This window comes from Evtepia gabavorous, from assembly GCF_003425665.1.
In the GTDB taxonomy this organism is placed as follows: Bacteria; Bacillota; Clostridia; order Oscillospirales; family Oscillospiraceae; genus Evtepia; species Evtepia gabavorous.
The window spans coordinates 1-56,280 of sequence record NZ_QQRQ01000005.1; the positions used below are offsets into that span (position 1 = coordinate 1).

Annotated in this window: 55 protein-coding genes and 1 pseudogene; 17 read left to right on the top strand and 39 right to left on the bottom strand. The window is 56.0% G+C overall.

Annotated features, from left to right (window positions below):
* Window positions 1-297 precede the first annotated feature (297 nt).
* From DV520_RS04290 to DV520_RS04400, 23 genes are all read right to left on the bottom strand, one after another.
* Window positions 298-2,364 (bottom strand): FAD-dependent oxidoreductase, encoded by a 2,067-nt coding sequence (locus tag DV520_RS04290; protein WP_117141898.1) that lies wholly within the window; start codon window positions 2,362-2,364, stop codon window positions 298-300.
* 17 nt (window positions 2,365-2,381) lie between these two features.
* Window positions 2,382-4,622, bottom strand: coding sequence for an NADH-quinone oxidoreductase subunit NuoF (gene nuoF / locus DV520_RS04295; RefSeq protein ID WP_021920499.1), 2,241 nt, complete (start codon window positions 4,620-4,622; stop codon window positions 2,382-2,384).
* 336 nt (window positions 4,623-4,958) lie between these two features.
* Complete coding sequence (locus DV520_RS04300) at window positions 4,959-7,289, bottom strand: anaerobic ribonucleoside triphosphate reductase (protein WP_117141899.1); 2,331 nt, start codon at window positions 7,287-7,289, stop codon at window positions 4,959-4,961.
* 300 nt (window positions 7,290-7,589) lie between these two features.
* Entirely contained in the window at window positions 7,590-8,069 is a 480-nt protein-coding gene (locus DV520_RS04305; protein WP_117141900.1) for a DUF2313 domain-containing protein, read from the bottom strand.
* Entirely contained in the window at window positions 8,066-9,121 is a 1,056-nt protein-coding gene (locus tag DV520_RS04310) for a baseplate J/gp47 family protein (RefSeq protein WP_117141901.1), read from the bottom strand. Before DV520_RS04310 ends, DV520_RS04305 begins: the two co-directional genes overlap by 4 nt.
* Window positions 9,118-9,513, bottom strand: a complete 396-nt coding sequence (locus DV520_RS04315; RefSeq protein WP_187422454.1) for a hypothetical protein — start codon at window positions 9,511-9,513, stop codon at window positions 9,118-9,120. Before DV520_RS04315 ends, DV520_RS04310 begins: the two co-directional genes overlap by 4 nt.
* The gene (locus DV520_RS04320; protein WP_242984646.1) at window positions 9,510-9,878 is read right to left on the bottom strand and encodes a hypothetical protein; all 369 of its coding nucleotides are present in this window, start codon (window positions 9,876-9,878) and stop codon (window positions 9,510-9,512) included. Before DV520_RS04320 ends, DV520_RS04315 begins: the two co-directional genes overlap by 4 nt.
* A 29-nt stretch (window positions 9,879-9,907) precedes the next feature.
* Window positions 9,908-10,858: a hypothetical protein gene (locus tag DV520_RS04325; RefSeq protein ID WP_117141902.1), complete on the bottom strand. Its 951-nt coding sequence runs from the start codon at window positions 10,856-10,858 to the stop codon at window positions 9,908-9,910.
* A 4-nt stretch (window positions 10,859-10,862) separates the two neighbouring features.
* Entirely contained in the window at window positions 10,863-11,444 is a 582-nt protein-coding gene (locus tag DV520_RS04330; protein ID WP_021920493.1) for a LysM peptidoglycan-binding domain-containing protein, read from the bottom strand.
* A gap of 23 nt (window positions 11,445-11,467) precedes the next feature.
* Complete coding sequence (locus DV520_RS04335) at window positions 11,468-11,938, bottom strand: hypothetical protein (protein WP_117141904.1); 471 nt, start codon at window positions 11,936-11,938, stop codon at window positions 11,468-11,470.
* On the bottom strand, window positions 11,931-12,140 hold the full coding sequence (locus DV520_RS04340; protein WP_021920491.1) for a hypothetical protein: 210 nt from the start codon (window positions 12,138-12,140) through the stop codon (window positions 11,931-11,933). The genes DV520_RS04335 and DV520_RS04340 overlap by 8 nt, the downstream gene beginning before the upstream one ends.
* The gene (locus tag DV520_RS04345; RefSeq protein ID WP_117141905.1) at window positions 12,137-12,571 is read right to left on the bottom strand and encodes a hypothetical protein; all 435 of its coding nucleotides are present in this window, start codon (window positions 12,569-12,571) and stop codon (window positions 12,137-12,139) included. The genes DV520_RS04340 and DV520_RS04345 overlap by 4 nt, the downstream gene beginning before the upstream one ends.
* Entirely contained in the window at window positions 12,568-12,957 is a 390-nt protein-coding gene (locus DV520_RS04350; RefSeq protein WP_117141906.1) for a hypothetical protein, read from the bottom strand. Before DV520_RS04350 ends, DV520_RS04345 begins: the two co-directional genes overlap by 4 nt.
* Before the next feature lie 16 nt (window positions 12,958-12,973).
* Window positions 12,974-14,011, bottom strand: coding sequence for a phage tail sheath subtilisin-like domain-containing protein (locus DV520_RS04355; protein ID WP_117141975.1), 1,038 nt, complete (start codon window positions 14,009-14,011; stop codon window positions 12,974-12,976).
* A 5-nt stretch (window positions 14,012-14,016) separates the two neighbouring features.
* Window positions 14,017-14,517, bottom strand: coding sequence for a hypothetical protein (locus DV520_RS04360; RefSeq protein ID WP_117141907.1), 501 nt, complete (start codon window positions 14,515-14,517; stop codon window positions 14,017-14,019).
* Window positions 14,514-14,852 (bottom strand): hypothetical protein, encoded by a 339-nt coding sequence (locus DV520_RS04365; RefSeq protein ID WP_117141908.1) that lies wholly within the window; start codon window positions 14,850-14,852, stop codon window positions 14,514-14,516. Before DV520_RS04365 ends, DV520_RS04360 begins: the two co-directional genes overlap by 4 nt.
* A complete protein-coding gene (locus tag DV520_RS04370; protein WP_117141909.1) occupies window positions 14,849-15,232 on the bottom strand; it encodes a hypothetical protein in 384 nt (127 codons plus the stop codon). Before DV520_RS04370 ends, DV520_RS04365 begins: the two co-directional genes overlap by 4 nt.
* On the bottom strand, window positions 15,229-16,278 hold the full coding sequence (locus tag DV520_RS04375; protein ID WP_117141910.1) for a phage major capsid protein: 1,050 nt from the start codon (window positions 16,276-16,278) through the stop codon (window positions 15,229-15,231). Before DV520_RS04375 ends, DV520_RS04370 begins: the two co-directional genes overlap by 4 nt.
* A gap of 22 nt (window positions 16,279-16,300) precedes the next feature.
* The gene (locus DV520_RS04380) at window positions 16,301-16,651 is read right to left on the bottom strand and encodes a hypothetical protein (RefSeq protein WP_117141911.1); all 351 of its coding nucleotides are present in this window, start codon (window positions 16,649-16,651) and stop codon (window positions 16,301-16,303) included.
* A 19-nt stretch (window positions 16,652-16,670) separates the two neighbouring features.
* Window positions 16,671-17,570: a hypothetical protein gene (locus DV520_RS04385; protein ID WP_242984652.1), complete on the bottom strand. Its 900-nt coding sequence runs from the start codon at window positions 17,568-17,570 to the stop codon at window positions 16,671-16,673.
* Window positions 17,479-18,804 (bottom strand): phage portal protein, encoded by a 1,326-nt coding sequence (locus tag DV520_RS04390; RefSeq protein WP_117141913.1) that lies wholly within the window; start codon window positions 18,802-18,804, stop codon window positions 17,479-17,481. Before DV520_RS04390 ends, DV520_RS04385 begins: the two co-directional genes overlap by 92 nt.
* Before the next feature lie 24 nt (window positions 18,805-18,828).
* Complete coding sequence (locus DV520_RS04395; RefSeq protein ID WP_117141914.1) at window positions 18,829-20,085, bottom strand: PBSX family phage terminase large subunit; 1,257 nt, start codon at window positions 20,083-20,085, stop codon at window positions 18,829-18,831.
* A complete protein-coding gene (locus DV520_RS04400; protein WP_021920480.1) occupies window positions 20,082-20,399 on the bottom strand; it encodes a hypothetical protein in 318 nt (105 codons plus the stop codon). The genes DV520_RS04395 and DV520_RS04400 overlap by 4 nt, the downstream gene beginning before the upstream one ends.
* Before the next feature lie 191 nt (window positions 20,400-20,590).
* On the opposite strand from DV520_RS04400, the gene DV520_RS04405 reads away from it, so the two are divergent.
* The 6 genes from DV520_RS04405 (at window position 20,591) to DV520_RS04435 (ending at window position 28,084) form a co-directional block, all read left to right on the top strand.
* On the top strand, window positions 20,591-22,099 hold the full coding sequence (locus tag DV520_RS04405) for a sigma-54 interaction domain-containing protein (protein WP_117141916.1): 1,509 nt from the start codon (window positions 20,591-20,593) through the stop codon (window positions 22,097-22,099).
* A 348-nt stretch (window positions 22,100-22,447) separates the two neighbouring features.
* Entirely contained in the window at window positions 22,448-23,902 is a 1,455-nt protein-coding gene (locus DV520_RS04415; RefSeq protein ID WP_117141918.1) for a 4-hydroxyphenylacetate 3-hydroxylase family protein, read from the top strand.
* A 33-nt stretch (window positions 23,903-23,935) separates the two neighbouring features.
* Window positions 23,936-24,229 (top strand): NifU family protein, encoded by a 294-nt coding sequence (locus DV520_RS04420; RefSeq protein WP_117141919.1) that lies wholly within the window; start codon window positions 23,936-23,938, stop codon window positions 24,227-24,229.
* A gap of 19 nt (window positions 24,230-24,248) precedes the next feature.
* A complete protein-coding gene (locus tag DV520_RS04425) occupies window positions 24,249-25,547 on the top strand; it encodes an acetyl-CoA hydrolase/transferase family protein (RefSeq protein WP_021920300.1) in 1,299 nt (432 codons plus the stop codon).
* A 28-nt stretch (window positions 25,548-25,575) separates the two neighbouring features.
* On the top strand, window positions 25,576-26,688 hold the full coding sequence (locus DV520_RS04430; protein ID WP_021920299.1) for a 4-hydroxybutyrate dehydrogenase: 1,113 nt from the start codon (window positions 25,576-25,578) through the stop codon (window positions 26,686-26,688).
* Between the two features lie 40 nt (window positions 26,689-26,728).
* Complete coding sequence (locus DV520_RS04435) at window positions 26,729-28,084, top strand: aspartate aminotransferase family protein (protein ID WP_117141920.1); 1,356 nt, start codon at window positions 26,729-26,731, stop codon at window positions 28,082-28,084.
* Between the two features lie 63 nt (window positions 28,085-28,147).
* Here DV520_RS04435 and rpoN read toward each other — a convergent pair whose 3' ends face one another.
* From rpoN to DV520_RS04450, 3 genes are read right to left on the bottom strand one after another with little or no spacing between them, the layout of a single operon-like run.
* Window positions 28,148-29,479: an RNA polymerase factor sigma-54 gene (gene rpoN / locus DV520_RS04440; protein ID WP_117141921.1), complete on the bottom strand. Its 1,332-nt coding sequence runs from the start codon at window positions 29,477-29,479 to the stop codon at window positions 28,148-28,150.
* A 27-nt stretch (window positions 29,480-29,506) separates the two neighbouring features.
* On the bottom strand, window positions 29,507-30,205 hold the full coding sequence (locus DV520_RS04445) for a hypothetical protein (protein ID WP_117141922.1): 699 nt from the start codon (window positions 30,203-30,205) through the stop codon (window positions 29,507-29,509).
* Window positions 30,202-30,720 carry an RNA polymerase sigma factor gene (locus tag DV520_RS04450; protein WP_021920295.1) on the bottom strand — a complete coding sequence of 173 codons (519 nt, stop codon included), beginning with the start codon at window positions 30,718-30,720 and terminating at the stop codon, window positions 30,202-30,204. Before DV520_RS04450 ends, DV520_RS04445 begins: the two co-directional genes overlap by 4 nt.
* A 199-nt stretch (window positions 30,721-30,919) precedes the next feature.
* Between DV520_RS04450 and DV520_RS04455 the strand changes: the two genes are divergently transcribed.
* Window positions 30,920-31,381: a hypothetical protein gene (locus DV520_RS04455; RefSeq protein WP_021920294.1), complete on the top strand. Its 462-nt coding sequence runs from the start codon at window positions 30,920-30,922 to the stop codon at window positions 31,379-31,381.
* Here the strand turns inward: DV520_RS04455 and DV520_RS12270 are convergent.
* Window positions 31,366-31,518, bottom strand: coding sequence for a hypothetical protein (locus DV520_RS12270; protein ID WP_021920293.1), 153 nt, complete (start codon window positions 31,516-31,518; stop codon window positions 31,366-31,368). The two genes, DV520_RS04455 and DV520_RS12270, sit on opposite strands and share 16 nt — an antisense overlap.
* A gap of 221 nt (window positions 31,519-31,739) precedes the next feature.
* Here DV520_RS12270 and DV520_RS04460 point away from each other — a divergent pair, with 221 nt between their 5' ends.
* Together DV520_RS04460 and DV520_RS04465 are read left to right on the top strand one after the other, a co-directional pair.
* Window positions 31,740-32,426, top strand: a complete 687-nt coding sequence (locus DV520_RS04460; protein WP_021920292.1) for a response regulator transcription factor — start codon at window positions 31,740-31,742, stop codon at window positions 32,424-32,426.
* 7 nt (window positions 32,427-32,433) lie between these two features.
* Window positions 32,434-33,915: a HAMP domain-containing sensor histidine kinase gene (locus tag DV520_RS04465; protein ID WP_117141976.1), complete on the top strand. Its 1,482-nt coding sequence runs from the start codon at window positions 32,434-32,436 to the stop codon at window positions 33,913-33,915.
* Between the two features lie 120 nt (window positions 33,916-34,035).
* On the opposite strand, the gene DV520_RS04470 is transcribed toward DV520_RS04465, so the two are convergent.
* The 11 genes and pseudogenes from DV520_RS04470 to DV520_RS04520 all read right to left on the bottom strand — a co-directional run bounded on the left by DV520_RS04470 (window position 34,036) and on the right by DV520_RS04520 (window position 48,474).
* Window positions 34,036-35,691: an S-layer homology domain-containing protein gene (locus DV520_RS04470; RefSeq protein ID WP_117141924.1), complete on the bottom strand. Its 1,656-nt coding sequence runs from the start codon at window positions 35,689-35,691 to the stop codon at window positions 34,036-34,038.
* Window positions 35,692-35,880: 189 nt separating this feature from the next.
* Window positions 35,881-36,609 carry an ABC transporter ATP-binding protein gene (locus DV520_RS04475; RefSeq protein WP_117141925.1) on the bottom strand — a complete coding sequence of 243 codons (729 nt, stop codon included), beginning with the start codon at window positions 36,607-36,609 and terminating at the stop codon, window positions 35,881-35,883.
* 4 nt (window positions 36,610-36,613) lie between these two features.
* Window positions 36,614-37,402: an ABC transporter ATP-binding protein gene (locus DV520_RS04480; RefSeq protein ID WP_117141926.1), complete on the bottom strand. Its 789-nt coding sequence runs from the start codon at window positions 37,400-37,402 to the stop codon at window positions 36,614-36,616.
* A 15-nt stretch (window positions 37,403-37,417) separates the two neighbouring features.
* Window positions 37,418-38,281: an ABC transporter permease gene (locus tag DV520_RS04485; RefSeq protein ID WP_333818738.1), complete on the bottom strand. Its 864-nt coding sequence runs from the start codon at window positions 38,279-38,281 to the stop codon at window positions 37,418-37,420.
* A 51-nt stretch (window positions 38,282-38,332) separates the two neighbouring features.
* Complete coding sequence (locus DV520_RS04490) at window positions 38,333-39,274, bottom strand: ABC transporter permease (protein WP_117141927.1); 942 nt, start codon at window positions 39,272-39,274, stop codon at window positions 38,333-38,335.
* Between the two features lie 49 nt (window positions 39,275-39,323).
* Window positions 39,324-40,886: an ABC transporter substrate-binding protein gene (locus DV520_RS04495; RefSeq protein ID WP_117141928.1), complete on the bottom strand. Its 1,563-nt coding sequence runs from the start codon at window positions 40,884-40,886 to the stop codon at window positions 39,324-39,326.
* 279 nt (window positions 40,887-41,165) lie between these two features.
* Window positions 41,166-42,638: a restriction endonuclease subunit S gene (locus tag DV520_RS04500; protein WP_117141929.1), complete on the bottom strand. Its 1,473-nt coding sequence runs from the start codon at window positions 42,636-42,638 to the stop codon at window positions 41,166-41,168.
* Window positions 42,635-44,155 (bottom strand): class I SAM-dependent DNA methyltransferase, encoded by a 1,521-nt coding sequence (locus DV520_RS04505; RefSeq protein WP_117141930.1) that lies wholly within the window; start codon window positions 44,153-44,155, stop codon window positions 42,635-42,637. Before DV520_RS04505 ends, DV520_RS04500 begins: the two co-directional genes overlap by 4 nt.
* 1 nt (window position 44,156) lies before the next feature.
* A pseudogene (hsdR, locus tag DV520_RS12720) lies at window positions 44,157-46,337 on the bottom strand (EcoAI/FtnUII family type I restriction enzme subunit R); the annotation flags it as partial.
* A gap of 125 nt (window positions 46,338-46,462) precedes the next feature.
* Window positions 46,463-47,758 (bottom strand): tyrosine-type recombinase/integrase, encoded by a 1,296-nt coding sequence (locus DV520_RS04515; protein WP_005608354.1) that lies wholly within the window; start codon window positions 47,756-47,758, stop codon window positions 46,463-46,465.
* Between the two features lie 86 nt (window positions 47,759-47,844).
* Window positions 47,845-48,474, bottom strand: a complete 630-nt coding sequence (locus DV520_RS04520; protein ID WP_005608353.1) for a helix-turn-helix domain-containing protein — start codon at window positions 48,472-48,474, stop codon at window positions 47,845-47,847.
* Between the two features lie 171 nt (window positions 48,475-48,645).
* Here DV520_RS04520 and DV520_RS04525 point away from each other — a divergent pair, with 171 nt between their 5' ends.
* From DV520_RS04525 to DV520_RS04565, 8 genes are all read left to right on the top strand, one after another.
* The gene (locus tag DV520_RS04525; protein WP_004843519.1) at window positions 48,646-48,876 is read left to right on the top strand and encodes a helix-turn-helix domain-containing protein; all 231 of its coding nucleotides are present in this window, start codon (window positions 48,646-48,648) and stop codon (window positions 48,874-48,876) included.
* A gap of 140 nt (window positions 48,877-49,016) precedes the next feature.
* Window positions 49,017-49,331, top strand: a complete 315-nt coding sequence (locus tag DV520_RS04530) for a hypothetical protein (RefSeq protein WP_005608351.1) — start codon at window positions 49,017-49,019, stop codon at window positions 49,329-49,331.
* A gap of 329 nt (window positions 49,332-49,660) precedes the next feature.
* Entirely contained in the window at window positions 49,661-51,382 is a 1,722-nt protein-coding gene (locus tag DV520_RS04540; RefSeq protein ID WP_040893156.1) for a MobA/MobL family protein, read from the top strand.
* Window positions 51,300-52,055: a DUF6040 family protein gene (locus DV520_RS04545; RefSeq protein WP_330378863.1), complete on the top strand. Its 756-nt coding sequence runs from the start codon at window positions 51,300-51,302 to the stop codon at window positions 52,053-52,055. The genes DV520_RS04540 and DV520_RS04545 overlap by 83 nt, the downstream gene beginning before the upstream one ends.
* Before the next feature lie 63 nt (window positions 52,056-52,118).
* On the top strand, window positions 52,119-52,463 hold the full coding sequence (gene mdcF, locus DV520_RS04550) for a broad-spectrum bacteriocin mediterrocin MdcF (protein WP_005608346.1): 345 nt from the start codon (window positions 52,119-52,121) through the stop codon (window positions 52,461-52,463).
* A 67-nt stretch (window positions 52,464-52,530) separates the two neighbouring features.
* Entirely contained in the window at window positions 52,531-52,980 is a 450-nt protein-coding gene (locus DV520_RS04555) for a hypothetical protein (RefSeq protein WP_004843525.1), read from the top strand.
* Window positions 52,981-54,921 carry a DUF1430 domain-containing protein gene (locus DV520_RS04560; protein ID WP_005608344.1) on the top strand — a complete coding sequence of 647 codons (1,941 nt, stop codon included), beginning with the start codon at window positions 52,981-52,983 and terminating at the stop codon, window positions 54,919-54,921. It begins immediately after the preceding gene.
* Window positions 54,918-55,526 (top strand): ATP-binding cassette domain-containing protein, encoded by a 609-nt coding sequence (locus DV520_RS04565; protein WP_005608342.1) that lies wholly within the window; start codon window positions 54,918-54,920, stop codon window positions 55,524-55,526. Before DV520_RS04560 ends, DV520_RS04565 begins: the two co-directional genes overlap by 4 nt.
* Before the next feature lie 151 nt (window positions 55,527-55,677).
* Here the strand turns inward: DV520_RS04565 and DV520_RS04570 are convergent, their stop codons facing one another.
* Window positions 55,678-55,914: a DUF6061 family protein gene (locus DV520_RS04570; RefSeq protein ID WP_004843528.1), complete on the bottom strand. Its 237-nt coding sequence runs from the start codon at window positions 55,912-55,914 to the stop codon at window positions 55,678-55,680.
* Window positions 55,915-56,280: the final 366 nt, after the last annotated feature.

Genomic DNA, 56,280 nt, shown 5'->3' on the forward strand with positions numbered 1-56,280 from the left:
CCCGCCGATGATGTTCAGCGCAGAGCACGCATCAACGGCCTCGGTGTTCTCGATCTTGTCCTGATCCGAGAACGCCGCCCCGGCGCCCATGACCATGACAGACAGCATCACAGCCACACAGAGCACCAGGCTCAGAACCTTCTTCTGGGGGAACTCCTTGCCCCGCAATGCTTCGCTCCGCAATTTCCCACGGATTTTACACGGAACTCCCACCATAAAAACATCACTCGCAACAAAAACCCCCAACGCGGAAAATTTGGTTTTCCGCGTTGGGGGTGTCTTTCTACGAAGGACCAATCACTCTTCCAACTCGTTCTCCCGAATCCGAAGAGCCCCTGTGGGACACGCTTCTGCACACTTGAGGCAGTCAACGCACTCCCGGATCACGTTGCTCTGCTGGAACTCAGGTCGGATGGTAGTATCAAAACCGCGGCCTACCAAGCCGAGGATTCCCTTTCCCACCACCTCGTCACACATTCTGACACACTGGCCGCACAGGATACACTTGCCTTGGTCCCGTTCAATGGCCACCAAGCGTTTTTCCTTATAGCTGGGATGGAGCTTTCCCTTCCCATTGCCTTTGATCCGCTCAATCCGTTCTGGCTGAAGCTCGTACAGATTGGCACAGCGGATCAGCTTACATTCGGCAAAATCATGGCAGCCGCAGTCCAGACAGCGGGCCGCTTCCGCCCGGGCCTGGGCCTCGGAGAAGCCCAGATTGATCTCCTGAAAGTCGTGCTTCCGCTCCTCCGGGGGACGGGTGGGCATCTTGGCCCGGGGCAGCTTGATATAATCGGCAAAGTATTCAGGAGACACCTTCTTCACCGAGAGATAGGTCTTCTGATAGGGTACCTGCATGCCGTTGAGGTACAGGTCCACCACCTTGGCGCAGCGGCGGGCCTCGCCAATGGCCTCAATGGCAATGGACGCCCCTTGGTTTGTGGCATCTCCCACAGCGAAAACCCCTGGCATAGAGGTCCGATAACTGGTCTCATCCGCCGAAATAATGCCTTTCCGGTTGAGTTCAATCCCCTCAAAGCCCGCCACGTTGGCCTTTTGTCCAATGGCGCTGATGACACAGGTAACCGGCAGGGTTTCAAACTTCCCTTCCACAGGCACCGGACGGCGGCGGCCGCTTTCATCGGGCTCGCCCAGTTCCATCACTTGGAGCTTGATCTCCTTGACCCGGCCATTTTCCCCGATAATCTCCGCGGGGTTGGTCAAGAATTTATAGATCACGCCCTCTTCCCGGGCCTCGTCAATTTCCAGCTGTTCCGCAGGCATCTCCGCCTCTGTCCGGCGGTAGACCACATAGACCTCCTTCGCCCCCAGGCGGACCGCAGTCCGGCAGGCATCCATGGCGGTGTTGCCGCCGCCCACCACAGCCACCTGGTCGCCAATGGCGGGCTTCTCCCCCATGGCTACCTGGCGCAGGAAGTCAATGCCTCCCATCACGCCGTCCAACTCTTCCCCAGGACAGCCGATGGGCATACTCTCCCACGCGCCAATGGCCAAAACCACCGCGTCATAGCTGTTCTTAAATTCCTCAAAGGTCACATCCCTGCCGATGCGGAAATTGTTCTTCATCTCCACACCCAGGGAGGCAATCTCCGCAACCTCCTCGTCCAGCACCCGTTTGGGCAGCCGGTATTCCGGGATTCCGTACCGAAGCATTCCGCCCATCTGGGGCATCGCGTCCACAACGGTCACCCGGTGCCCTTTTAAGGACAGGTAGTAGGCCGCGGTCAAGCCGCCTGGGCCGCCACCGATGATTCCCACACGTTTGCCGGTGGCCGCCGCTTTGGGCGGAAGATACCCGCCGGCTTGGATCACCCGATCCGCCGCAAAATATTTCAAGTAGGCAATGGAGATCGACTCCTCTACCATCTGGCGCCGGCAGCCATCCTCACAGGGATGGGGACAAACCCGCCCAATGCAGGCAGGCATGGGCAGGCGCTCCTTGATGATCCGCACGGCTTCCTTGTCATCCCCCCGGGCAATGGCCTGGACATATCCCTGGGCATTGACGCTGGCGGGGCAGTTGAGCACACAGGGACCCCGGCAGTCGCCGTCGTGGTCACTCATGAGCAGCTCAATGCTGGTTTTCCGGGTCCGAACCACCCGCTCCGATTCTGTATAGATCACCTGGCCATCCTGCGCCACCGTGGAACAGGCCCGCAGAAGTTTGGGGCTTCCCTCCGCTTCCACCACACAGAGGCTGCAGCCGCCGTAATGCTTGAGTTCTCCGTTGTGGCAGAGGTTCGGGATCTCAATGCCGTTGTTCTGGGCGATTTCCAGGAGGGTTTGACCAGCTCTGCCAGTACAAATCTTACCGTTAATAATGACTTTAATTCTCGTTTTCATTCTATGCCCCTCCCTTCTTAGTCCACCACAATGGCGCCAAACTTACAGGAGCTGACGCACTGCTTGCACTTGATACAAGCCGACTGGTCAATGACATGGGGCTCTTTCCGGGTCCCGCTGATGCACTCCACCGGGCACTTCCGGGCGCAGACAGTGCAGCCGGTACATTTGGCCGGGTCAATGGAGATGGTCAGCAGCGCCGAACATTCATGGGCGGGACATTTCTTATCCCGGATGTGGGCCTCATACTCCTCCCGGAAATACCGAATGGTGGTCAAGACCGGGTTGGGCGCGGTCTGGCCCAGGCCACACAGCGCACCATCCTTGATGCTGACGCACAGCTCTTCCAGCAGCTCGATGTCCCCCTCTTGTCCTTCCCCTTCGCAGATTCGGTTGAGGATCTCCATCATGCGGGTGGTGCCAATCCGGCAGGGGACGCACTTGCCGCAGGATTCCCGGGCGGTAAAGTCCAGGAAGAAACGGGCGATGTTCACCATACAGGTGCTGTCATCCATCACCACCATGCCGCCGGAGCCCATGATCGCGCCAGTGGCCGACAGTGCCTTATAGTCAATGGGGGTATCCATCAAGGCCGCGGGGATACAGCCGCCGGAGGGACCGCCCATCTGCACCGCTTTGTAGGCCCGGCCGTCCTTAATGCCGCCGGCAATGTCAAAAATAACATCCTTGAGCGAGTTCCCCATGGGAACCTCCACCAGGCCGCCCCGCTGGACTTTGCCGGTGAGAGCAAAGACCTTGGTGCCTTTGGAGTTCTCCGTGCCCATGGCCGCAAAGGCCGTCCCGCCATGTTGAATGATCCAGGCAACGTTGGCAAAAGTCTCCACGTTGTTGATATTGGAGGGCTCATTCAGATAGCCGCTCTGGGCCGGGAAGGGCGGCTTCAGCCGGGGCATGCCTCGCTTGCCCTCCATGGATTCAATCAGGGCGGTCTCCTCACCGCACACGAAAGCGCCGGCGCCAATTTTGATGTTCAGGTCACAGGAAAAGTCCGTGCCCAAGATATTCTTCCCCAGCAGGCCGCGGCTACGGGCCTGTTCAATGGCCTGACTCAGCCGCTCCACCGCCAGAGGGTACTCCGCCCGGATATATACATACATGTCGCTGGCCCCAATGGCATAGGCGCCGATGAGCATGCCTTCGATCAGGGTATGGGGGTCGGACTCAATCACCGCCCGGTCCATAAACGCGCCGGGATCGCCCTCGTCGGCGTTGCAGATGAGATGCTTCTGCTCCCCTTCCGCCTTCCGGGCGGCGTCCCACTTAAACCAGGTGGGGAAGCCCGCTCCGCCGCGGCCTGCCAGCCCGGAGACCTTGATCTCCTCGATCACCTCTTCCGGCTTCATCTTCAGGGCTTTGTCCAGGGCCTGGTAACCGGCATGGTTGATGTAGTCGTCAATGCTGGTGGGGTCCACCACGCCGCAGTTTCGCAGGGCCACGCGCTTCTGTTTTTTCAGGAACCGGGCGTCCTCATCACTGATGAACATGGCCTCCAGCTTGGAAAAATCCTTTTTCCGCACCGCTTCCACGATCCCCAGCGCGTCGGTCTCCGTGACCCGCACCAGGCGGTGGAGCAGCTGCTCTCCCTCGTAAATATCCACGATGGGTTCCAAATAGCACATACCGATGCAGCCCGTGGTCTCCACGGTAAAGCTGTCGGTGGCGGTCATGTGGCCGGCAAGCACTTTGGCCACCCGGGCCGCGCCGGCGGAAACCCCGCAGCTGCCCTGCCCCACCAGGATACGGATGCCATTGCCCGCTTCCCGCTGGCGCAACTGGCGGAGAATCTTAATGGTTTTCTCCGGGGTAAGATTCCCATAGGTATCGCCGTTAATCATCATCACCGGGGCCAGGGAGCAGCAGCCCAGACAGGCCACCTCGTTGAGGGTAAACATTCCGTCTTCCGTGGTCTCCCCATTGTGGATTCCCAGTTCCTGGGTAATAGCGGTCCGAATGCGTTCTGATCCGTTGACATGGCAGGCCGTCCCATCACAGAGCATGATCTGATACGTCCCCATGGGCTGCAAGCGGAAATAGCTGTAAAAGGTGGCTACTCCCATCACTTTGGCCGGGCTGTTGCCCGTGCGCTGGGCCACATGGTAGATGACCTCCTGAGGCAGATAGCCATAAATCGACTGGGCCTGCTGGAGAATCATGATCAGACTGGTGGCATCCTCCTGATATTGGCGCAGTACGCCTTCCATCAGGGATAGGTCAACACCTGACTTGAACTCGGTCATTATTTTCACTCCTTTGATTGACGGGGATTTCGTTTATCATCTTTACAGTTTTTTTATCTTATCTTTCATTTTCCCCGTGGCGTGCAAAACATTATCGGTTAAATTATAGTCCCCTGGCACACGATTTGCAAGCCCAATTCCACGACTGGCCAAAAGTTTTTGTATACTTTCCCCTAAAAATCTGACATTTTCCCAGGCTTTTCGTCTCTCTTTTGTTCCTTTTCTCACAACCTTTGCAAAAAAACTTGCAAGTGAAAAAGAGACTTGAAAACTTCAAGTCTCTTTTTGCATGATTTCTTTCAAATTGTATGTCATATACCGCCTTGGGCAGAAATCTCACACGTGATGCTTCACCCGATCATGTTCCTCCGCCCGCTTGGCGTTGTTAAACCGATCCAGGGTCCCCACCAAGTAACCGGTGATCCGACGGATCCGCTCAAAGGGCACGCCGTCGTCCTCATGGCGTCCGCAGCCAGGGCACTGGTCCCCGATGATCCCAGAGAATCCACACACCGGGTCCCGGTCCACCGGATGGTTGACCGAACCGTAGCCGATTCCCTTCTCTTTCATACACCGGATAACCCGTTCAAAGGCGTCCAAGTTCTCCGTGGGGTCTCCGTCCATCTCAATATAACTGATGTGACCGGCGTTGGTCAGGGCGTGATAAGGCGCCTCAATAGCAATCTTGTCATATGCGGAGATGGGGTAGTACACCGGCACATGGAACGAATTGGTGTAGTAATCCCGGTCGGTAATCCCCTCCATGACGCCGTACTTCTCCTTGTCGATCTTGACAAACCGGCCCGACAGTCCTTCCGCGGGCGTGGCCAGCAGGGAGAAATTCAGGTTGCGCTTTCTGCTCTCCTCATCCATCCGGGCCCGCATGTGTCCGATGATCTCCAGGCCCAGCACCCGGGCCCGCTCGCTCTCCCCGTGGTGCTCCCCAATGAGCGCCTTCAAGGTCTCTGCCAGGCCAATGAAACCCACAGACAGGGTGCCGTGCTTCAGCACTTCCCGGACCTCATCATCCCAGTCCAGCTGATCCGAGTCAATCCAAACCCCCTGCCCCATCAGGAAGGGCGCGTTCTTGACCTTCTTCCGGCACTGGAACTCAAACCGCTCCAGCAGCTGATCCACGCACAGGTCCATCATGTGATCCAAGCTCTCAAAGAAGGTATTGATATCTCCCTTGGCCTTGATCCCCAGCCGGGGCAGGTTAATGGTGGTAAAGGACAGGTTGCCCCGCCCGTTGCAGATCTCCCGCTCCGGGTCCACCACGTTGCCAATGACTCTCGTCCGGCAGCCCATGTAGGCAATTTCCGTCTCCGGATGTCCTTCTTTATAATATTGCAGATTGAAGGGCGCGTCAATAAAGGAGAAATTGGGGAAGAGCCGCTTGGCCGAGCAGCGGATGGCCAGTTGGAACAGATCATAGTTGGGTTCCCCAGGATTGTAGTTGACCCCGTCCTTCACCCGGAAAATCTGGATGGGGAAGATGGGGGTCTCCCCATTGCCCAGGCCGGCCTCGGTAGCCAGCATGATATTTTTCATCACCATCCGGCCTTCCGGCGTGGTGTCCATCCCATAGTTAATCGAAGAGAACGGCGTCTGAGCCCCTGCCCGGGAGTGCATGGTGTTCAAGTTGTGGATCAGGGCCTCCATGGCCTGATAGGTCGCCCGGTCGGTCTCCTTGGTGGCCCGATAATGGGCAAAGGCCTGGCACTTGCGCATCTCCGCTTCATCCTGGCTGTAATGGGCCAGCAAAAAGGGCATCTCCGCCTGGAAATACTCCTCACAGTCCTCCAGCTTGGGATACAGGCCGGTCTCTTCCTTAATCTTCTGGATATTGGCCTTGATCTCGCTTTCAGGGTCTGTTCGATCCTCCAGCAGCATCACCGCCCGAGCCAGATTCTGGCGATAAATCCGCTGGAACGTCTTCCGCACTCCCATGGCCATGGAATAATCAAAGTTCACAATGGCTTGCCCGCCATGCTGGTCGTTCTGATTGGATTGAATGGCGATGCAGGCCAGGGCTGCATAAGAGGCAATGTCGTTGGGCTCCCGCAGTGTGCCGTGCCCTGTGGAGAAGCCCCCATCAAAGAGCTTAATCAGGTCAATCTGGGTACAGGTGGTGGTCCCCATAGGGGCAAAGTCCATGTCATGGATGTGGATATCCCCGCTGGTGTGGGCCCGGGCATGCTCCGGCTTCATCACAAACATCTGATAGAACTGCTTCGACCCCTCGCTGCCGTACTTGAGCATAGTGCCCATGGCAGTGTCTCCGTCGATGTTGGCGTTCTCCCGCTTAATGTCGCTGTCCTTGGCGGAGGAGAAGGTAATGTCCTCGTAAATTTTCATCAGGCGGGTGTTCATCTCCCGGGCCCGGTTCCGCTCGGAGCGGTAGAGGATATACGCCTTGGCTGTCTGAACATAGCCATTGTCCATCAGCACCCGTTCCACGATATCCTGGATATGTTCCACATCGGGGCAGTTTCCCCCTTCTACCTCCAGCACAGAGGCCACCTCATGGGCCAGCTTGGCCGCGGTCTCCTCATAGCCCGGTTTATAGGTGGCCTCAAACGCCTTGTTGATGGCGTCTGCAATCTTATTCTCATGGAAGGGGACCACTCTTCCGTCCCGCTTCCGAATCTGTTGTACCGTGGTCATCGAGCGTCTCTCCTTCTTATCCAAACTCCCATCTCCGCCGGGAGCATCTTGTGGTTTTCCTATCACAAAAACACACGATATTGTGTTTCCTTCGAATCAGCACCCACATCATAGCACCCGGGCACTGTCTCCGTCAAGACTTGTCTGGGAAAATTATTGCACAAAATTTAGGGTCCGTCTGTGACTTCGGCACCATGGCTTGTGTGCCCATGCGCCCGCTCCCGGCAGACTCCCCGCTTCCCAACGGCGCCCTGCTCTTCCAGGATTTCTTTCCCCAGCCGCCCAGGAGACCGACACGGGTTACACGCTGTCCGAAAATTGGTACTTCACCAAGAGATGACAGGGCAGAATCTCCTCAATCCGGGCCTTTGTCTGCTCAAATCCCGCCGGGATCCCCTCCACACCGGGAAAGGAAACCACCACCTCCAGCGGGTCCTCCGTCTCCTCCACCTGGGCCGGGATTCCACAGCCCCGGAGGGTATCGTTCATGGCCGCCAGGGTAAAGCTGTCCCCCCCAATGCGAAGCAGCGCGGCCACCGTCTGGCGCAGTTCTTCCAAGGTCTCCCCTGCGCGCTCCAGTCCCAGCAGCTCCAGCAGTCCTGTCAGCCCTTCCGCCTGGGCCGTGTACAGATTCATCTCCCGCTGGAGGAGGGCCACCTGCTCCGCCACCTGGTCCAGCGCCTCCCCTTCGCTCTGGAGTTCCCCCCACTGGAAGGAGCCCTCCCATCGGTAAACCCCCAGCGGGGCCAGCAGATCCCGCAAGTTCTGTCCATGACTCATCGCAGTTCCTCCACAGAGACAGACTCCAGCACCGGCAGCTGGTTTTCTGCCACCACCACATCGTTGGCCGGGCCTTCAATCCGGTAGTTGTCAACCCCCTCCACCTGGTAAATGCGCTGCCCAATCTGTGCCAGAAGAAGGTCCCGGCCCAGCATGCTTCCGTCAAACCAGGTCTCCATGGCCTCCTGTACCCGGGCAATCACCGGCCCAGGCAGCAGTCCGGGCTTTGGTTTAACAGAGAGAATGAGCCGTACTGCCACCGGTTCCGGCGCCAAAACCGCCACGTCCACCGCGATCTCCCGCTTCTGCTCCAACCGCTCCTGGACCTGCCTGAGGAGCTCTTCCCCCGGCAGACCCTCCACCCCGGCAATGATCACATCCACCGTACCCATTCCCCGGTTTTTGGGCAGAACCCGCACCGCGGTCACCCCCTCCACCGCCAAGGCCTCCTGGGCATAGTAGGCTCCATTGGTGCCGTTGGGTAGCTGCTGGTAAGTGGCCAGAATCCGGGCCCGCAGTTCCTCGTCCCCTTCTTCCTCCCGCCCCCCTGTAAACGGGACCGGATTGGTACAGGCGGCCACCCCCACCGGCGCCACCGCCATGGTGCGGACCGTCCCGGCGGACACATTGCCCCCCGGCCCGGGTTCCACCGCCTGGGCCGGGAGGTCCACAGATAGCTCCCCCGCAGGCAGCACCCCGGCCTGGGTGGTCTCAAAAGCCACCAGCCCCGCCGTCATACACACCGTCCCTTGGGCAATCTCCAAATCCTCCTCCACCGCCTCCTGGACAGAGAAGCGGAGGGTCCCACTGGCCTGCCGGGCAGGGTTTCGGGCAATCCCCCGCAGAAACCCATGTTTTTCCAGTTCTTCCCCTGTGGCCGTCTGGGGAAAACACTGCCGGCAGGTCCAGGCCAGCTCCTCATAGAGCCCATAGACCTGTGCCGCCAGGGCATACATCCGCACCGCCATCTCTCCCGTGCCGTTGGGTTCCATTCCGGTCTCCTGAGAAAACCGATCCATCATCTCCCGGTAAATTTCTTCCACTGTTTTCATATGCTTCCCGCCTCCTGTCGGTCCTCTTGCCTGTCCTGCCACCCCAGCGCCGCCGCGTCCAGCACCGCCTGCATGGGTTCTCCCTGCCACTCCAGTTCCACGGTCAGCGTCCGGGTTTCCTCCGTCCAAACCGCACCCAATACCCGCAGGTTTTCCTCCCCCGCCAGGGCCTCCGCGGCATAGCTGGCCCCCAGTGCTCCCCGGGCCGAGGGCCGCGCCCGAGACAGCAGATACAGTCGGCTGCCCACCTCCGGCAGCAGGGGAAATCCGCCCCGACGGGCTGTGAGCAGAAAGAGAACCCGCTCCAGTACCCCTGCCCCGCCCGTGGCAAGGGCAAAGCCCCCCGCTCCATCGGGGCGGTAATCCCCTTCCCGCAGCTGGGTCACCGTCATCCCCTCACCTCCTGTCCCTGGAGCCACAGCGACCCCTCCACCTCCACCCTTCCCTGGAGCTGGATGGTCCCCTCCTTCGTCAGCCGAATCCCCGCGCCTGGCGCCACGGAGATCCACACCTCTCCGGGCCGGATGCTTTCCTCCACCTGGCCACCCACCACGCAGGGGGCCTCCTCCGGCCCGCTCTTCACCACCAGCACCGTCTCTCCCCGGTCAGGAACCCAGTGATACCCGCCCGGCAGACAAACCCGAACCCGCCGGCGTTCCCCCGCCAGAGACACCCCCACTGTGTCTCCGGATAACGTCACTTCTCCCCATTCTGCCCCAGGCTCCTGCAGCCGGGTTTCCTGCTGTCCTCTTGCCATCCACATGAGATTGCCTCCTTTTCTCTCCTTTATAAAACCCCCTGAGGGTCTCCCAGCACCAGGGTGGTCTCATGCCCCAGTTCCCCCAGGCAGACCCGGCTCTCTCGCACCCGATACGTTCCATTCCCGCTCCATCCCGTTCGGGTCAGCCGCACCAGGTCCCCTGGCCAGGCGGCAAAGGGCAGCGCCACCGTCACTTCTATGACCAGCCTCTCCGCCGCCGACCGGTCCAACTGGAACTTCGCCTGATACCGCCGGGCCTGAAAGCCGGTGTCCTTAGGCAGCAAAATCACCCGGCTGCACTGGCCTCCCCGCCGCCGAAAGTCCTCATTGAACTCTGTCTGCCGGGTCCACCCCGTCACATCTTTTACCGTGACCTGGGACAATACCCCATACCGCTGGTCCCGCCGGACCACCCTCGTCACCGGCGCGGTCTCATCCAGCGCCGCCGGGGTTTTATCCTCCCAGGGGTGGAGCGCCAGCTTCCCCGCCCGGGTAAACCGCGGTGTCACGCCTGCATAGTAACGGGCAAATGTATACAGGACCTTCCAGCAGCTGCTCCCCGAAGCCACCGAAAAGCCCTGTACCGCCGGCAGCGACACTGCTTTTTCCAGTCCAACTCCATAGGGGGTGACATACCGCCGCAGAATTTCCGCCAGCGTCGCCTGTCCATAGTCCGCCGCCTCCGCCTGATTGTCCAGCAGCAGCGCCTGGAGCCCCCGCCCTGTGATCTCTGCCACACATCCAGCCGGAGACCACTGGGTTTCACATTCGTCAATCACCCCGAAAAACAGCGTCTCCCCCTTCTCGGTCACCCGCAGCCGGGTTCCATCGGCCAGCCGGCTCTCCTGCCCCGCCGACCACAGCGTCTTCACCCAAACGCTGTCACAAGGGGTGCCAAGCCCATAGTTCAGCCGCCAGGCCACCGGCGTGGGCAAGGTGTACTCCGTCCCGTCATAGCAAAGCATGGTCCATTCCATTCCCTCACCCCCTCACCCGCAGACGCTGTCCCGGCTGGATCACATTGGGATTCTTGATCTGCGGATTCAACACCAACAGTTCCCCCAGGGTCATGCCCCAGGCCCGCGCAATGCCCCACAGGGTCTCCCCCGAGACCACCGTGTGATACACCGCTGCCTCTGACACTTCCCCTCCCGCTGTCTGTCCGCCGCCTCCCGCCTCTGGACGGACAGGCTCCAGCTGCTCCCGGTACCGGTCATTGTCCTCCCAAAACGTGAAGGTATACCGTACATAGTCCTGCCTTGGCTCTTGGGCCAGGGTCAAGTCCACAAAGTACGCCTTGGCACTCTGCCATACAGGATGGATCAAGGTCCCCGGTCCGCTGTGATAGAACACAGAGGCCAGCTTCTTAAACTCCTCATAGGCGCCTGCCCCGTAAAATTCCCCCTCTCCCTTCATCACCCGCCGGCCCAGCCCCAGGTCCTGCATGGCATACCGTCCAAAGGGCACCTTGTGAACCGCCACCTTTCGCACATACTGAATGGTATAGGTTCTCGGGTTGTGGGGCCAGACATAGCTCTTATACTGCATCGGCGTCAGTTCCACCCTGCCGTCTCCTTTCTCTCTAGTCAATAGAGGAAAAATCCCCCGTCATACCGCCGGGCATCCCGCTGCACCGCCCGGTCCAATTCTCCCCAATCGGCTGTCGTTCTCTGCTCCAGGGATTCCGTCAACGCAAAAGGCGTCACTTCCCGTCCTCCCATTGCCGCCTGGGCGATCTGTCTGGCCTGTCCCAGCTGCGCGTACAGCGACCACCCCTCCGGCCGGGGCCGTACTTGTTCCGTCAGGCTGACCATCTCCTGCGCCGCCTGCTCTATGGTCTCCAGCACATCCTCTCCCCCGGTCCGCCGGCGTTCCTCCAGACTCCACGCCTCCGCAGCAGCCCCACGCTGTCCTGCGTCTGGTGCCGGAGCCGTCTCCCGTTCCCTGTCTTCCGGGAGAAATTCGTTTTCTCTCCCTCTCCTCGGCCAACGGGGCAGTCCCAACGCAGATTCCCACTCCTCCTCTTCCGCCAACAGGGTCTCCAAATAATCAATCACAGGCCCCCTCCTTCAATGCCTGAAACCGGGCCCAGTCAAAGGTGGGATTCTCCTCCCGGACCATCTCTCCCGTCTCCCGGCCGCACACCGGGCACCGGGCCCTCTCCGCCGCCTCCCGGCACTGAGGGCACAGCTGACGGGCCACTTCCTCTTCATCCAACAGAAGGTTGACCGCGCACCACAGGTAGTCCTCCTCCCTCATCGCCTTGGCCCGTTCCTCCGTCGGCAGCGCCCCAAAACATTTGAGCACATGCCACCGAAGGCGCTGCCGCGGCATGTGCTCCAGGCTTTTTTTAGCTGGTCCAGCCGGCTCCTCTCCAGTCCGGTCCCCAGACCCTCCTCCTGGTAAAACGCCATCCACCGGCGGGCCAGAGTTTCCACCTGGCCCACCGTCAGCCTGTGCAGAACCTCCTCCCCGGACCCATACACCGGACGCCCCCGGCGAACCACCGCCCGGGCCACCAGGCAGGCGTTGGAGCACAGCGCCCGGTCTCTGTCCTCCCCCGCCAGCGCTGTCGCCTCCCGCCGGGCCTCCAGAACCTCCTGGGCCGTCAGCAGCCGCAGCTGGACCCCGCCCGGCAGCCGCTGCCGGGGGGAGGCGGTCAGAATTCGCAGCCAATCAGGGCTCTTCATAATGCTGTCTCAATCCTCCTCCCCGCCATTACCGTGACCTTTTCCACCACAGCGGCGCCCAGCGTGCCGCTCTCTCCAATCTTGCTCCACTGACACCCGCTGTAAATCACCCGCCGGTCCGGCTTGCAGATCACCAGACTGAAATCCTCCAGGTCATGGAAATGAATCCCGTCTGCCAAAGCCTCATCCGTGGCATAGATTCGGGTGAGCTCCAACACATGCCGGCTCTGTCCCGGAATTGTGGCCACCGGTTCTCGTTCTCCAAAGGCCTCCACCGTGGTGCTGGACTTGGTGGACTGGGCCGTATAGCTCTGAACCACCGCCACTTTTTTCCCATCCACCTCCAGATAGATGTCACTGCTGGTGGGAATCAAATTTGCCGCCATATCCTAACCCCCCCTGTCACACGGTGATCTGGGCGCTCAGCCAGATCTGATTGAGTCCATGGGCCACCGTAAAGGAAAAGGTCACCAGGCACACCGTGGGCGCCTCCTCCAGCGGCTGGACGGTAACCTCTCCATACCCCGTGATGATCTCCGAGGCCAGCTTCCGCTCCAGCTCCAAAATCACCTGGGAGCGTACCGCCCCCCGGGTCTGGGCCGTGTTTTTGGCCCGGGGAAACTTGGCCCGCAGGGCATTTCTCACCCCGGGGATGACATCGTCCACCACCAAAATTGTGGTCAGCTCCCGCCATGTGCTGTCGGAAACGCCTCCGGTGGTGGTCCGAGTGGTCACGCCGCGGACCACCGAACACACGCCGCCCGCCAGCTCCACCGGGGTCACACCCCCCTGGAGCAGCGTGTCCAGTTCACTCTCCCCATAGCGGAGCGCCAGGCCGGGAATCCCCCGCAGCTCCACGCCGCCCAGGGGAAGGGCGGGGTCTCCCTCTCCACAGATGGCCCCGGCCACCGCCGCCGCCACCAGCGCACCGCCTGCCTCTTCCGATATCCCCGGTGCCACCAGCACCACCCGCTCGCTGTTGAGTTCCTTGGCCCGGGCCACCAGCTGACTGACGGATTCCTCCGCCCCGCCAGGCACCACCGCGATCCGCTCCCGACGGACCTGGGCATCCGCCAGCACCTGGTCCCGCAGCGCCTGCTGGACAGACAGCGTCTGGCTGTCGCAGACCACCACCTTGACCGACTCCTGTTCTCCCAACAGCGCAAAGGCCGCCGGATAGTCCGCCTCCTCTTCCACTGGAACCGCCAGCACCCGGGCCGCCCCGTTGGCCATGAGGAGCTTCACCAGCGCGGTCAGAGCATCCTCTTTCCCAAACGTGGTCTCCGCCTCCTCATAGCGGCCCAAATCATACAGTTTCCCCGGGGTTCCCCCCTGGCTCCGGGCCGCCACGGCAGCCCACCCCCGGCGGGCCGCTCCACTGACCACTGCCGAGGCCGCATAAACCGAGTACACCCCCGGCCGTTCATGGGTTGTCACCATACTGCTCACAGCGTCACCTCTCCTCTCACCGTAAAGCCCTCCAATTCTCCGCTCTCCTCCATTCCTGCCACCAGCATGCCCCGGCACACCGCCTGGAGCTTGCCCCAGAACATCCCGCTGGCCTGGTCGAAGGCAGTCTCCCCCGCGGACCACTTCTCCACAGCGAATCCCGCCGGTCCCCGTTCCATCAGCGCCTGTGCCACCTGCTCCAGCAGGGCCTGGCAGCCTGACTCCCCTGCCGCCTCTGGGCTGTAAAGGGTCACCCCAAACTTCACCGTGATCCGCCGCCCATACCGCTCGGTCCATTGCCGGGCCGCCGGATCATAGGTCTGCCCCAGATAGTTCTGAAAGCCGGACGCGCCGGCCTCCACCTCCTTGACCTGTACCACCGCCACCGGCGTCTTCCGCCCCTTCCAGACCTCCTTGGGCCAGGCGGAGAGGGCCTCAATGCCCGCCTCCGCCAGAAATGCGGTCATCGCCTGCCGAATCGTGGCCAACGTCGTCATGTCACATCTCCCTCCTGCCTGACCAGAACGGCCCGCCAATAGATCCGCTCCCGTCCCGCCTCCACGGCGCTCACGTTCCGCACCCCATAGAACCTCTCCCCCTGCTGCAAAACCCAGTCTCCCGGTTGTTCCTCCAGCGGAAGACTTGCCTCTGCCAGGCACAGCACCATTTCCTGCCGGCGCAGGCCCAAATCCGTGGGCACAAACTGCCGCGCCTCCCCCAGCAGAGGACGCAGCACCGCCCGCCCCGTCCCCACGATCTCTCCGTCCCGCCACAGGGTCACCGTCTGGCCATACCGGGCCGCAATGGCTTGAAAACTGCCGGCAAAGCTCATCCCTCCACCTCCAAAAAGGCAAAACACCCGTCCTGTACATAGGGCTCCATCAGCCGCTCCGCCTGGCTTTGTAGGCTCCTGGCACAGGCGTCTCCCGTCCGGTCCTCCCGGGCCCGCACCGTCAGGTCCCCGGCGGAAAAGGACAGCGGCGTGGGCTGACTCTGCTCCAAAGCCCCTGTCATTCCTGCCAGCGCCGTCCAGGCACTGGCCACCACCAATAGGTCCTGGCAGTCCTCTTCCGTCACATCCTCCCGTAGGCGCCCCAGCCACTGCTCCAACGCGCCGCCGCACAGGATGGAGAGGACGTTCTCCTCTCCATCCGTCAGTTCCCGTCCGGCAAAGCACAGGGCCACCTCCAACACTGCCTGCCGAGAAATCATCCTTCTTCCCCCGCTGTCCCGATCTGAAGCACCTTAGAGGCCGGCTGAAACACCTTGGCAAATCCAGAAATCGAGGTGATGGCCGCCCGCTCCAGCTGCCGGTCAATGAGCTTGTCATACTCCACCAGCACCTCACTGCCCCGGACCAGCTCTAAGGCATACTGCCTGTCCAAACCAATGATGGTCCCGGAGGGCACCGCGCTGCTTCGGAGCAGGGTGGCCCCCATGGGGGTTACCAGCTTTCCCGTTCCCTGGAAGGCCAGCCCCGCCGTGCTGTCCTGCATCTCCTCCAGCTTGAGGATTTGGGCCATGGCGTCGCCCACCAGCAGGGTATTCATGGTATAGGGGTCAAACTGACTCCAAAAGTCCACCAGCGCGTCATAGCTCAGGGTCCCCGCTGTCCCGGCGATGGGCTTGGTCCCCACGGTGTACTGATCGGCGCCGTTCTTGTTGCCGTCCCCGTTGCAAATCACGTCAATGGCGTCGGCCACATGCATCCGGTTGATGTAGGCGCCGATCTGCCGCAGGGTGACCGAGAACAAATCCAGCCGCTGGAACTGGATGGCCTCATAGGAGGCCACCAGCATCCGGCCCCGCTTGTGCAGCTTCACCAGGTTTTCCTGGGCGCTCACCCGGGTCTCCGGGATCATCGCCCCCTCCGCCACCATTTTCAGGGATTTCTCCTCCTCCGTGGGGGTGGAGGCGATGGAACGGTAATCCATCCCGCTGATCCGGGTTTCCGCCGCTGTCATCAGGGGCAGAATATTGTTCTCCTCCATTCCCTGTCGCACCGCCCGGGCCACATATTCCGGGAAAAGCACCGCCGATTCCCAGCTGGCAAAGAACTTGGACACCACATCGGAGTCCGCCCCCTTCACCTTAATGTCAAACCGTTTCAGCTGCCGCTGAAAGGCATCCAAATGCTCCAGCGGCGTCCCCTTGTACTGCTCCGAGGGGTCACACTTCTCCAGCACCTTGGTAAAGGACCGCCCCGCTTCGCTGTACATCCCCTTGTCCAGCTTCACCGTCTCAAACTGATATGCCATACATCCCGTCTCCTTTCACGCCTCACAGGAACAACCCCATGGTTTTTTCCTCTGTGTTCAGGTTCACCACCAGGCAGGCTCTGCCCGTCTCCCCGGTCTGTTCCGGGCGCAGGCCCCCGGCTCCGTCGGTCACCAGCCGGTTCCACCCCAGCACCGGGGCGGGGGACCCGCTGTACTTCACCCGGACATATCCCCGGATTTGCACCGCGGCGTGATTGTTCCGTTTGTTCAGCACCACGCCCACCGGCGCCACGCCGCCGTTGGCGTTGCGCACGGTGTCATTGCCGTCCATTCCCGCGATGCCTCCGGTGGTCACCGCTACCGCCTTCATGGTTACCACCATGCTTCCCATGCCGCCAAACTCCACACTCATGCTGTTCTCCTCCCTTTCTTCAGATCACAAAGGACCCGTCGTTTGCCTCTGGGCCCGTCTCTCCCCCGTCGTACCGCAGCTGCACCGGCATGGGCAGCTTTTCCTCCAGCCGCCGGGCATAGCAGGCCCGCAGCCGTTCCAGCTCCGGCTCTTCCAGCCTGTCGGCAATGGCCCGCAGGGTCTCACCCCCCAGGCCCTCCTCTGCCAAAAGACCCAGCCGGACCGTCTCCTGCCGCAGCCCGTCCAGGTATCGCCGCCCCATCTCCGCCTGCCGCCGCAGGGCCTTCAGTTCCTCCCGCCAGGGGCCCTCTTGGTCCAGACTCGACAGCAGCTGTTCCAACGTGCCCGCTTCCCGGAAGCCTTTGACCACCCCAGCTCTGGGCTGGGCGGGAACCGCCACAAAGGACCACTCAAAGGCGTCGGTGGGGTCTGCCAGCCGTGCAATGCAGCGTTTGCCCTCATAGGTTCTCCCCTTCACATGGCTGCACAGCCCCCGGTCATGGATGTCATGGCCGCAGATGGAGCACACACACCGGGAGACCGCGCAGCTGACGCTGACCTCCTTCTTGATGCCCCCTGCGATCTCCGCAATCAGCCCCTCGTTCTCCTGGGTCCGCAGCATGTACGCATACCCTTTCAGGTAGCACCCCGGCTCCCCCGCCTCAGAGCGCACCCCCGGTTCCTCCACCAACTCTGTCCGATAAATCCGGGCCCGCTGGTCCCGGGCGCTCCAGTTGTGGTCAAAGATTCCCGTCTTCCCCACAAACAACTCTGCCAGCCGCTCCAAGTCCTTCCGGCTGAAATATTCCTGGTCCCGGTCTGTCTGGTTATCGCACAGGCGCACGGTAAAGAGATAGACCTCCTCCGCCGTCAGGCTGGTGCCGTTTCTCTGGTTCACGATGGCCAGCTCCTCCTCCACGGGGGCTGTTTTCCCCTGGGCCTGGGCCTCCTTGGTCACTGTCTGCATAGGCTTCCTCCTTCTCCTGTTGTCTTTCCTGATCTCTGCTCTCCCGGGCCATCTGTTCCGCCTGCTGCCGGTACAGGGCCGCCCGGGCCTCCTCCACCTGATCCTGCAAGTCAATTTCCTCCCACTCCACTTGGAAGGCGCAGTCCTTTCCATGCATGCGCAGCCACAGCGTACAGATCTTTTCCACCACCGGGGTCAGGGTCCGCCGCAGCGCGGCCAGCTCACTGGTCATAATGTCCGCCTGCTGGCTGCTCATCCGCTCTGTGGAGGACCAGTTCAGCCCCAGCAGGAAGGGAGGAATCCCCGTCTGGGCGATCAGCTGCTCCAGAATCATCCGCACCGGTGCCTGGCAGTCGGGGATGGCGCACTCCGCGCCAATGACCTTGATCTCCACATCCCCCACCGCCACAAAGTCCCGCACAGCCCCGGACCGGGTGCTCTCCATGGCCTCTGCCCACCGCTGGGCCAGCAGCTGGCTTCTCGCCTGCACCCGCCGGTGGTCCAGCGCCTCTTCCCCCGGCTTGTACACCACGGCAAAGCGGACATTGCCCGCCCGTTCCCAGTTGGCGCCCAGGGTCTGATAGATTTTCAGCAGCACCCCCGACAAAAAGGGCAGGCTGTGGAGCAGGGACACCCCGTACGGATGCTCCGGGCTGGGGTGGTACGGGGTAAAGAGCAGCAGCTCCTGGCGAGGCAGCACCTCTGTCCGGCCGTCCGGCCGCCGCAGGGCCAGCAAAACCTCCAGGGGGGAGTCCCCCTCCTTAACCTGGACATCCGACACCCGCCCGCACAGCACAGCGGCAATGTCCCGCCCATCCCGGCTGGGGACAATCTCTCCCACCGCCCGTCCACAGGTGAGCAGGCAGTCCAGGTAGCTGTCCAGGAAAGCCTGGATGCCCTTTTGATTCCACCCCACCGGCACCGTGCGGAGAAAGTGGTTCAGCGCCCGCTCTGCCTCCTTGTCCTGGCAGGTCACCCCCACGCCGCCGGCCAGCCGGACCAGCTTCAGCACCGCCGCGTCCACCACCGGCACCGCCTCCCGAATGGCCCGGTACAGGGAAAACTCCGGCTGGTGCAGGGGCACATATCCATCGATCAGGGAAAAGGGATGCCGGTCCGCCGGCCGCAGCTGAACCGGTGCCGGCTTCTCCGGGGGTTCCTTTCCTCTTCCTCTCCAAAATCCCATGACACACTCCTCTCCTATCTGCTTTCAAACGTGCCGCTCCACATATCCGGCAAAAAAGAGGTCCTCTCCCTCCTCCGGCGCCACCACTGTGGCCACGAAATACCGGATCTCATCCATGGCGTGGTCAAATTCCTTCCGCACCCGGTCCCGGTCCCCGGCGGACAGGTCCCAGCAATAGGAGGCAAACTCCCGAATGGCGTCGGTGCAGGGGGGACAAATGACAATCTTCCCCTGCTTCAGGGCGTCCGCCGTCTGCCGGATGCCGGAGAGCACCTCATTGTCGGCCTTTCTCACGTGCCAGCCCTCCCGCCGCAGCACCTCCAAAAAGGAGGCCGCTGAGGGGTCCACCACCACCGCCTCAATCTCCCGCCCGCCGGCCAGCTCCCGCAGCCGCTGGGCGTACTCCTGGTCGGTCTGCTGCCGCCGGGCCGCCCGGGCGTCGTAATAATACTCTTGCACCCGGTACCACACCCCGCCCCACTTTCCCCACAGTCCCATGGAGGTGGGGTTGACCGTCCCATAGTCACAGGAGATCACCCACCGGTCCGCTGGTTCCGCCGGTGCCGACCGCACCATGCTCTCCTCAAAGAAGTCATAGACCAGCCCTTCCGCCGCAGTCCACTCCCCCAGCACAAACCGCCGGTAAAAGGCCCCCTGAAAGGTCCGCTCATACCGCTGCCGGGTTTCCTGGGACAGAGTGGGGTTGTCCTCCATAAAGAACCGCAGGTGGAGCAGGTTCCGCGCCTGGGCCTTGCAGATCCACTCCCGATAAAACCAGTGCCCCGGCCCCGCCGGGTTGCAGGAGAACCAGAATTTTGCCCCCGTCACAGAGCACCGGGCACAGGCCTGCTCCACAAAGGAGCGGGGCATCAGCGCCACCTCGTCCAGCAGCACCCCCGCCAGGGTCACCCCTTGGATCAGCGCCGCGCTCCCCTCATCCTTCCCGCCGAAGAGGAAATAGGTGTTCTCCACCCCGCCGCACCGGATCTTCATCCAATTCCGGGAGAGTTTCTCCTCCCAGGTAAACCCCAGGCCCTCCAAAACCGGCAGCACGCTGGACAGCAGATTCCGCCGCACAGACTCCGTGGTCTTTCCGCACAGCGCAAACTGCTGCCGCTGGAATCGGGTCATGCTCCACAGGACAAAGGAGAGGCCCAGGCACAAGGTCTTCCCGCTGCGCACCGCCCCATCACAGAGGATGGCATCCTTTCCCGCGTCCGGAGAGCCCCGATTCCACCACCGAAGCACCCGCTTCTGCTTTTCGGAAAAGCACAGCCTCATCGCCGGGAGCACATCCCCTCCGGTGCCTGGGGCCGGTCCAGCGCCTCTAAAAAGGCCGCCGCGCCCCGGTTCTCCTCGTCCTTCAGCTGCTCCAGCAGCTTTTCCAGTACCGCCGCCCGGTCGGTGAGCTTCACCTCCACCGCCCCGCTGCTGTTCCGCTTAAACTCCGTCAGGCACCCCAAGTCCAACGTGTCAATCTCCTGGGTCTGCTCCTGGGTCAAATAGGCCAGCTTCACCACGTCGTTGGCCGCCCCCGCCGCCAGGGCCATCATCTGCTCCAGCACAGCTCGGCGGTTCACCGTTCGTTTTCCCACTGTCATCCCTCCTCACCCTATGGGAAAACACCCCCTTGAGGGGGACGTTTTCGTACACCCTTTTTCAAAAAATCAAAAAATTTTTCAAATTTTCTTTCCCAAGGCCGATGTTTCCCGGCCGCCCCGCCGCTTCCCCAGGTTCCATTTGACACCCCTCCCCCTATTTGCTATCCTGAACTCGAGGTGAAACCATGAAACGAAATCGCGTCTATCTCCCCCAATCCCTTCCCCTCCCCTTCTCCGCAGAACAACTTGACCCCCTGCCCCGTCTCATTGCCATTTTGGAGAGCTCCTTTGACGGCATTTTCGTCACCGATGCCCAGGCCCGCCCCATCTGGTGCAACCACTCCTACGAGGTCATCTCCGGCCTAACCGCCCAGGAGGTCCTGGGGGTCCCCATGGGGGAACTGGTCCGCCGGGGCACCATCTCCCACTCCGCCACCCTGGAGGCCCTGGCGCAGGGCCAGGCGGTCACCATCAACCAGACCTTCACCACCGGCAAGCGGGCGGTGGTCACCAGCACCCCCATTTACGACCAAACAGACCAGATTTGCCTGGTGGTCACCAACGTCCGGGACATCTCTGAGCTCATCGCCCTCCAGGAGACCTTGGACCACCAACGCCGCCTCTCCGCCCGCTATCAGCAGGAGATCGCGGTCATCCGGGACCAGCTCCTCCACACCCCCCAGCTGGTGGCGGAGGACCCGGCCACCCTGAACCTCCTGCGCATCGTGGGCCGGGCCGCCCAGCTGGACACGGTGGTCCTCATCCAGGGGGAGACGGGCACCGGCAAGGAACGGATTGCCTCCTACATCCACCAGAACTCCCCTCGGGCCCGAAAAAACTTCATCCGGGTCAACTGCGGCGCCATCCCGGAAAGCCTGGCGGAAAGTGAGCTCTTCGGCTATGAGCGGGGTGCCTTCACCGGTGCCAACCGAGAGGGCAAACCCGGCCTCTTCGAGGTGGCCCACGAGGGCACCATTTTCCTGGACGAAGTAGGTGAGCTCTCCCTGGCCACCCAGACCAAGCTCCTTCGGGTTCTCCAGGAAAAAGAGATCACCCGGGTGGGGGGCAGCAAGCCCATTCCCATTGACGTCCGGGTCATCGCCGCCACCAACCGAGACCTGCAAAAGTGCGTCACCGAAGGCGCCTTCCGGGAGGACCTCTACTACCGTCTGAGCGTCTTTCCCGTCTGGGTGCCCCCTCTGCGGGAGAGAAAGCTGGACATCCCCAAACTGGCCGCCTCCGTCATCGAGGAACTCAACCAGACCTACGAGCACAAAAAATCCCTTACCGTCGGGGCGGAGGCCACCCTGCTCCAATACCCTTGGCCCGGCAACGTCCGGGAACTGCGCAACGTCATGGAACGGGCCTTTATTATGAGCGACGGAGAGGAAATCCAGGCTGAGGACCTGGCCATTTTGGACAACGGCAGTCTCCACACCCCCAAAACCATCTCCCCCACCTACGGGGTAGAGCCCCAACACCCCCAGTCCCCAGCCCCCGCACCGGAATGTCCCCCTCTTACGGAAGAGAGCCTCCAGGCCCAGGTGGAGCGGTTTGAGGCCGCCCTCATCGCCCAGGCCCTGGCGGAGGCGGGCTCCCTCCGGGCTGCGGCCCGCCGGCTCCAAATGGACCCGGCCACCCTCCTCCGCCGAAAGAAAAAATACCAGGCACAGCGCCGCCTGCTCCCCGACTGATTCATTTCTAAAACACCTTCCCCCGGCGATCCCAGTGTTTCAGTTTTGCGGCGTGTTTTATTTTCAAAACAGAATAGCCTCCCGCCCCTGGTTTCTCTCTGTGTTTCGTCACAAAAGAACTCCCCTGTGGCTCGGTCTCTCTTTGATCCGGCCCCAGGGGAGTTTCCTTTTTCCGTTCTTTTTTCAAATTTTTATCCTGTTTTTTTGCCTGGTTTTCTTTTTTGCCCATAGTTGGCACGATAATTGCTTGTATTGATAGGCGAAGGCAATTTCACCTCCTTCGCTGACAAATACATTCTTGCACCTTTAGGAGAACCACATCTCAAAACACGGAAAGGACGAAATACTATGGCAATGATGACTGGAAAAGAATACGTTGAGAGCCTGCGGGCCATGAAGCTGCGGGTCTACATGTTCGGCAAGCGGGTGGAAAACCCCGTGGACGATCCCATCCTCCGCCCCTCGGTCAACTCCGTTCGGATGACCTATGATCTGGCCCAGGGTCCCAATTATAAGGCGCTGATGACCGCCACCTCCCATCTCACCGGAGAGACCATCAACCGGTTCACCCACATCCACCAGTCCACCGAGGACCTGGTCAACAAGGTCAAGATGCAGCGCCTGCTGGGCCAGGTCACTGCGGCATGTTTCCAGCGCTGCGTGGGGATGGACGCCATCAACGCCGTGTACAGCACCACGTACGAAATTGACCAGAAGCACGGCACCAGCTACCACGAAAACTTCCGCAAGTTTGTGGCCGAGGCCCAGACCAAGGACTGGACCATTGACGGCGCCATGACCGACCCCAAGGGCGACCGGTCCCTGCCCCCCCACAAGCAGGAGGACCCGGACATGTTCCTCCACGTGGTGGAGCGGCGTCCCGACGGCATCGTGGTCCGGGGGGCCAAAGCCCATCAGACGGGCATGTGCAATTCCCACCAGGTCCTGGTGATGCCCACCCAGGCCATGGGGCCCGATGACAAGGACTACGCCGTCTCCTTCTCCGCCCCCGCCGACGCCGAGGGACTGTTCATGATCGTCGGCCGCCAGAGCTGCGACACCCGGAAGCTGGAGAACACCGACATCGACGTGGGCAACGCCCAGTACGGCGGGGTGGAGCTGCTGGTGGTCTTTGACGACGTGTTCATCCCCAACGAAAACATCTACCTCAACGGGGAGACCGAGTTTGCCACCATGATGGTGGAGCGGTTTGCCGGCTACCACCGCCAGAGCTACGGCGGCTGCAAGGTGGGCGTGGGGGATGTGCTCATCGGCGCTTCCGCCGTGGCCGCCGACTACAACGGTGTAGCCAAGGCCAGCCACGTCAAGGATAAGCTCATTGAGATGATTCACCTCAACGAGACCATGTATTCCTGCGGCATCGCCTGCTCCGCCGAGGGGACCAAAACCGCCTCCGGCAACTACCTTATCGACCTGCTCCTGGCCAACGTCTGTAAGCAGAACGTCACCCGCTTCCCCTATGAGATGGCCCGCATCGCCGAGGACCTGGCCGGCGGCAGCGTGGGCACCTGCCTGTCCGAGGCCGACCTCCGGGGGGAATTCACCGGTCCCTGGGTGGCCAAATACATGAAGAACGGCACCGGCACCACCGCGGAAAACCGCATGCGGATTCTCCGCCTCATCGAAAACCTCTCCCTGGGTTCCGGCGCCGTGGGCTACCGCACCGAGTCCCTCCACGGGGCCGGTTCTCCCCAGGCCCAGCGGGTTATGATCGCCCGCCAGGGGGACATTGAGGGGAAGAAAAAGCTGGCCAAGCGCATCGCCCATGTGAAAGAGGACTGACCGTCCCACACCCAACGTCAGGAGGAGATCACGATGACTGCAACGCTGGAACAACTTCTGGAGACACTGGTCCGCCCCGCCCTGCGCGCCCACAATGGGGACGTGGAACTGGTGGGCTACCAGGACGGTATTCTCCGGCTGCGGATGCTGGGCCAGTGCGCCGGCTGTCCCGCCGCCGCCATGACCAACGAGACCTTGATCGAGGGCCAGCTCATGCCCCTGCTCCCCGATCTGAAGGAGGTCATCCTGGTCCACACCGTTGACGCGTCCCTGCTGGCCGAGGCCCGGTCTCTTATGACCCGGGCCCGGTCCCGGGACCAAGGATAACGCAAAGGAGGGATTTCCCATGGACTGGAAAACCTGGTATCAAGAGCACCTCTGTCCCCCCCAGCAGGCCGTCCGCCGGATTCGTTCCGGGGACCGGGTGGTGGTGGCCCACGCCACCGGCGAGCCCTCCCTCCTGCTGGATGCCATGGTGGCCAACGCCGCCCAATATGAGCATGTGGAGATCGTCCACATGGTGGCCATGGGCAAGGCGGAATACTGCCAGCCCGCATACGACCGAAACTTTCACCACAACAGCTTTTTCCTGGGGGCCACCAGCCGGGCCGCCGCCGCGGAAGGGCGGGCCGACTTCACCCCCGTCTACTTCTCCGAAATTCCCGCCCTTCTCCGGGACCACCTCCACCCCAACGTGGCCCTCATCCAGGTCTCGCCTCCGGATGAGCACGGCTACTGCAGCTTAGGGGTCTCTGTGGACTACACCAAAACCGCCGCCGAGGAGGCCGACCTGGTCATCGCCCAGGTCAACCAAAACATGCCCCGGACCCTGGGGGACAGCTTCCTCCATGTCACCCGGTTTGACTGCATCGTGGAGAGCTGCACCCCCGTCATTGAGCTGCCGCCCCCCAAGATCAGCCAGGTGGAGCGGGCCATCGGGCAAAACGTGGCCCAGCTGGTCCGGGACGGGGATACCCTTCAGCTGGGCATCGGCGCCATTCCCGATGCTGTCCTGCTGTTCCTGAAAGAGAAGAACGACCTGGGCATCCACACGGAGATGTTCTCCGACGGCGTGGTGGAGCTGGCCGAGGCGGGCAACATCACCAACCAAAAGAAGACCCTCCACCGGGGCCAGAGCGTGGCCACCTTCCTCATGGGCACCCGCCGCCTCTACGACTACGTGGACAACAACCCCGCCGTGGCCATGTACCCTGTCCAGTATGTCAACGATCCCTATGTCATTGCCCAGAATGACAACCTGGTCTCCATCAACTCCTGCGTGCAGATTGACCTGATGGGGCAGGTGGTCTCCACCTCCGTGGGCCTGCGGCAGATCTCCGGGGTGGGTGGCCAGATTGACTTTGTCCGGGGGGCCAATATGAGCAAGGGCGGCCGGGCCATCATGGCCATGCCCTCCACCACCGGCAAGGGCAAGGTCTCCAAGATCGTCCCCTTCCTGGACCCCGGCTCTGCGGTGACCACCACCCGCAATGATGTCAACTACGTCATCACCGAGTACGGCATCGCCCAGCTTCGGGGCAAAACCCTCCGCCAGCGGGCGGAAGCCCTCATTGAAATCGCTCACCCCGATTTCCGGGACGCCCTGCGGGAGGAGTACCGCCGCCGCTTCCCCAGAACCTATTGATTCCAAACGAAAGGCACGGTGCATTCCCATGACACAGTTTGTCATTCATCCCTCCATCTGGCAGTACGACACCTGCCAGGCCTTCGCCCAGGACTTCCACCTGGGTCCCCAGGACCTGCTCCTCACCAATGAGTTTCTCTACACCCCCTACTTTGCCCCCTTGAACCTGCCCTGCCCGGTCCTCTTCCAGGAGAAATACGGCCTGGGAGAGCCCTCAGACGAGATGGTGGAGGCCATCTACCGGGATATGCCCAAGGAGGTCACCCGGGTCATTGCCGTGGGCGGCGGCGGGGTGCTGGACATCGCCAAGCTCCTGGTCCTCCAGCATGTCACCCCCATCCTGGACCTTTACGATGGCAAGCTTCCCCTGCAAAAGGCCCGGGACCTGGTGCTGGTCCCCACCACCTGCGGCACCGGCAGCGAGGTCACCAACATCTCCATCCTGGCGCTCCTCTCCCGCCGGACCAAGAAAGGTCTGGCCCATGAGAGCATGTTCGCTGATCAGGCGGTCCTCATCCCCGAGCTGCTGAAGGGCCTTCCCTTCTCCGTCTTTGCCACCAGCTCCATTGACGCCCTGATCCACGCCATTGAGTCCAGCCTCTCCCCCAAGGCCAGCGCCACCACAAAGCTCTTCGGCTACCAGGCCATTGCCTGGATTCTCAAGGGCTATCTGGCCATCCGGGACCAGGGACCCGACGCCCGCTTCCCCCTGCTGTCCCAGTTCCTCCTGGCCAGCAACTACGCCGGCATCGCCTTCGGCAACGCCGGCTGCGCCGCGGTCCACGCCCTGAGCTACCCCTTGGGCGCCGTCTATCACGTCCCCCATGGGGAGTCCAACTACGCCATGTTCACCGGCGTCATGAAGCAATACTTAGCCATTCGGTCCGACGGCGCCATCGCCGAGCTCAATGCCTTCCTGGCCCAGCTTCTGGACTGCCCGCCCGAGGCCGTGTACGAGGCCCTGGAGGACCTGCTCTCCTGCCTGCTGCCCAAGAAAGCCCTCCACGAATACGGCATGCAGGAGCATGAGCTGGCGGAGTTCACCGACTCCGTCCTGGCAAACCAGCAGCGCCTGCTTCAAAACAACTTTGTCCCCCTCTCCCGGGAGCAGATTTACGCCATTTACCGCTCCCTCTACTAAATCCCCCACACCATTTTGAACCAGAAAGGATGGGATTCCCATGCTGCGTACCGCCCTGCCCGAAATCATCACCGACACCCTTCCCGGCCCCAAGGCCCAGGCCCTGATTGACCGCCGCGCCCAAGCCGTGCCCGCCGCCATCCGCTGTGTCTACCCCGTGGCCATCGCCCGGGGCGAGGGCGCCATGCTGGAGGACCTGGACGGCAACCGCTTTCTGGACTGGATCGGCGGCGTCGGCGTGCTGAACATCGGCTACTCCCACCCGGAGGTCATCGACGCGGTCAAGGCCCAGGCGGAACAATACTTTCATGGCATGTTCAACATCGTCACCCACGAGGGCTACGTGGCCCTGGCGGAAAAGCTGGCCCAGCTGGCCCCTGTGCGGGGGACGTCCAAGAAAGTGTTCTTCGCCAACTCCGGCGCCGAAGCCGATGAGAACGCTGTCAAGATCGCCCGGGCCTACACCGGGCGGCCCAATCTCATCACCTTCTCCGGGGCTTTCCACGGCCGCACCCTGCTCACCATGACCCTGACCGCCAAGAAAGCCTATACCACCGGTCTGGGGCCTCTGGCCACCGGGGTTTACCGGGCCCAGTTCCCCTACCTTTACCGCAGTCCCGACGGTCTGTCTGAGGAGGAAGTTTTTGCCGCCTGCCTCCAGAGCCTCCAAGATGTCTTTGAGGAGGGCACCCCCGCCGACCAGGTGGCCGCCCTCATTCTGGAGCCCCTCCAGGGAGAAGGCGGCTTCCTCCCCGCCCCCCTTCCCTGGGTCAAGGCCCTCAGAAAGGTGTGCGATGACCACGGCATCCTCCTGATCGCCGACGAAGTCCAGTCGGGCTTCTGCCGCACCGGCCGGATGTTCGCCTCGGAATACTGGCAGGAGGCCGGGGCCGCCCCGGACATCCTCACCGCCGCCAAGTCCATCGCCGCAGGCCTGCCCATCAGCGCCATTGTGGCCCGGTCCGAGATCATGGACGCTGTCCCCGCGGGCACCATCGGCGGCACCTACTGCGGCAATCCCCTGGCCTGCGCCGCCGCGCTGAAAACCATCGAGCTGATGGAACGGGACGACCTGGCCGCTCGTTCCCGCCAAATCGGCCAGATCGTAACCGCCCGATGCGCCCAATGGCAAACGAAGTTCCCCCTCTTAGGGGATGTCCGGGGCCTGGGCGCCATGATCGGCCTGGAGTTTGTAAAGGACCCTGTCACCAAGGCCCCCAACGGCGACCTGGTCTCCGCCCTGGTACAGGAATGCGCCCGCCACGGGCTGCTCATTGAAAACGCCGGCCGTTGGGGACAGGTGGTGCGTTTCCTGGCCCCTCTGACCATCACCGACCACCAGCTCCACTGCGGCCTGGATATCCTGGAAAACGCACTGAAAACCTGCACACAATAACCACCTCTCCGTCAAAAAAGGAGCCCAGCCATCGTTTGGCTGGGCTCCTTTTGGGCTTCTTCCTCACCGCCGCCGGCGATAGGCCGGGGGCAGTCCCATTTCCCGGCGGTACTTGGCCACCGTCCGGCGGGCCAGGGGCATCCCCGCCGCCTGGAGCCGTTCCCCCAGCGCCTGGTCACTCAGCGGCCGCCGGGGGTCCTCCCCCTGGATCATCCTGGCCAGTGCGGCCTTCGCCCGCTGGGGGGAGGCCCCCTCCGCCCCCATGGGCCGGGCAAAAAAGTACTCCATGGGAAACAGTCCCTGACGGCACTGAAGGTATTTGTGCCTCAGCGCCCGGGTCACCGTGGAGGGATGGACCCCCAGCTGCACCGCCACCTCCCGGCGCAGCAGCGGCCCCGGCGCCGCCTGACAGCCCCGGAAATAGGCCGCCTGGGCCTGGACCAGGGCCTGCACGCAGGCCTCCAGCGTCTTCCGCCGCCGCTGCACGCACGTCAGCACCCACTGGGCCTGCTGGAGCTTTTGACGCAGATAGTCCGCAGTCTCCGCCTCCACCCCTCCGCGCAGCATCTGCCGGTAGGTCTGGCTCACCTGATACTGGGGCAAATCCCACTGGTTGACAAAAACCCGCAGCTCTCCGTCCATCTCCGCCACCCAGACATCCGGCCGGATGAATGGCACCGCCGGCGGTTCCACCCCTTCCCCCACCGGGCTGGGGGAGAGGGCGCGGATCTCCCGGGCTGCCGCCTCCACCTGCCGCTGGGTGACCCCCAGCCGCCGGGCCAACGCCCCATAGTGCTCCTTGCTCAGTTCCTCCAAATGGCCCTGACAGATGGCTTGGGCCACTGTATGCTCCCCTGGCAGCCGCCGCAGCTGGAGCAGCAGACACTCCTCCAGACTCCTGGCCCCCACACCCGCAGGCTCCAGGGACTGGAGAACCTCCACCCCCCGCTCCAGAAGCTCTGCCGGCACGCCTGCTGTCCGCAGCCCCGCCAGGTCCTCCGGGTCCAACCGTCCGTCATCGTCCAGCAACCCCGCCAAATACCGGCACACCGCCAGCAATTCGGGCGACAGACCCCGCCGGGCCAACTGTTCCTCCAGCAAAAACGCCAAGGACTCCGTCGGCGACTCTCCCCGGCCCCAGTCCCCTTCCTGGGCAGTCTGTCCGGTCCAAGGAGTGTCGCCCAGCCAGGGCACCTGGCTGGCAAAGGCCTCCCACGTATCCTGCCCCTGCCCCTGCCCGGGCTCCGCCTCCTCCAGCACCGGGTTCTCCAACGCCAGTTCTTTGAGATACGCCCCCAGCTCCAGCGTATTCATCTGCAACATCTCCATGGACTGCAGCAGCCCAGGCGACAGCTTCAAAACCTGCGCCAGCTCCATACCCTGGGTCAGTTCCATTGCGATCCCCCTCCCTGCGCACGGGTCTCATTCTGCCGTGACTTCCCACGTTTGCCGGCGGCTGTCGTACCCGGCCTCGTTCTCCGCAAAAAACAACACTTCCACCTGGTAACGCTCCCCGGGCCGGCCCTGGTAGGAAATCTCTCCTCCATATTCCATCGTCCCTTCCGTCCAGAGTTCGTCGGTCTTCCGATCATATCGGACCGTCTCCATCCAAACACCCCCCACTTTATGCCGGATCACAATTTCCTCGGCCCCCAGTGCCTCTACCTGCCCCTTTCCCGCAATGAAATAGCGAATGGTCATCCTCCCCGCCTCTTCCACCTGGACTTCCAGGGTCTCCCCTGCTATCTGCGGGCTGTCCTCCGTCTGCCATGGGCTGTGGACCTGGAACATCCCCTCGTGCCCCGCCGCGGGCAGAACCGCAGCGGCCAGCAGCGCCGCCAGAACCGCTGCCGCCATCCATCCCCTTTTCCTCCGCCGTCGTGGGCGCGTTGTTCCCGCCGCGCCCCGCTCTCCTTCATAGCGTTTCCAAAAGGCTTCCAAAGACGCCGATGTCCGGGCCCTCCGTACTGCTTCCGACTGCCCCTCCCGGGCCATGAGTTCCTCCACCACCTGAACAACCTGCTCCGCGTCACAGGACGACGCCATGAGAAAGTCATTCTGAAGCATCTGCTCCAATTCCTCCCGGGACAATGCCCGCATGGTCTCCTCCAACCGTTTCATGGTGTCCCCCCTTCCAGCTTTCTCCTCTGGGCCCGCAGCTTTTTTCGAATACGCTGCATTCGTTTCTGGCAGGACCACAGCGAGAGCCCCAATCGCTCTGCCGCCGCCTGGTGCCCCAGCTTTTCCAGTGCCACCATCCGAAGCAGCGCCACCTCCTCCGGGGACAAAAGCGCCGCCGCTTTTTCCCAGAGCTGCCCCGCGTACTCCCGGTCCTCCCACTGCCCCAGCTGATCGGGTGCAGCCAGGGATTCCTCCAGCACCGTGTTCTTTGCCCGCTGCCTGGCCTGCTCCCGCAGGACATGGAGCGCCTTGTATTTTGCCGTCTGGATCAGCCACCGCTCCGGATGTTCCCCCGCCGCCAGTTCCTCTATTTTGGGAACCGCCGCCAAAAAAGTTTCCTGAACAATTTCTTCTGCCAAAAGGGCGTCCCCCACCGCCCATTGAGCATAGCGATGCAGAACGCCATACCAGCGTTCGTAAAGGGTGCTTAACAGTGCACGCTGTGTCTGATCCATTCTTGCCCATCCCCTCCCGTGTTTTTCCCCCATTATACCGGGATTTTCCACCCGGGTAAATACAGGGGCGTCAACTTCTCCCGTTTCCACAAACTTGAAAAATCGTCCCTCTTTTTTCGCAAATTCTGTCCGTTTTTCCCGCCCTGTGGGAATAAAAAAATAGCAGCATTTTCCCCGCGCCATAGAAAGGAGCTTTTATATGAGACATTGTTTTCGTTTTTTCCCGGCCGCCGTCCTTCTCTCCCTGCTTGTCACCGCCTGTGCCCCAGCCTCTTCTCCGGACGCACCCTCGCTTCAGGCCACGGAGCTTGGTCACGGCACCTCCCGCACCTCCGTGGAGACCCAGATTCAGAGCGGCAGTCTTTCCTCTGACAACGGGGCCTGGCTGACCCTCCAGGTAAAAAACCTGGGCGGCACAGCCATCCTCGTCACCCTGGACAAAGACCCGGAGACCTGCATCACCATAGAGCCCGGTGCCTCCGGCACCCTTACAACAGAGCTGAGCGCGGTCCCCAGCGACCACCTGTTCCAGCTCCGCGCCGCCCAAGCCGGGGCTGAACTGTATGCCGCCCACACCCTCATCCAGTCCACGAAAAAACCCGCGGAATCCGTTCTCCCGGATTCCGCGGGTTTTCCCATTCGGCCTCAGGTTCCAGCCTGACCGCCGTTGTTGCTGTTTCCAGCGCCGCCGATGAGGCTGCTCTTGTCGCTCACCTGCTGCTGGCTGCGGGCCTTCTTCTGCTTGCCCTGGCCCTGTTCAAACTGGTTGCAGGGCTTATTTTCCTTTTTCTGGCTCATCTTGCATCTCCTTTCTCATTAAGAGTTCCCTCCTAATATGCCCCGCCATCCGGGACTTATTCCTTGACGAACCTTCCCGTCCATGCAATAATATTTTTATCTCCCCCGCCGGCAGCCGACCGGTGCTCTCTCGGGCTGCGGCGCGGGTTCTTCATGATTTATTCAAAATGATCTGATATGCTATCCCTCGACATGATTTTTACGGAAAGCGGGTGACCCCCATGGCAAGAAAGGTACTGATCGTGGAGGATGAGAGCAACATCGCTGAGCTCATCAACCTCTACCTAAAAAAAGAAGGCTATGAAACCATGGTCGCCGGAGATGGCGGCAAAGCACTGGAGCTCTATCGCCTCTTTCGCCCTGACCTGGTCCTCCTGGACATTATGCTTCCTGTGATGGATGGCTGGGCGGTCTGCGCCAAAATTCGGGAGACCGACAAAACCCCTATCATCATGCTCACCGCCAAGGGCGAGACCATTGACAAGGTGGCCGGCTTGGAGATGGGGGCCGACGACTATATTGTCAAACCCTTTGAAATGAAAGAACTGCTGGCCCGGGTCCACGCGGTTCTCCGCCGCCTGGGCGGGGACGAGGCCAAAGCCCGCCGTCTCACCTTTGATGGACTGGTCATCAACCTGGATTCCTACGAGCTGGAGGTCCGGGGCAAGCGGGTGGACACCCCGCCCAAGGAGCTGGAGCTCCTCTTCCATCTGGCCTCCTCCCCCAACCGGGTGTTTACCCGGAACCAACTGCTGGACGAGGTCTGGGGATTTGACTACTTTGGTGACTCCCGCACAGTGGATGTACACATCAAGCGGCTGCGGGAAAAGCTGGAGGGGGTCAGCGACCAGTGGTCCCTGAAAACGGTCTGGGGCGTGGGCTATAAGTTCGAGCTACACAACGGCTGATATGAATATGAAGCGGACGAAAAGCATGTACCTGCGCCAGGTCACCGTGATGCTGGGCCTGATCATCCTCTGCATGGTCCTGTTGGGCGCGGGCTTTTTCTCCCTGTCCTACCGGCACCAGCTGGAGGAAATCCAAACCACCCTGGACCGAAACGCCGGATTTATTTCCAGCTACGCCAACGCCGCCATCACCAAGGGCGACTCTCTGTCCGGGGAGGACTTTATCAACTACATCTACTCCGCTGTGCGCCTGACGGATACCACGGTTCTGGTCTGCAACACCAAGGGCCAGATTCTCTGTGCCGCCGGGGTCAACCTGAACGAGGACCTGCTCAACTCCTCCACCATTGCGGACCTCAGCGTCCCCTCCTGGGCAGTGAATCAGCTGCTCAACGGCAAGCCATACAGCGGGGTCACCACCTTTGGTCAGCTCCTGTCCAGCAAATGCTACCTGACCAGCGAAGTTCTCTCCCCCCTGGTGCAGGACCGGGTTTCCGGGGAGCTCATCTCCTCCGGCATCCCCACAGGTTTTCTCTTCGTGGCCGCAGACGCCACCTCCGTGCTGGATTTTCTGGAGAATACCTTCCAGCTCTTCTTCATCACCGCCGTGGCGGTGCTGCTGATCTCCCTGGTGATCTGCTCCATCACCGTGCAGCGCATGGTGGACCCCCTGAAGGGCATGTGCGCCTTCGCCCACAAATTCGCCCACGGCGAGGTGGACACCCGGATCACCGAATACACCAACCGCAAGGACGAGATTGGAGAGCTGGCCATCGCCTTCAACGCCATGGCCGACTCCCTGGCCCAGGCAGAGCAAAAGCGCAGCGAGTTTGTGGCCAACGTCTCCCACGAGCTGAAAACTCCCATGACCACCATCGCCGGCTTTGCCGACGGCATTCTGGACGGTACCATCCCCCCGGAAAAGGAGCGGGAATCCTTACAGGTTATCTCTTCAGAGACCCGCCGCCTGTCCCGGCTGGTCCGCCGGATGCTGGAGCTCTCCCGGCTCCAGTCCTCCGAACGGGTGGCCGCCCAGGAGCAGTTTGACGTGGCGGAGGTCCTTCTCCGGGTGCTGGTGAGCTTAGAGTCCAAGATTACGGAAAAGGATCTGGACGTGCAGACCCAGCTCCCCGACGGCCCTGTGATGGTTTGGGGCGACCCGGACGCGGTCACCCAGGTCTGCTACAACCTGCTGGACAACGCCGTGAAGTTCTCCTCTCCCCAGGGGCGTCTCACTCTCCGGATTACCACCAAGGCCGGCAAAGCCTATATCGCCATCGGCAACCAGGGCGAGACCATCCCCCCCCAGCAGCTCACCCATATCTTTGACCGGTTCCACAAGGCCGACTCCTCCCGCTCCACCCACAAGGACGGGGTGGGTCTGGGGCTCTACATTGTCAAAACCATCCTCAACACCTACAAAGAGGACATCACCGTCACCAGCCAGGACGGTTTTACCGAATTTACCTTCACCCTTTCCGAGGTGTGATCCCTCCCCCACGGACCCTTCCGTGGGGGACTTTTTCGGCGTGTTCCCCGCCCAAACGAAAAGACGAGAGACCTGCAAAGTCTCTCGTCTTTTTGATTCATTGGTTCGTCTCTCCGGCCCTTACCGCAGCACCATGCCGACCTTTCTCTCGTTCCAAATCTTCTCAAAGGTCTGGGCATTCTCCCAATATTGGTGGACCTGCCCCCGGTTGTAATAGTTATAGGGGTCGGAAATGAAGTATCCCTTGTTGGGATCATAGCCGCACACCAGCACCGCGTGGTTGTTGCTCACCAGCCGCTGGGTGGTGCCTTCAATATTGTAGTAACGATAGTACGGCGCCTCCCACCAGAGGGTCATATAGGCCACCACACAGTTGCCCGCCAGCAGTTCCCGCTGCAGGTCGGTGATGGAGGTCCCCCGGAAATCCGCGCACACAGCATCCCCGCCGCAGTAGCTGTTGGAATACTCCGCCAGCTTCGCCGGATAGATGGTGGTCCGGGTCCGCTTGGAGGTATCCGGCACATAGGGGGAGCCCACAAATCCCTTCTCCGGGTTGGAGCTGTGCCGGGGCAGATTGTCCAGGAAGTATTTCACCGATACCTCTTTGGCATACCCCTTGGCCTGCAGGCCCATCAGGGTGGCCACCGCCTCACAGCCCACCCAGGCATAGATGTTGTCAATCTGGCTGATATAGGGTACGTTGGCCATCTGGTAGGACGCGGCGGTCTGGGTCAGCGCCCCGGCGCTGTTGGCCGTGTACGCTCCCACCGTCTGGTTCACAGCCAGCTTGCCGTCACGGTCCACGTAGTACAGCTGACCGCCCACCTGATGGAACCCGGTCTGAAAGGTCATCTTTGTCAGGTCCACACCGCTCCAGCTCTCTCCGCCGCTGCCCGCTGCCGGGGTGTGGGACACCGATGCCTCGGCCACAGCCACAGCCGCCCAGTGGGCAGCGGTCATGTCCGAGAACAGCCCCAGGGTCAGCAGCTTGTTGGCCTGGGCCGCGTCTCCCGTCCGGCCCAGCATCCGGTTGACCACCGTGCAGGCCTCGGCCCGGGTCAACCCTTTTTCCGGGCGGAAGGTTCCATCGGGGTAGCCGGCGATCCACCCTTGGGCGGCGGCTACCCCGATCTGCTTGGCTGCCCAGTGGGTAGCCGGCACGTCGGGAAAAACAGCCGTTCCCTCCGCCTGGGGTTTCAGGCGGACCAGCAGATCCACAAACTCCGCCCGGGTGATGACCGCCTCCGGCCGGAAGGTGGTCCCGTTGTCAAACAGCCCCAGCGCGCACAGCGCCCGCACCGGCTGGGCGTACCACTGGCTGCTGGGCACATCGGTGTAGGAGCAGTCGCCCGTCCCGCTCTCTGGCTGGGCCAGCAGGCGATAGACCAGCTGGGCGGCCTGGGCCCGGGTCAGCTGTTTCTCCGGCTGGAAGGTCCCCTGGGGAAAGCCCTCCATGTACCGCACATGATCCTGGCGCAGCGCCGGTCCGGCAGGCACCTCACTGGGGGTCTCCGGCACCGATTCCTCCGGCGGCACAGGCTCCTCCGGCTGTTCCGGCGCCGGGTCGGCCGGTTCCTCTGCCGGCGGTTCCTGGGATTCCACCGGCGGCTCTCCCGGTGTGGTCGTCTCTTCCGTCTCCGGCACGGCGGGTTCCGTCTCCACCGCCGCCGGCATTTCCCCATCAGACACTGCCTCCGCCGCCAGGGCGGGGGAGGCCAGCACCATCAGGGACATGACCAGGGCCAGCGCCCCGGACAGCATTCGTCTTTTTTTCATCCCCTCATCTCCTGCCTTTCCTTCCACGGGCCTTCCAGCGTCGGCCCGGCTCTTTCCAGATTTCTCTCATTATATCGCCTCTCCCCTCCATCCGTCAACCCAAAGGCGCCATTTCCCGGCGCGCCCTGTCTGCACCTCCTAAAACAAAAATGCCGGACGGATCATCTCTTCCGTCCGGCATCCATGCTTTCATTCCGCCGCTTTCAGCAGCTGCTTGGTGTAGGGATGCACAGGATGGTCAAAAATCCCATCCACCGTGTTCTCCTCCACAATCTTCCCCTTCTGCATGACAATCACCCGGTCACAGCACTGGTAGATTACATTCAGGTCATGGGAGATAAACAGATAGCTCAGGTCATACGTCCGCCGCAGCTTCATCAGCAGGTCCAAAATCTGGTCTTGGATGGTCACATCCAGGGCCGACACCGCCTCATCCAGGATCACCAGCCGGGGCTGGACAATCATCGCCGCCGCGATGGACACCCGCTGCCGCTGACCGCCTGAGAGCTGAGCGGGCTTTCGATTGTGAAATTCCGGTCCCAGCCCCACGGCCTCCAGCATTTCTTCCGCCCGCCGCTTCCGCTCGGCGGCGGAGTACTTGCCATAGATCCGCAGGGGTTCCTCCACAATCCGCCGGATGGAGAAGGCGGGATTCAAGGAGGAATAGGGGTCCTGAAACACCATCTGCGGCCGGCGGGAGTGATGGACAATCTCCCCCTGGTACTCCGTCATGCCCAGAATGGACTTGGCCAGGGTAGACTTGCCGCTCCCCGATTCCCCCACCAGCCCCAGGACCTCTCCCCGGCCGATGGTCACATTGATGTCTTGGAGCACCTGGACGGTCCGCCCTCGGGAAAAGGCACTGCCGCCCTGGCGGTAAAAACTGTTGAGCTGGCGAATCTCCAAAATGGGTTCCATGGTCTTACCCCCGTTTCCGTCTGGTGGGAATGGCCGCGATGAGGCCCTTGGTGTAGTCCGCCTGAGGGTGGTAAAACACCTGGTCCACCGGCCCTTCCTCCAGCAGTTCTCCCTTGCACATCACCGCCACCCGGGTACACAGCTTCCGCACCACATGGAGGTTGTGGGAGATAAAAAGGATGCCCGTCCCCTTCTCCCGGTTGATCTTTTTCAGCAGATTCAAAATGCCCTCCTGGATCGTCACGTCCAGGGCCGTGGTGGGCTCGTCGCAGATCAGGAGCTTGGGCTCTGAAATGATGGCCGCCGCCACCATGGCCCGCTGGAGCATTCCCCCGGAGAGCTCGTGGGGGTATTTGCGATACAGCGTCCCCGGCTCCGGCAGTTCCGCATCCGCCATGGCCTGTAAGGCCCGGGCTCGACGCTCCTCGGCGCTCAGCTTGGTGTGGACCACCAGGGCCTCCTCCACCTGGGGCCCGATCCGCATCACCGGGTCCATGGAGGTCATGGGCTCTTGAAAGACCACAGCGATCTCCTTGCCCCGCAGCGCCCGGACCGTCTCCCGGGAGGCCTGGAGCAGGTCCAGCCCCTGAAAGAAAATGGCGCCGGAGAGTTCCGTCTTGGCGTGGCTCAGCAGCCCCGCCAGGGCCATGGCGGTCACCGTCTTTCCGCTGCCGGACTCGCCCACCAGACCCAGAATCTCCCCTTCATCCATGTGCAGGGAGATTCCCTTCACCGCCTCCCGCCCTTCCGGCGCGTTGCGGAAGCGAATGTGGAGGTCTTGAATGTCTAACATGCCCGTCCCTCCCTCTCAGCTTCTCCGGCGCTGCTGGAGCCCTTCCGTCAGCAGGCTCAGCCCCAGAATCATCAGTACAATGGCCAGGCCCACAAACAGGGCATACCAGGGCGCCCGGCCCAGATAGGTCTGGGCCTCCGACAGCATTCGCCCCAAGGAGGCGTCCGGGGGCTGCACCCCCACCCCCAGATAGCTCATGCTGGCCTCCGCCAGCACCGCGTTGTTAAAGCCGATGGCCACAATGGGCAGCAGCACCTGCACCGTGTTGGGGAGGATATGCCGGAAGATAATCCGCAGGTGGCTGGCCCCCATGAGCCGGGCCGAGGCCACATAATTCAGATTCCGCTCCTTGGCCACCTCCCCCCGCACCACCCGGGCAAAGGAGGGGATGAACAGAATGCCCAAAATTAAGATGATCTGATACTTGCCCATCCCAAACACATTGATGAGCACCAGCGCCAGCAGAATGCTGGGAAAGGCTGTGATGGCGTCGCACACCCGCATGAGCACCAGGTCCGCCGCCCCGCCGAAATATCCGGTAAGGCAGCCGATCACCGTCCCGATGATCCCGCCAATGAGCACGACACACAGGGCAATAAGGAACGTACTCCCCGCCCCCTCCATGACCCGTGAGAGAATATCCCGGCCAAAATTGTCCGTGCCCAAGGGATGGGCCAGACAGGGGGCCAAAAACTTGTCCGCGCCGGACATTCCCGTGGTGTCATAGGGGGTCCAGACATAGCCCACTAAAATGAGCACCGCCATGACGCCCACAATCACGCCGCCGATGAGCAAAAAGAAATTGGGATGGGGCTTTCTTCCCCCCGCCGGATTCCGCTGGGCTTTCTTCGGCGCTTTTCCGTCTCTTGCCAGAAGCACATTCCTTCCCTCCCCTCTGTGTCTTGTCTCTCTTGGGGCAGGCCCCGGGGGTTATTGGATTCTGACCCGTGGGTCCATATACTGGTACAGGATGTCCGCGATAAAGTTGACCACCACCACCCACACGGCCAGCAGTACCACCACCGCCTGGGCCACCGGGAAGTCCCGGCTGCCAATGGAGGCCAACAGGAGCCGGCCAATGCCCGGCACCGCAAACACCTGCTCCACCACAATGCTCCCCGCCACCAGTTCCGCCGCGGTCACCGCCAAAAAGGCAATGACGGGGATCATGGCGTTGCGCAGGGCATGCTTTTTCAGGGCATCCACCCGGGTCCGCCCCCGGCTGAAGGCGGTACGGATGTAATCCTTGTTCATCTCATCCAGGATGGAGGAGCGCAGCATTTTAACGGTCATCGCCATCCGGGACAGGGCCACCGCCAGGGCCGGGAAGAGCATGTAGAGGAAAAATTGCCCCGGGCTGTCTGCAAAGGACACAAAATTTCCCGGTACAAACACCCGCAGGGTGATCCCGAAGACAAAGCACAGCAGGATGCCCACAAACACCGGCGGAATGGACATACAGATCTGATTGACCACCGTGATGATCCGGTCCAGCCTGCTCCCCTCCCGCCGGGCCGTGGCAATCCCCAGGGGGAAGGAGGCCGCCACCGTGATGGCGAAGGCCAGCAGCACCAGGGCCGCCGTGGCCGGCAGCTTCTCCAGCACCATGTCCTTGACCGGCAGGTTGTAGCTGTAAGACTCCCCCCAGTCTCCCTGGACGAAATCCGCCACCCACCGGCCATACCGAACCAGCACCGGGTCGTCCAGTCCCATCTCTTCCTCCAGCTGCGCCACCTTTTCCGGGGTGGCGTTGGTCCCCAGCATACTGGTGGCCGGGGACCCGGGAATCACCTGAAAGGCCAGGAAGGCGAGAAGGGAAACAATGAACAATGTAATAATGAGAGTGAGGAGCTTGCGCAAAATATATTTCATCCTCTCGCCCTCCTTTCTCTTTCAGGCATGGCCCAGGGGGCCGGATTCGTTAAACGGACTGGACATAGTGGACGGTAGACAGGTCCATCACGTACAGGGGATAGAACTGATACCCGTCCAGGTCAGACTTGATGAGCACAAAGTCCGCCAGGTCCTGGATATAGACATTGGCCGCGGTCTCCGTGAGCAGTTTGGCCGCCTGCTTGTACAGCTCGGTCTGCTCCGCGTCGTCGGTGGTGGTATTGGCCTTTTCCATGATCGCATCGTACTCGGGGTTGTCGTAGTTGATCATGTTGTTCTCATTGTCGCTCATCCAGCGGTTGAGCAGAGCGCCGGCGCTGAGGGTAGCGGCGTCAAAGCCCACCACGGTGCTCTCAAAGTCCCGTCCCATGTAGGTCTCCGAGAGCCAGGTCTCCCATTCCACCGGGTTGATGGTGGCGGTGATCCCCACCTGGGCCAACTGCTCCACCAGCACCTCTGCCACATTCATGTGGGGGGTGTAGTTGGAGGGCACGGTGATGGTCATGGAGAACCCGTCCTCGTACCCGGCCTCCTTCAGCAGCTGTTTTGCCTTCTCCACATCATAGGTGTAGTAATCAGACAAGCTCTCATCGAAGTACTTGGTAAAGGCCGGATAGATGGAGGAACCCAGCTTCTTGCCATGGCCCTCCCCGGTGAGGTTCAGGATCTCCTCCACATTCACCGCGTAGCACATGGCCTGTCGGACCTTCTCATTGTCAAAGGGCTCCACATCATTGTTCAGGTACAGGGCCTGGACCAGGTTCATGGTACCCTCCAGCGTCTTGTAGGCGCCGCCGCTGACCGTGTTCACCTGGTCAATGGTCAGGTGGAAGGCCATGTCCACCGACTCCGCGCTCAGGGCGGACATAAGGGCGTTGGCGTCCTCATAGATCTTGAAGGTCACCTGGTCCAGGTAGGCCTTCTCGCCCCAGTAGTCGCCGAACTTCTCCAGAACCAGGTTCTCCTGCACAGAGCGGGAGACAAACTGGAAGGGGCCCGTCCCCACCGGCGCGGTATCCTGCTGGTCATACGCCGCCGGGACAATGTACACCATGCCCACATAGCTCAGGAAGTCCGGGTTGGCTTCCGACAGGGTGATGGTGACGGTGCTCCCCTCGGCGGAGATGTCCTCCACAGAAGAAAGCGCCGCGGCCAGGGCGGTGTCCACCGTGGTCTCGGCGCAGGTTTCAAAGGAATAGATCACGTCCTCGGCGGTCACAGCTTCCCCATTGTGGAAAAGCACCCCTTCCCGCAGGGGGAAGGTATAGGTCAGGCCATCCTCCGACACAGTACTGTCGGATGCCACCGCCGGCACATACTCGCCGCTGACATTGGGCTTGACCAGGCCCTCGTAGACGTTGAATAAGACCTCTCTGGTTCCTGCTGCCGTCATCTGATACGGGTCAAGACTGTCTCCCAGGTCTTGAGAAATTCCGACCACCAGCTCACCGCCGGTGACCGGCTCTCCGGAAGAGCTCGTTCCATTGCTGCCGATCCCGCCTGCTTCCTCAGACTTCTCGTCTCCGCAGGCGCAGAGTACAGTGGTCAGAAGCAGGGCCGACAGGAAAAGTGCGAAAATACGTTTTTTCATGAACTTCTCCTTCCGCCGCGTTTTCCCCGCGGCGTTACAACAAAAATAGCATCTCCCATTATTAAATTGTCGGTTGCAGTGTACCACCCTTTGCCCCAAATTACAAGAAAAACTTTTTTCCGCGGGCCATTTTTTTGCGGCTCTCCCTGCTCAGACCCTATTTTTGTCTTGCGGACGCCGGCATCGTGCAAAAGCTGCGCACCCGGAAGCTTGAAACTCTATTGTTTCTAATCTCATCATTCCATCGACACATCGTTTTCTCCCTCAAATCTAATTCCCCTACTTTCTTAATCTATCGCACAGCGGCAGCAATTCTTCGATTTTGGCAACGATGCGATACTGCTCCTCAAGAGGAGGAATTGCTATAATTACATTTCGGATAGCATCAATCGATATGCTTTCCTGGGCAGTTGCTTTCTTGTGTTTTGTCAATTCGGCATATCCGTATGTGCTCTTTAAGTACCACAAAACATATTCTTCCAGCACAAAAGTTTGTATGTCAGAATTAAGCAGTTCTATTTTACCAACATTAGAGCCAAGATGCGCTTTGAATGATCCATCAAATATTGCAATATTTCCGATTGTACCGACATAAGGCGTCAGCAGACACTTCTTTGCTATTTGGCTGCGAGGCAGTTCATCCGAAATGCTTTTGGGGATATAGCTCTCAAAAGAAAGAACTAATTTTCCGTTTTGAACATTTTTCCCCTTAAATAATGGAATTCCATCTGCGACGAGGTTATCAGCAATATATTTCGTATATTCAAATCCAGCCAACTTTGTAACAAACGCAATATCATCAATATAGCAGACCTTCCAAGGCTGCGGAAAATCAAACGGAATAGCTGCCTCAGAAATAGGCTCTAAAGCTCTTGTTTTCTTCAGCCTACCATCCTTGATTAGGTTCTTCTTGTACACTTGGATCTGCTGGTACAGTTCCTCGCCGGTGCCTTCTTCGGTTCGCTGCTCCACCAGCTTACCCTGAATGGCATATTGCAAGATGGACTTCTTCATGTCCTCCGGGAACTTGGCGTTAAACTGCTCCAGCTTTTCATAGGCAACAGCATAGCGGTCAACCAGAAGGAGGAGTTCCTCAATCTTCGCTACAATGCGTTTTTGCTCGGCAAGAGGAGGGAGTGGTACAACTTGGTTTTTAACAGTATCTCCTGTAATAGCAACAAAAGTTGTTCCTGTTGCTTTTTTTATAAAAGCATTCTTGAAGCACCTGAGCCAATTGAGTGTAAATTTTTCATTCATTCCACCCAGTGGTACAACATCACACAGTCCTCTACCAATGCAAAGTTTTCTATTAGTTATATTTACAATACCGACAGGTGCTCTCACACATAGTAAAACCGAATTAGGCTCAGCAATTTTTTGGGGAGCATTTGTAGTTTGCGGTGATTTACCTATATAGTCCTCTCCGAAATAAACTTTCCCTTGATGAAATTCCATACCATCAGGACTTTCAGAAACACTTTTCCCATCTGGTGATTGTCCCATGATCAAGTTGAAAATATTTCCCAATCGTGTCCACTTCCAGCTCTCCGGAATATCAAAAGGAATTTCATCTTCGGAAATCTCCGCCAATGGTTTTCCCTTTTTGATTTTCTTTTCCTGTATCAGCCGTTGCCTCTCTGCCTGAATCTGCTGATACAGTTCCTCGCCAGTGCCTTCTTCTGGTCTCTGCTCCACCAGCTTGCCTTGTATGGCATACTGCAAAATGCTCGCTTTCAACTGTTCCGGTGTCATTCAATTACACCTCCCGGCAGCAGGGCTTCCAGTTCCGCCAGCACCTTGTCGATTTCCGCATTGAGGGTGGTTCTTCTCTCCTGATACTCTCGGATGGTATCCAGCGGATCAAGGATTTCTTCTTCCTCATGGGGATAACCGCACAGATCGATGTTACAGCCCTGTTCGTTCAGCAGATACTCTGCGGTAAACTTCTGCGCCTTGAAGTTTTCGCCATCTGGAATTTCCTTTCGGTCATTCCACCAGGCAATGCAATCATCAAAATGTTTCAGCTCCATGGGCTTCGTCTTGGAGAAGTGCTTTCTGTCGGACGGAATATCCACCCGATAAAACCATGTCTCTGTGGTCGGCTTGGTGTTGTCAAAAAACAGCAGATTGGTGGTGATTGAGGTGTAAGGGCTGAACACAGAGCCGGGCAGCCGGACAACCGTGTGCAGATTGAACTGGGAAATGAGCTTCTTCTTGATGTTCACCTTGGCGTTGTCCAGACCGAACAGGAAACCGTCCGGCACGACAACAGCAGCCCTGCCCTTCTTCTTCAAGCGGTACATGATGACTGACATAAAAAGGTCTGCGGTCTCGGCGCTTGCCAAATCGTCAGGGAAGAAGCCCTGAATGGACTTGTCCTCATGCCCGCCGTAGGGCGGGTTCATCAGGATCACATCAAACTTGTCCTCGTCCGTGTAGTCCAGCAGATTGTGTTTCAGCGAGTTCATGTGGTAGATATTCGGAACCTCAATGTCATGCAGCAGCATATTGGTCACGCACAGCAGATAGGGAAAGGGCTTCTTCTCAACGCCATAAATGCTGTCATCAAGCTGCTTCTGCGCGGTGGTGTCCGTTACCTGCCCCGAGAGCTGCCCCAGCCACGAAGTGATAAATCCACCGGTGCCGCAGGCGAAGTCTGCCATCTTTTCGCCCAGCTGCGGCTTTATCATCAATGCCATAAACTCGGTGACTGCTCTCGGCGTGTAAAACTCACCGGAAGAACCGGCAGATTGCAGCTCCCGCAAAATCTCCTCATAGACAAAGCCAAAAGCGTGGCTTTCCTTCACATCGTCAAATGCAATCTCGTCAATGACATCAATGACCTGACGAAGATAAACGCCGTCCTTCATATAGTTGTTGGCGTCCTCAAAGGCGGATTTGACAATGGCTTTCTTAATTGGCGTATCGGGTGTCACCTTGATCCCCTCATAGAGAACCGCATCCCCGTCCTTCACATCATTGCCTTTCAGCACCGGGAACAGAATGTTGTTGACGAAGTTCAGCAGCTTGTCCCCCGTCATGGCGTGACCGTTGCTGTCGGCTTTTGCCCAATTTCTCCATCGCAATGCTTCGGGAATGATGGATTCGTAGTCGTCCTCGTTCAGCTCCCAATCATCTTCCTTTGCGTCATAGACTTTCAGAAAGAGCATCCACACCATCTGCTCAATTCTCTGGGCGTCACCATTGATCCCTGCGTCCATACGCATAATATCTCTGATGCGTTTTATAAATCCTGACTGCATCGCCATATTAAACTACCTCAAATTCATAGATACTTTCTTCCAGCTCCCTGATGGCTGCTTCGTACTGCGCCTTGCCGCCAAACAGCTTGACGATCTTTGCGGGCTTCCCAAAGTTCGCAAAATCGGCAAGGGACAGAACCTTAATATCCTCAACCTCGGTAATGCCCTGATTCATGTACTTATCCAAAAGGATACCCAGAACCGCCTGCGCTTCGGCAGAATACTTGCTGAAGAAGTCTTTTTTCTTCACCTTGCTGGCCCGTTCTTCGCGGGTCAGCGGCTTTTTGCCGTATGCCACATAGCAGATGAAATCGAAATCGTCCACATCTTCCATCCCTTGGTCTGCCTTCAACGCTTTGAGGTCAATGCCCATCGCCGTGAAAGATTCCTCAATGGTTTTCTTCTTGTCCGACGCTTTCCACTTGCGGATAAAATCGGACAGGGAAGCGTATTCACCCTTGATATTGGTTCTGGTGTAGTCGATAATATCCTCCTGCTTAAGCAGCTTGCCATTCGCATCATAGACAGAAACGGTCTTATTGATAATCTTTACCTTGCAGCCGTCCCTGTCCACGATGGGCGTTTCCACAGGATCATCGGGAGGATTCTTCCCACCACCGCCGTGGCCGCCGCCCTTTGGCTTGGCGCCGCCATGCTCAAAACCCTCGTGCTGCTCAACCGGACCGTCCCACTCAGGGTCGGTGAACAGCCTTGTCACATTCCGAAAGTCCATCACGACAAAGTGTGTCTTGCCCTCCTTTTCTCGGATACGGGTTCCTCGTCCGATCATCTGTTTGAACGTGGTCATGCTCTCCACAGTCTTATCAAGAACAATGAGCTTGGTCATCTTGCAGTCTGCGCCGGTGGAAAGCAGTTCCGATGTGGTTGCAATCACGGGATATGGTTCGGATACAGAGATGAAATAGTCAAGTTTGGACTTGCCGTACACATCTGAGCCGGTAATTCTCACGCAATAGTCCGGATTCTCCTTCACCATATCCTGATTGTCGTTGACAAGGGCAATTTTCATGCGCTCTGCATGGTCTTCGGAAGCGCAGAACACGATGGTTTTCTGCATTCTGTCGGTGCTTTTCAGATATTCCGTGATCTCTCTGGCGACCTCATCAATACGGTCTTGGAGAATGATGGTGTAATCATAATCCCGGTTGTTGTAAATTCGGTCTTCAATGACATTGCCAAAAATATCGGTCTGTCCCTGGTATGGTCTCCAGCCGTCTCCGATGTTGGTTGTAATATTGATGACCTTAAACGGGGCAAGGAAGCCGTCCTCAATCCCCTGTTTTAAGCTGTAAATATAAACCGGCTCTCCAAAGTAGTCGATATTGGATACCTTTTCACTCTCCTTCGGGGTGGCGGTCATTCCGATCTGCGTTGCCGAAGTAAAATACTCCAAAACCCTACGCCAGTTGCTGTCCTCCTTGGCACTGCCGCGGTGACACTCGTCTACAATAATAAGGTTGAAATATTCTGCCGGTATCTGCCTGAAATGTTCTTCGTCATTCTGCCCTACCATCTGATGGTAGAGGGCAAAATTCACTTCATGGGAAGCAATCTTGCTCAGGCATTCCTTATCGGAGAAGTCCACCTTGTAGATGGTCTTTTCAAGGGGGGCGAAGTCCTGCAAAATGCTTTGGTCAACCAGAATGTTCCGGTCTGCCAGATATAAAACCCTCTTTTTTAGGTCAGAACGGAGCAGCCGATAGACAATCTGAAACGCTGTATAGGTCTTGCCGGTTCCGGTAGCCATAACAAGCAGCAATCTCTGCTGTCCTCTTGCGATTGCTTCCACCGTTCTGTTCACAGCGTTTCGCTGATAATATCTTGGCGGATACGTGCTTTGAGATGAATAATACGGCTGGGTAACAATTTTCTTTTCCAAGGCAGAAATGCCCTTGCCGCCATTCAACTCCGCATAGTAGCGTGCAATCAGCTCGTCCTGTGTCGGAAATTTTTCCAATGCAATCTGCTGTTCCTGCCCGGTCAGGAAATCATGCTCATAGAACGCGTCGCCGTTTGACGAATATGCAAACGGCAAGTCCATCATCTGAGCGTATGTCATCGCTTGCTGCAATCCATGAGATACAGAGTGGTTGTTGTCCTTTGCTTCCACAACGGCAATCGGCTTGCCATCGTTTAAGTACAGCAAATAATCGGCAAACTTGAATTTATATAATTATTCCTCTAACTTTCCCCATTTTATAGGCTTTCCCGCCTGTCCATTAGTGAAATGATATGTAGTTTCCCTTATTTTTGCCCTTATGAGATAATCACAAGGGAAATAAGGGAAATTTTTTAGTCATTGCCCACCACTTTATCAAGAAGCCGAACTGATTTTCGTTTCGCATCTCTTGTGGAGTGAGCATAGACGTTCATTGTGGTACTGACATCTGAGTGTCCCAACAATTCCTGCACATCTTTTGGGGCAGCTCCATTTGCTAAAAGGTTGCTTGTATAGGTGTGACGTAACTGGTGGAAATGAAAGCCTTCAAATCCCTCTAATGTTTTTGCCACCTTTCTGCAAACAGTCCCCAAAGTAGTTGGAAGTTCCAAACAACCATCCGGTCTTAAACAGACGAAAGAAATTTCTTTATAATCTGTCGGGACTTCCTCTGTTCTGTCTAAACAATAATATTCGTAGTACACTCTGTTTTTCTCTTTGACCTCTTTGTAGTAGTTCGTGTGATAAAGTTCTCCGTACTGCATTCGATTTTTTAACTGCTCTTTCCGGGCATTACGGAAAATCTCTACCAGTGTATCTCCAAAATCAACAACCCTTACTTTTTTCCGCTTGGTTGGTCCGATGATATATTTGCGCTTTGAGCCATCATATCGGATGCTGCGTCTTATGGTAAGGCATTGTTCTTCCAGATTTACGTCCTGCCATGCCAAACCGCAGGCTTCTCCAATACGAAGCCCGGCATAATAGGCTATCTGGATTGGAAGTATTGCGGCTGGGTTCTTTTTTTGCAGATAAGCAAGCAATCTTTCATAATCTTCTCGTGAAATTGGTTGGACATTTCCGTCCATATCCTCATCGGAAAACAAATCCACTTCATCCGTCTGATACCGCAGTTTAATATACTGCATGGGATTGAACGTAATATACTGCTTTGGAAATACTGCAAAACGGAAGGACTGCTGCATGACTGCGGAAAAAGAATGGATATAATCTTTGCTGTAACCCTTTCTCTCTTTTCCGTCGGGATGAACTCCCCCGAAGGAAAGCAAATCGAAGAAGGATTGCAAATGTTCAGAGGTTACATTTTTCAGTTTCCGTTCTGCCAATGGGTGTTTCTTGATATTTCGGATTGTTCCGAGGTAATTCTCCACCGTACCATTGCTGAGCGTACCTGTTTTTAATTCCTCCTCTGCCCACACATCCAAAAGCTGTCCGACTGTGAGATTTTCCGCTTTGGCAACAAATTTCTTTTTCTCATAATCATCCATTGCCTGACGGAGCAGCTTTTCAGTTTCACTTTTGCTTTCTGTTCCAACGCATTCTTTCTGAACAAGATTGCCGCTTGCGTCCTCTACATAGAAGCGGTAGTACCATTTCTTTCCTTTTTTTCTTACAGATCCTTTTGCCATAATCGTATGTCTCCTTTCGATATTAGACAATCGGAACTGATGAAATGCTTCGTGCGTGTAAGTATATCATAACTCCGGTTGTCTTACTATACCGATTCGGAATCTTCGTATAAGACTTCTGATAAAAGATTTGCAAGCCTTTGTTCTGCTGTTTTTGGTTTCTTGGAATAGAGCCTTACAACGTCTGCCATCTCATTAAAAGCATTGATGGTGTGAGTGATTTCCCTTAAGAACATAATCTCATTATATTCATCATTCGATTCAAACCCTATTGTTTTGGCAATATCCGTCTGACCAGCATTCCCCTTGAAGTTTTTGCAGGCGAACTGGAAGGAATCCAAAAACAGACCATATTGTTTTAACATCAGCAGTAATAAATCTTTTGAAAAAGCATCTTCTTCTTTGGTAAGGGCAAGCGGTAACTGTTCCAGAATATCTCCCATCGCATCACGAATCTGTAACTCTCTCTTATCCGTAATGTCGGTTTCATATTCATCTGTTTCCCCTTTGAGCCATTCCACAGATACATGGAGTGCTTCCGAAAGACCTTCCAGCACCATTTTTTTCGTATTGTCAATCGAACCATTCTCATAACGCAGGATTGTAGAAGCGGTAACACCCATCTTTTCTGCGACATAAGGCTGTGTCAGATTCAATTCCAGACGGCGCTGTTTTACTCTGCTGCCTATCAGCTTGCGTAGTTCTTTATCTTTCATGCTGACTGCCTCCTTTTTCGGTATGTATGAATTATAGCATTGTTTTTCTGTAATTGCAATATGCAACTTAAAAATTATTTTTAATATTTCGTAACGCTTGACAAAAAGATATGAAAAGGATATACTTACATCACAAGAATTGCATAATGCAATTTATAAGGAGGTGATTATATGACGCAAAGAAAAATTGCATTATCCATCGAAGAAGCTGCTGACTATACGGGAATCGGCAGAAACACCTTAAGACAGCTTGTAGAATGGAAGAAACTTCCAGTATTAAAGGTTGGTCGCAAAGTCCTGATTAAAACCGATATTCTGGAAATGTTTATGGAAGCGAATGAAGGTCGTGATTTGAGGGATAGAGGAAATGTAAAAGCCGTAACAAGAACTGCGGCAAATTAAAAAGGCGGCTTCCAAAGAAACCGCCAAAGGTTCTATCAGACCGAAGCCATGATATACCTACACGCAAGAAGATTATACCATGTGCTTCTTCTGATACGCAACCGAGAACTTATGTTTGTAAAAGAAAGGGGAATGTAATCATGGCAAAATCAACAAAAAGTTATGAAGAACGAATGCTTGAAATGGAAAAGAAGGAACAGGAAAGCCTTGAAAAAGCAAAACGATATGCAGCACAGAAGAAAGAACTTCTGAAACGAAAGAAAGCCGAAGAAAGTAAAAAACGAACCCATAGGCTCTGTCAGGTTGGCGGTGCGGTGGAATCCGTTCTCGGTGCGCCTATCGAGGAAGAGGACATCCCAAAGCTGATTGGTTTTCTGAAAAAGCAGGAAGCCAATGGGAAATTTTTTTCAAAGGCAATGCAGAAAGAAACACATACCGATATGGAGGAAGTGTAATGGCGGGGGGGGGATGAGTTTTTCATTCCCTTCATTGCTTTTTCATGAAGGGCGCACTTATGGACAACCAGAGGTCGTCCCAATAAGTTTGCCACAAGTGGCAACCGGTCTTCGCTCACGCTTGCCGGGCTCGTTCCGTCGGCGGGGCTTTCAGCCAGACCTGCTCATGCCGCAGGAGGCACTCTTCGCCAGAGGGGCGCATTCCATGCAGGCTGCTATGCGCAGGGCACTCTTACGCAGAGGGCGTTCCGGCAATACTGCTTTTTCTAAAACTGAAAGCAATGTTGCCGGAAATCTATGCCGGATGTGCAGAAAGGGGGAATCCAGACATGGCGATTTTTCATTACACAATCAAAATAGTCGGACGAAGTAAAGGGAAATCTGTTATCTCCGCTTCCGCATATCTCAATGGGGATGTGATGAAAAACGAGGAAACCGGGCGAATCAGTTATTACACTTCTAAAAAAGAAGTGGTCTACACCAGTCTGATGATGTGCGAAAACGCACCTCCTGAATGGCAGATAGTACCAGAAGAAAATATAAAACGCTTTCAAAAATCTGTCCGATACAAAAGGTCAGAAGATAAAGAAGCTGCTTTAGAAAAATTTAAAATCACATTTCAGAAACAACGGTTATGGAATGAGGTATTGAAGATTGAAAAAAGTGCAGATGCCCAACTTGGCAGGTCATTTGAATTTGCCCTCCCCAAAGAATGGAGCAGACAGGAACAGATTCAATATACAGCCGACTATATCAAAAAAACATTTGTGGATAAGGGAATGTGTGCTGATTGGAGTATCCACGACAAAGGGGATGGCAATCCTCATGTCCATCTGCTTCTGACAATGCGCCCTTTTAACCCGGATCATTCTTGGGGGAAGAAAGAAGTCAAAGATTGGGATTTTGTCAGAGATAAAAGCGGAAATATCGTGATTGATGAATCCCATCCGAACTGGTGGCAGGATAAGAAAAACCCTGACCGTCATGGAATCCGTATCCCTGTATTAGATGAAAACGGAATCCAGAAGATTGGTGCAAGAAACCGCCTGCAATGGAAACGGGTACTGACCGATGCTACGGGATGGAACAATCCAAAAAACTGTGAACTGTGGCGGAGCGAGTGGGCAAAGGTGTGTAATGAACATCTGCCTTTGCATAATCAGGTCGATCACCGTTCTTACGAAAAGCAGGGAAAACTCCAGATTCCTACCATCCATGAAGGTGCTGACGCAAGAAAGATTGAACAAAAGTTTCTTGCCGGGCAGGAAATAAAAGGTTCGTGGAAAGTAGCGGAAAATCAAATCATAAAACAACAAAACACGTTATTGCAAAAGATACTGGACACCTTTGGGAAAGTATCAGGTGCATTATCATTATGGAAGGAGCGATTAAATGACATTAGAAGAAAGCCGGGAAATTATACCCTTAATGGAGTCCATGATTGGGCAAATCGAAGAACAGCAGACCTTAATGGCAGAAATGCTTCTGGAAATGCAGAACCGGGACACCCAACTCTCTCTTATGCAGGAACAGAATCAGAAATTGCAAAAATTAAACAGCGAGTTATCCGAGCTGCTCAACATTTTGCCAAATACCGAGGAACTACTTTCCAAGATGGAAGAACAGAAAACGAAGATAGAACTTTTGGAAAACGAAAATCAGCAATGGCAGATATTGGCACAGAAGCTGAACAGCGAAAACAGTTTATTACTGAAACAGAACACCGAATTGCTGAACTGGAACAGCAGGTAGAGAAAGGACGTGATATAGATGAACGAATCCAGAGAATTAAAGAACGCCGAACAGTTGGAAGAACTTCTGCTCTTGACCGAGGAGATACAAGAAGAGTTGGAACAGAAAGACCAGCTTATCGTGGAACTGAAGACGCAGCTCAACGAATCTCTGACCTTGAACGAGAAATTAAACAAAGAGAACAGAGCCGGGAATATTCAAGCATTAAAGAACGACTTGAAGCTGGCAGACAGAGCATTGCGGAGCGAGAAAGAGAAGCTGCGAAGCGCAAACGTCACGATAGAGGAATGTCAAGATAAAATACGATGCTTAACACAACAACGGGATTATGCCCGGACACATCAGAAAATCGTAGAGATACCGGTAGAAAAGCCGGTACTCTATAAAAAATGCGAAGCCTGTGACCGGACAGCCTATCAGAATGCAAAAGCAAGATACGAAACACAAAAAGAGCAACTTGCAGGACAATATAAAGCAAAAACGGTAATGTTCCAAACAACCTTGTTCCTTCTTGCATGGTATTCGCTGACAACCACTCTTTTTCAGGCAGTACAGTCAGATGTGTTCCTTTCCGATTGCAAATCATTCTTCCATGATGCAGCATCATTCATACAAACTTTTATCGGTTGGACGATTGATGCCGGGCAATCTGTGGCACAAATCAGCACAAAAATTCCAAATGAGATTATAGCCGGAATCATATATTGGTTATTGATGATATTGGTTGTTGGAATATGTGTGGCAGGGACAGGGATACTGGCAATACTGATAGAAATAAAGGTTATAGAATTATATAAGAAAAACTGTTGGGATGTTATTACCCTACTGATGATACTGACAAGTGCGGCTGTCATCATTTATTTTGGAGAAGTAATTAAAAAAGCATTATCAATAAATCTGTTGTTCTTTTGGTTAATTTTACAAGGAATATATCTTACAATTCGACGCTATATAAGTCAAGATACTGATTGACTAGATACTAAATATTTGATAAAATATAAATAGAAATACAGCAGATCAAAGGAGGTAAAACTTATGAGAGCAAAGAAAGTGATTGTAGGGGTAGCTATTAGTGCAATGTTAATTTCTTCATCAATTCCAGTAATGGCATTTTCTGTTACAAACGGGAATAAGACATTTGATAAAAAGTGGGAATTGAGCACTACATCTGATGGCGGAAAAGGTGTTTTGACTTATGGTTATAATACTCTTGCTATTAATGAAGATTATGCACACGCATATCATTCAACTAAAGATCATTACGCATATGTCAAGAATGGAAATGGTTCTTTTTCGGGTTCAAATGTTGGTAAAGGTAATTGGTCTAAAATTGAGGTTGCTCATAAAGGAAATAGTATTACCTACGGTAATAGCTACTAAACAAAGGTTCGGGATAATGGCTGAGTGGTTGGAATTCCAACCACTCTTTTTTGTGGAGTGTATATAAATGAAGAAAAAAATAAAATATATAGGAATTGTTTTGGTTATTTTGTTCTGTTGCTATAATTTATTTTGGTACTTCGGGAGTTATAAACCATATAACGAATTTCAGAAAGACTTCCCTGAAATAGAAGAATCTGGAGTAAAAATTTACACAGATAAAGATGGATTCCAGTATAGTGTGTCTGTCCCTGATTATTTGCTTTGGAATGGAAATCTTGCGATAGCTGAGTCAGATGTTCGATATGCACTAATTATTTGGATAAAACCATTTCACCAAGGAATAAGTCAAGGCGTGCTATTTAATGACTATAAGGATTTGAATACTCAAATTATGTTGTCAAGTAGCAAAAAAGCTGAAGATCAAGAAGATCAATGGATTGTTGATGAAAATAGCACAATATTGACTACGATATTTGAAAAAGCAAATAAAGTATGGAATCTGGGGTTGAAATAAATGAAAGCAATTAAAAACTTATGTTTGTTTTGTTTCCTGATTTTTGGAATACTTATGCAATCTGAAATATTTCAAGATCAGCTTTGGAACTTTTCTACAGCATATTTTACGTCATCACGCTATGAAGTTGCTAGTGAAGATATGTCGCAGTTTCTGAAAGATGTATCAGAAACTGCAACGGAGAATGATGTACATATTTTTTCTCAGTACAATGAAATCAATAATAAATACCTTTCAACACTTCATATTTATGGCGATGATAAAGTAATCAGACAAACATTAAAAAATACTGCAAACATAGAAGAATCAGAATATACCGCTTTAGTTTCCGGAATTACGAAAGTAAAATTTCATAATCTCTCAGAATTGCAAAGTACCTCTGTGGGTTATGAAAACTTTATCTCATACATAGGAAATGAGGACAATATTATCTCTGCATATCAGAAATTATCAGAAAAATATAGCTTAACTTATCCAGAATATTGGAATTCTACGGAAAAGGACATGATTTTTATTATATGGGGTATGATTATTGCATTGATGATTGTTCTAAATGTAATTGAAGTGGTTAGGCGAAAAAAAGAGGTTGTTGTACGAGTTTCCTTAGGAGAAAGTGCTGGTTTCATAGCATTTAAGGCTGCTTTATTCGATGTAACTTTTGACATTGCATTATTTATTGTTGCAAAAATATTGCTGTCAAATTATATATCGGGAGCATATGAGAATAGACTCGTCACAATTTTATATTCCATTGGAATTATTCTTTCCACTATTCCATATTGTTCTTTTTGCTTTTTTGATATTAGAAAGGCATTCGCAAATGCAACACACAAAAGAGGAGTGGATTTTTTAATTTATTCGTTAAAATTTATAGCAGGGGTAGCCGCTGTTTTTACAATTACCACTAATATTAGTAGTATTCATAATAACCTATTTACAAATGAACATTTGTTAGAAGAATATTATGATGCAAATTATTTTACCGTAAAGACTACTGATTTTAATGCTGAAAAAGAAGAAGCTTTTTGGAATAAACTATACAAGAATGAATATAACACATTAAAGCCTGTAATATGCTTGAATATTTTAAATGATAAAAATGATGTGATATATGTAAATAATCATGCAAAAGATATGTTACAAGGTTTTACGAAGCAGATAAATGCAGTAGAGAATGAATCTTCTGATTTGATTATTTTCATTCCAAAGAATAGATATTTTGCTAAAAACAAGCAATTAGCCTATGACTCCTTGAGCCATGTTTTAAATCATGATAATTTACAACAATTAAATATTCAGTACATAGAGTATAGCGAAACAGAATACTTTTCCTATTTAGATACAAGTAGAATAAATGGTATCGAAAAAAGCAAAAATCCGATAATTATTTATCAGGCAAACAAAGATTTAGCAGTCAATGGTGGGTATCTTGAAAGCTATAAAGCAGGAGCAGTTTTATTTCAATGTGATGAAAAACAGCTAAGAAATATCAGCAAAAAGTATGAAGATATGCTTGGAAATTATCAGCTAGTAATTACAAACGTACATGAACAGTATTTATATAATCACACATTTTTAATAAAACTCGTGGGATTTTTAAGTTCTCTTTGTACGATTGTATTGCTTTTAAATATTATGATTATTGTTACAGTAAGTAGACTAGAGTTCCGAGAAAATGCAATGAAAATTTCCTTGATGAAAATCTTTGGATATAGTTTATTTGAACGGCACAAAACACTTCTTAAAATGATTGTAGTGGAAAATTTTGTGATATTAGTAGGTATGCTTATCTATTCTTTATTATCGGTACAGACTGAAGTAGGAATTAGCATTCTTGTTAGTTCATTTATGGCACTAATAGAATTTACAATTATTTTCTTTAATATCACAATTGTTGAAAAAACAAACATACCGAAATCATTAAAAGGAGGTTGCTTATGATAACAATTGAAAATCTATGCAAAGCATATAATGATAAAATTTTGTTCAAAAATTTTCATTTGGAAATTCCAGATAGCCGTTTTTTGGTAATTAGTGGCGAAAGTGGATGCGGAAAAAGTACTTTACTTAATATGATTGGAGGTATTGAAACTCCTGACAAAGGTTCTATTATTGTGAATGGTTTTGATGTGGCAAAAAAAGGAAAAAAGCAGAAATATTTCAAAGAAGTTGTTGGATTTTTATTTCAAAATTTTGCCCTTTTGGAAAACAAAACAGTAAAAGAAAATCTAGAAATAATAAAAAAATCAGGTAGAACGGATATTTCAATAAATGAAGCTCTTGAAAAAGTTGGTTTACAGAAAGTAATTAACAAAAAAGTCTATCAATTATCTGGTGGCGAACAGCAGAGAGTTGCGTTAGCTCGTTTAATGCTAAAGAAATGTTCGATTGTATTAGCAGACGAACCAACTGGTTCCTTAGACAAAAAAAATAGTGAGATTGTTATGAATATATTGCATGAGTTAAGTGAACAGGGAAAAACAGTTATTGTTGTAACTCATAGTGAAGAAATTGTAGCACAAGAAAAGCATGTTCTATATTTATAATTACCCATAATAGAAGAATATGTTCTTTCGGGAGACACCTCCTCTAAGAACATATTCTTTTGGTTAAAATTGATTATAAAGATACTTTTATTTCAGTATATTCGCTATATTGATGGGATATATATTTGCATATTATTTATATGGATAAGGATTATAACTCTAGTGAGTCTTCTGCATCTACCCACATCTGTAAATTACCCTCAAGATATAATCTTGCATATTCCAAAGGCTCATCCACAGCCAATGAAGTAAGCGCACATTCTGATCCGTATGTGGTTTTTAGATTTTTTTCAGCTTTCCAGCAATCAATGCGAAGCATATATCCGGCACTTGTGTAAACATCAATACTATCGTGATTTATGTTGTATTCTGCATAAATTGTTCTCATCGTATCTTATCTCCATTTTCTTTTAATAATCAGTTATAGAGTTAAATATCGAAAACATTTCAATCAGTTCACCATGTCGTTATTGTTATACTGTGTTATGAAATTTTCTTTCCCTTATTTTTTCCCATATTAAGGTTCATGAAAACCAATGTGAGAATATAACACAAGGGAAAGAGTAAGGGAAAGCTCACTTGCTACAAACTTAGTATTTTCAAGGGTTTGCGAAGAATTTGATAATTAAATATAACAGTTATTAAATTTCCTAAAATATGTGAAATATCAACTTGGGTTTGCTGCGAACCACGATATTGCCCCTGATGTTGATGCGGCCATCTGTGATTCTGGTCTCCATCGTGATATGACCTT

What these genes read in the sequence shown, in the direction of transcription:
- DV520_RS04290 (WP_117141898.1), bottom strand. Translation starts at nt 2,364, where the DNA reads ATGAAAACGAGAATTAAAGTCATTATTAACGGTAAGATTTGTACTGGC.
- nuoF (WP_021920499.1), bottom strand. Translation starts at nt 4,622, where the DNA reads ATGACCGAGTTCAAGTCAGGTGTTGACCTATCCCTGATGGAAGGCGTA.
- DV520_RS04300 (WP_117141899.1), bottom strand. Translation starts at nt 7,289, where the DNA reads ATGACCACGGTACAACAGATTCGGAAGCGGGACGGAAGAGTGGTCCCC.
- DV520_RS04305 (WP_117141900.1), bottom strand. Translation starts at nt 8,069, where the DNA reads ATGAGTCATGGACAGAACTTGCGGGATCTGCTGGCCCCGCTGGGGGTT.
- DV520_RS04310 (WP_117141901.1), bottom strand. Translation starts at nt 9,121, where the DNA reads ATGAAAACAGTGGAAGAAATTTACCGGGAGATGATGGATCGGTTTTCT.
- DV520_RS04315 (WP_187422454.1), bottom strand. Translation starts at nt 9,513, where the DNA reads ATGACGGTGACCCAGCTGCGGGAAGGGGATTACCGCCCCGATGGAGCG.
- DV520_RS04320 (WP_242984646.1), bottom strand. Translation starts at nt 9,878, where the DNA reads ATGGCAAGAGGACAGCAGGAAACCCGGCTGCAGGAGCCTGGGGCAGAA.
- DV520_RS04325 (WP_117141902.1), bottom strand. Translation starts at nt 10,858, where the DNA reads ATGGAATGGACCATGCTTTGCTATGACGGGACGGAGTACACCTTGCCC.
- DV520_RS04340 (WP_021920491.1), bottom strand. Translation starts at nt 12,140, where the DNA reads ATGAGGGAGGAGGACTACCTGTGGTGCGCGGTCAACCTTCTGTTGGAT.
- DV520_RS04345 (WP_117141905.1), bottom strand. Translation starts at nt 12,571, where the DNA reads ATGAAGAGCCCTGATTGGCTGCGAATTCTGACCGCCTCCCCCCGGCAG.
- DV520_RS04350 (WP_117141906.1), bottom strand. Translation starts at nt 12,957, where the DNA reads ATGGCGGCAAATTTGATTCCCACCAGCAGTGACATCTATCTGGAGGTG.
- DV520_RS04355 (WP_117141975.1), bottom strand. Translation starts at nt 14,011, where the DNA reads ATGGTGACAACCCATGAACGGCCGGGGGTGTACTCGGTTTATGCGGCC.
- DV520_RS04360 (WP_117141907.1), bottom strand. Translation starts at nt 14,517, where the DNA reads ATGACGACGTTGGCCACGATTCGGCAGGCGATGACCGCATTTCTGGCG.
- DV520_RS04365 (WP_117141908.1), bottom strand. Translation starts at nt 14,852, where the DNA reads ATGAGCTTTGCCGGCAGTTTTCAAGCCATTGCGGCCCGGTATGGCCAG.
- DV520_RS04370 (WP_117141909.1), bottom strand. Translation starts at nt 15,232, where the DNA reads ATGATTTCTCGGCAGGCAGTGTTGGAGGTGGCCCTGTGCTTTGCCGGA.
- DV520_RS04375 (WP_117141910.1), bottom strand. Translation starts at nt 16,278, where the DNA reads ATGGCATATCAGTTTGAGACGGTGAAGCTGGACAAGGGGATGTACAGC.
- DV520_RS04380 (WP_117141911.1), bottom strand. Translation starts at nt 16,651, where the DNA reads ATGAGTGTGGAGTTTGGCGGCATGGGAAGCATGGTGGTAACCATGAAG.
- DV520_RS04390 (WP_117141913.1), bottom strand. Translation starts at nt 18,804, where the DNA reads ATGGGATTTTGGAGAGGAAGAGGAAAGGAACCCCCGGAGAAGCCGGCA.
- DV520_RS04395 (WP_117141914.1), bottom strand. Translation starts at nt 20,085, where the DNA reads ATGAGGCTGTGCTTTTCCGAAAAGCAGAAGCGGGTGCTTCGGTGGTGG.
- DV520_RS04405 (WP_117141916.1), top strand. Translation starts at nt 20,591, where the DNA reads ATGAAACGAAATCGCGTCTATCTCCCCCAATCCCTTCCCCTCCCCTTC.
- DV520_RS04415 (WP_117141918.1), top strand. Translation starts at nt 22,448, where the DNA reads ATGGCAATGATGACTGGAAAAGAATACGTTGAGAGCCTGCGGGCCATG.
- DV520_RS04420 (WP_117141919.1), top strand. Translation starts at nt 23,936, where the DNA reads ATGACTGCAACGCTGGAACAACTTCTGGAGACACTGGTCCGCCCCGCC.
- DV520_RS04425 (WP_021920300.1), top strand. Translation starts at nt 24,249, where the DNA reads ATGGACTGGAAAACCTGGTATCAAGAGCACCTCTGTCCCCCCCAGCAG.
- DV520_RS04430 (WP_021920299.1), top strand. Translation starts at nt 25,576, where the DNA reads ATGACACAGTTTGTCATTCATCCCTCCATCTGGCAGTACGACACCTGC.
- DV520_RS04435 (WP_117141920.1), top strand. Translation starts at nt 26,729, where the DNA reads ATGCTGCGTACCGCCCTGCCCGAAATCATCACCGACACCCTTCCCGGC.
- rpoN (WP_117141921.1), bottom strand. Translation starts at nt 29,479, where the DNA reads ATGGAACTGACCCAGGGTATGGAGCTGGCGCAGGTTTTGAAGCTGTCG.
- DV520_RS04445 (WP_117141922.1), bottom strand. Translation starts at nt 30,205, where the DNA reads ATGAAACGGTTGGAGGAGACCATGCGGGCATTGTCCCGGGAGGAATTG.
- DV520_RS04450 (WP_021920295.1), bottom strand. Translation starts at nt 30,720, where the DNA reads ATGGATCAGACACAGCGTGCACTGTTAAGCACCCTTTACGAACGCTGG.
- DV520_RS04455 (WP_021920294.1), top strand. Translation starts at nt 30,920, where the DNA reads ATGAGACATTGTTTTCGTTTTTTCCCGGCCGCCGTCCTTCTCTCCCTG.
- DV520_RS12270 (WP_021920293.1), bottom strand. Translation starts at nt 31,518, where the DNA reads ATGAGCCAGAAAAAGGAAAATAAGCCCTGCAACCAGTTTGAACAGGGC.
- DV520_RS04460 (WP_021920292.1), top strand. Translation starts at nt 31,740, where the DNA reads ATGGCAAGAAAGGTACTGATCGTGGAGGATGAGAGCAACATCGCTGAG.
- DV520_RS04465 (WP_117141976.1), top strand. Translation starts at nt 32,434, where the DNA reads ATGAAGCGGACGAAAAGCATGTACCTGCGCCAGGTCACCGTGATGCTG.
- DV520_RS04470 (WP_117141924.1), bottom strand. Translation starts at nt 35,691, where the DNA reads ATGAAAAAAAGACGAATGCTGTCCGGGGCGCTGGCCCTGGTCATGTCC.
- DV520_RS04475 (WP_117141925.1), bottom strand. Translation starts at nt 36,609, where the DNA reads ATGGAACCCATTTTGGAGATTCGCCAGCTCAACAGTTTTTACCGCCAG.
- DV520_RS04480 (WP_117141926.1), bottom strand. Translation starts at nt 37,402, where the DNA reads ATGTTAGACATTCAAGACCTCCACATTCGCTTCCGCAACGCGCCGGAA.
- DV520_RS04490 (WP_117141927.1), bottom strand. Translation starts at nt 39,274, where the DNA reads ATGAAATATATTTTGCGCAAGCTCCTCACTCTCATTATTACATTGTTC.
- DV520_RS04495 (WP_117141928.1), bottom strand. Translation starts at nt 40,886, where the DNA reads ATGAAAAAACGTATTTTCGCACTTTTCCTGTCGGCCCTGCTTCTGACC.
- DV520_RS04500 (WP_117141929.1), bottom strand. Translation starts at nt 42,638, where the DNA reads ATGACACCGGAACAGTTGAAAGCGAGCATTTTGCAGTATGCCATACAA.
- DV520_RS04505 (WP_117141930.1), bottom strand. Translation starts at nt 44,155, where the DNA reads ATGGCGATGCAGTCAGGATTTATAAAACGCATCAGAGATATTATGCGT.
- DV520_RS04515 (WP_005608354.1), bottom strand. Translation starts at nt 47,758, where the DNA reads ATGGCAAAAGGATCTGTAAGAAAAAAAGGAAAGAAATGGTACTACCGC.
- DV520_RS04520 (WP_005608353.1), bottom strand. Translation starts at nt 48,474, where the DNA reads ATGAAAGATAAAGAACTACGCAAGCTGATAGGCAGCAGAGTAAAACAG.
- DV520_RS04525 (WP_004843519.1), top strand. Translation starts at nt 48,646, where the DNA reads ATGACGCAAAGAAAAATTGCATTATCCATCGAAGAAGCTGCTGACTAT.
- DV520_RS04530 (WP_005608351.1), top strand. Translation starts at nt 49,017, where the DNA reads ATGGCAAAATCAACAAAAAGTTATGAAGAACGAATGCTTGAAATGGAA.
- DV520_RS04540 (WP_040893156.1), top strand. Translation starts at nt 49,661, where the DNA reads ATGGCGATTTTTCATTACACAATCAAAATAGTCGGACGAAGTAAAGGG.
- mdcF (WP_005608346.1), top strand. Translation starts at nt 52,119, where the DNA reads ATGAGAGCAAAGAAAGTGATTGTAGGGGTAGCTATTAGTGCAATGTTA.
- DV520_RS04555 (WP_004843525.1), top strand. Translation starts at nt 52,531, where the DNA reads ATGAAGAAAAAAATAAAATATATAGGAATTGTTTTGGTTATTTTGTTC.
- DV520_RS04560 (WP_005608344.1), top strand. Translation starts at nt 52,981, where the DNA reads ATGAAAGCAATTAAAAACTTATGTTTGTTTTGTTTCCTGATTTTTGGA.
- DV520_RS04565 (WP_005608342.1), top strand. Translation starts at nt 54,918, where the DNA reads ATGATAACAATTGAAAATCTATGCAAAGCATATAATGATAAAATTTTG.
- DV520_RS04570 (WP_004843528.1), bottom strand. Translation starts at nt 55,914, where the DNA reads ATGAGAACAATTTATGCAGAATACAACATAAATCACGATAGTATTGAT.